At 52.8% G+C, this 57,671-nt stretch carries 47 protein-coding genes and 6 tRNA genes (2 of these 53 running past the window's edge); 37 read left to right on the top strand and 16 right to left on the bottom strand.

Features of this window, described 5'->3' with window-relative positions:
* From ACQ66Q_RS05030 to ACQ66Q_RS05015, 4 genes are all read left to right on the top strand, one after another.
* Positions 1-848: the 3' portion of a M14 family metallopeptidase gene (locus ACQ66Q_RS05030; RefSeq protein WP_430455785.1), read on the top strand. Its footprint begins 277 nt before the window's first position; the window shows 848 of its 1,125 coding nt (coding positions 278-1,125); its start codon lies beyond the left edge, outside the window; the stop codon is at positions 846-848.
* A 107-nt stretch (positions 849-955) separates the two neighbouring features.
* Positions 956-1,279 carry a zinc ribbon domain-containing protein gene (locus ACQ66Q_RS05025; RefSeq protein ID WP_377243178.1) on the top strand — a complete coding sequence of 108 codons (324 nt, stop codon included), beginning with the start codon at positions 956-958 and terminating at the stop codon, positions 1,277-1,279.
* Between the two features lie 10 nt (positions 1,280-1,289).
* Entirely contained in the window at positions 1,290-1,562 is a 273-nt protein-coding gene (locus tag ACQ66Q_RS05020) for a YeaC family protein (protein WP_377243443.1), read from the top strand.
* The gene (locus ACQ66Q_RS05015; protein ID WP_430455784.1) at positions 1,552-4,266 is read left to right on the top strand and encodes a DUF349 domain-containing protein; all 2,715 of its coding nucleotides are present in this window, start codon (positions 1,552-1,554) and stop codon (positions 4,264-4,266) included. The genes ACQ66Q_RS05020 and ACQ66Q_RS05015 overlap by 11 nt, the downstream gene beginning before the upstream one ends.
* A gap of 300 nt (positions 4,267-4,566) precedes the next feature.
* On the opposite strand, the gene ansA is transcribed toward ACQ66Q_RS05015, so the two are convergent.
* A complete protein-coding gene (gene ansA / locus ACQ66Q_RS05010; RefSeq protein ID WP_430455783.1) occupies positions 4,567-5,592 on the bottom strand; it encodes an asparaginase in 1,026 nt (341 codons plus the stop codon).
* Positions 5,593-5,789: 197 nt separating this feature from the next.
* Between ansA and ACQ66Q_RS05005 the strand changes: the two genes are divergently transcribed.
* From ACQ66Q_RS05005 to ACQ66Q_RS04965, 9 genes are all read left to right on the top strand, one after another.
* Positions 5,790-5,880, top strand: a tRNA-Ser gene (locus tag ACQ66Q_RS05005).
* 199 nt (positions 5,881-6,079) lie between these two features.
* Positions 6,080-6,733, top strand: coding sequence for a UvrY/SirA/GacA family response regulator transcription factor (gene uvrY / locus ACQ66Q_RS05000; RefSeq protein WP_208931533.1), 654 nt, complete (start codon positions 6,080-6,082; stop codon positions 6,731-6,733).
* A 30-nt stretch (positions 6,734-6,763) separates the two neighbouring features.
* The gene (gene uvrC, locus ACQ66Q_RS04995) at positions 6,764-8,584 is read left to right on the top strand and encodes an excinuclease ABC subunit UvrC (RefSeq protein ID WP_430455782.1); all 1,821 of its coding nucleotides are present in this window, start codon (positions 6,764-6,766) and stop codon (positions 8,582-8,584) included.
* Between the two features lie 27 nt (positions 8,585-8,611).
* Complete coding sequence (pgsA, locus tag ACQ66Q_RS04990) at positions 8,612-9,157, top strand: CDP-diacylglycerol--glycerol-3-phosphate 3-phosphatidyltransferase (RefSeq protein ID WP_430455781.1); 546 nt, start codon at positions 8,612-8,614, stop codon at positions 9,155-9,157.
* Between the two features lie 134 nt (positions 9,158-9,291).
* Positions 9,292-9,367, top strand: a tRNA-Gly gene (locus ACQ66Q_RS04985).
* 23 nt (positions 9,368-9,390) lie between these two features.
* A tRNA-Cys gene (locus ACQ66Q_RS04980) sits at positions 9,391-9,464 on the top strand.
* A gap of 42 nt (positions 9,465-9,506) precedes the next feature.
* Positions 9,507-9,593 (top strand) — tRNA-Leu (locus ACQ66Q_RS04975).
* 37 nt (positions 9,594-9,630) lie between these two features.
* A tRNA-Gly gene (locus ACQ66Q_RS04970) sits at positions 9,631-9,706 on the top strand.
* A 197-nt stretch (positions 9,707-9,903) separates the two neighbouring features.
* Entirely contained in the window at positions 9,904-10,164 is a 261-nt protein-coding gene (locus ACQ66Q_RS04965; protein WP_430455780.1) for a CBU_0592 family membrane protein, read from the top strand.
* Between the two features lie 83 nt (positions 10,165-10,247).
* On the opposite strand, the gene ACQ66Q_RS04960 is transcribed toward ACQ66Q_RS04965, so the two are convergent.
* The gene (locus ACQ66Q_RS04960) at positions 10,248-11,681 is read right to left on the bottom strand and encodes an SLC13 family permease (protein WP_430455779.1); all 1,434 of its coding nucleotides are present in this window, start codon (positions 11,679-11,681) and stop codon (positions 10,248-10,250) included.
* A 150-nt stretch (positions 11,682-11,831) separates the two neighbouring features.
* Here ACQ66Q_RS04960 and ACQ66Q_RS04955 point away from each other — a divergent pair, with 150 nt between their 5' ends.
* A complete protein-coding gene (locus tag ACQ66Q_RS04955; protein WP_430455778.1) occupies positions 11,832-12,794 on the top strand; it encodes an aldo/keto reductase in 963 nt (320 codons plus the stop codon).
* Between the two features lie 45 nt (positions 12,795-12,839).
* The gene (locus ACQ66Q_RS04950) at positions 12,840-13,220 is read left to right on the top strand and encodes a hypothetical protein (protein ID WP_430455777.1); all 381 of its coding nucleotides are present in this window, start codon (positions 12,840-12,842) and stop codon (positions 13,218-13,220) included.
* Between the two features lie 32 nt (positions 13,221-13,252).
* Here ACQ66Q_RS04950 and ACQ66Q_RS04945 read toward each other — a convergent pair whose 3' ends face one another.
* From ACQ66Q_RS04945 to ACQ66Q_RS04930, 4 genes are all read right to left on the bottom strand, one after another.
* On the bottom strand, positions 13,253-15,973 hold the full coding sequence (locus tag ACQ66Q_RS04945; RefSeq protein ID WP_430455776.1) for a protein kinase domain-containing protein: 2,721 nt from the start codon (positions 15,971-15,973) through the stop codon (positions 13,253-13,255).
* Between the two features lie 27 nt (positions 15,974-16,000).
* Positions 16,001-17,536: a diguanylate cyclase gene (locus ACQ66Q_RS04940; RefSeq protein ID WP_430455775.1), complete on the bottom strand. Its 1,536-nt coding sequence runs from the start codon at positions 17,534-17,536 to the stop codon at positions 16,001-16,003.
* 215 nt (positions 17,537-17,751) lie between these two features.
* Positions 17,752-18,552 carry a 5'-nucleotidase, lipoprotein e(P4) family gene (locus ACQ66Q_RS04935; protein ID WP_430455774.1) on the bottom strand — a complete coding sequence of 267 codons (801 nt, stop codon included), beginning with the start codon at positions 18,550-18,552 and terminating at the stop codon, positions 17,752-17,754.
* 164 nt (positions 18,553-18,716) lie between these two features.
* Positions 18,717-20,366 carry an electron transfer flavoprotein-ubiquinone oxidoreductase gene (locus ACQ66Q_RS04930; protein ID WP_430455773.1) on the bottom strand — a complete coding sequence of 550 codons (1,650 nt, stop codon included), beginning with the start codon at positions 20,364-20,366 and terminating at the stop codon, positions 18,717-18,719.
* 206 nt (positions 20,367-20,572) lie between these two features.
* Between ACQ66Q_RS04930 and ACQ66Q_RS04925 the strand changes: the two genes are divergently transcribed.
* Both ACQ66Q_RS04925 and ACQ66Q_RS04920 read left to right on the top strand, forming a co-directional pair.
* Positions 20,573-21,322, top strand: a complete 750-nt coding sequence (locus ACQ66Q_RS04925; RefSeq protein ID WP_430455772.1) for an electron transfer flavoprotein subunit beta/FixA family protein — start codon at positions 20,573-20,575, stop codon at positions 21,320-21,322.
* Positions 21,322-22,248, top strand: a complete 927-nt coding sequence (locus tag ACQ66Q_RS04920) for an electron transfer flavoprotein subunit alpha/FixB family protein (protein WP_430455771.1) — start codon at positions 21,322-21,324, stop codon at positions 22,246-22,248. The genes ACQ66Q_RS04925 and ACQ66Q_RS04920 overlap by 1 nt, the downstream gene beginning before the upstream one ends.
* 153 nt (positions 22,249-22,401) lie before the next feature.
* Here ACQ66Q_RS04920 and ACQ66Q_RS04915 read toward each other — a convergent pair whose 3' ends face one another.
* Both ACQ66Q_RS04915 and ACQ66Q_RS04910 read right to left on the bottom strand, forming a co-directional pair.
* The gene (locus tag ACQ66Q_RS04915) at positions 22,402-22,968 is read right to left on the bottom strand and encodes a YceI family protein (RefSeq protein WP_430455770.1); all 567 of its coding nucleotides are present in this window, start codon (positions 22,966-22,968) and stop codon (positions 22,402-22,404) included.
* Between the two features lie 160 nt (positions 22,969-23,128).
* Positions 23,129-24,319: a class I SAM-dependent rRNA methyltransferase gene (locus ACQ66Q_RS04910; RefSeq protein ID WP_430455769.1), complete on the bottom strand. Its 1,191-nt coding sequence runs from the start codon at positions 24,317-24,319 to the stop codon at positions 23,129-23,131.
* A gap of 150 nt (positions 24,320-24,469) precedes the next feature.
* Between ACQ66Q_RS04910 and ACQ66Q_RS04905 the strand changes: the two genes are divergently transcribed.
* Positions 24,470-25,483, top strand: a complete 1,014-nt coding sequence (locus ACQ66Q_RS04905) for an NAD(P)H-quinone oxidoreductase (protein WP_430455768.1) — start codon at positions 24,470-24,472, stop codon at positions 25,481-25,483.
* On the opposite strand, the gene ACQ66Q_RS04900 is transcribed toward ACQ66Q_RS04905, so the two are convergent.
* Positions 25,480-26,874: an MFS transporter gene (locus ACQ66Q_RS04900; RefSeq protein ID WP_430455767.1), complete on the bottom strand. Its 1,395-nt coding sequence runs from the start codon at positions 26,872-26,874 to the stop codon at positions 25,480-25,482. The two genes, ACQ66Q_RS04905 and ACQ66Q_RS04900, sit on opposite strands and share 4 nt — an antisense overlap.
* A gap of 92 nt (positions 26,875-26,966) precedes the next feature.
* Positions 26,967-29,006, bottom strand: coding sequence for a methionine--tRNA ligase (gene metG, locus ACQ66Q_RS04895; protein WP_430455766.1), 2,040 nt, complete (start codon positions 29,004-29,006; stop codon positions 26,967-26,969).
* Between the two features lie 168 nt (positions 29,007-29,174).
* Here metG and apbC point away from each other — a divergent pair, with 168 nt between their 5' ends.
* The 5 genes from apbC to ACQ66Q_RS04870 all read left to right on the top strand — a co-directional run bounded on the left by apbC (position 29,175) and on the right by ACQ66Q_RS04870 (position 34,506).
* A complete protein-coding gene (gene apbC / locus ACQ66Q_RS04890) occupies positions 29,175-30,248 on the top strand; it encodes an iron-sulfur cluster carrier protein ApbC (RefSeq protein ID WP_430455765.1) in 1,074 nt (357 codons plus the stop codon).
* A gap of 1 nt (position 30,249) precedes the next feature.
* Positions 30,250-30,846: a dCTP deaminase gene (gene dcd / locus ACQ66Q_RS04885; protein ID WP_430455764.1), complete on the top strand. Its 597-nt coding sequence runs from the start codon at positions 30,250-30,252 to the stop codon at positions 30,844-30,846.
* Positions 30,847-31,070: 224 nt separating this feature from the next.
* Positions 31,071-31,961 (top strand): DMT family transporter, encoded by an 891-nt coding sequence (locus ACQ66Q_RS04880; RefSeq protein ID WP_430455763.1) that lies wholly within the window; start codon positions 31,071-31,073, stop codon positions 31,959-31,961.
* Between the two features lie 116 nt (positions 31,962-32,077).
* Positions 32,078-33,844, top strand: coding sequence for a DUF3300 domain-containing protein (locus tag ACQ66Q_RS04875; protein WP_430455762.1), 1,767 nt, complete (start codon positions 32,078-32,080; stop codon positions 33,842-33,844).
* An 86-nt stretch (positions 33,845-33,930) separates the two neighbouring features.
* On the top strand, positions 33,931-34,506 hold the full coding sequence (locus ACQ66Q_RS04870) for a glutathione S-transferase family protein (protein WP_377243131.1): 576 nt from the start codon (positions 33,931-33,933) through the stop codon (positions 34,504-34,506).
* Positions 34,507-34,579: 73 nt separating this feature from the next.
* Here the strand turns inward: ACQ66Q_RS04870 and ACQ66Q_RS04865 are convergent, their stop codons facing one another.
* From ACQ66Q_RS04865 to ACQ66Q_RS04855, 3 genes are all read right to left on the bottom strand, one after another.
* Positions 34,580-36,412, bottom strand: a complete 1,833-nt coding sequence (locus ACQ66Q_RS04865; RefSeq protein WP_430455761.1) for an ABC transporter ATP-binding protein — start codon at positions 36,410-36,412, stop codon at positions 34,580-34,582.
* A 39-nt stretch (positions 36,413-36,451) separates the two neighbouring features.
* Positions 36,452-37,531 (bottom strand): low-specificity L-threonine aldolase, encoded by a 1,080-nt coding sequence (gene ltaE / locus ACQ66Q_RS04860; RefSeq protein WP_430455760.1) that lies wholly within the window; start codon positions 37,529-37,531, stop codon positions 36,452-36,454.
* 173 nt (positions 37,532-37,704) lie between these two features.
* The gene (locus ACQ66Q_RS04855) at positions 37,705-38,664 is read right to left on the bottom strand and encodes a LysR family transcriptional regulator (protein ID WP_430455759.1); all 960 of its coding nucleotides are present in this window, start codon (positions 38,662-38,664) and stop codon (positions 37,705-37,707) included.
* 92 nt (positions 38,665-38,756) lie between these two features.
* Between ACQ66Q_RS04855 and ACQ66Q_RS04850 the strand changes: the two genes are divergently transcribed.
* Positions 38,757-39,692 carry a sodium-dependent bicarbonate transport family permease gene (locus tag ACQ66Q_RS04850; RefSeq protein ID WP_430455758.1) on the top strand — a complete coding sequence of 312 codons (936 nt, stop codon included), beginning with the start codon at positions 38,757-38,759 and terminating at the stop codon, positions 39,690-39,692.
* 12 nt (positions 39,693-39,704) lie between these two features.
* Here ACQ66Q_RS04850 and ACQ66Q_RS04845 read toward each other — a convergent pair whose 3' ends face one another.
* Complete coding sequence (locus ACQ66Q_RS04845) at positions 39,705-39,893, bottom strand: hypothetical protein (RefSeq protein WP_430455757.1); 189 nt, start codon at positions 39,891-39,893, stop codon at positions 39,705-39,707.
* Positions 39,894-40,252: 359 nt separating this feature from the next.
* Positions 40,253-42,856 (bottom strand): MFS transporter, encoded by a 2,604-nt coding sequence (locus ACQ66Q_RS04840; protein ID WP_430455756.1) that lies wholly within the window; start codon positions 42,854-42,856, stop codon positions 40,253-40,255.
* A gap of 137 nt (positions 42,857-42,993) precedes the next feature.
* On the opposite strand from ACQ66Q_RS04840, the gene ACQ66Q_RS04835 reads away from it, so the two are divergent.
* Entirely contained in the window at positions 42,994-43,920 is a 927-nt protein-coding gene (locus tag ACQ66Q_RS04835) for a LysR substrate-binding domain-containing protein (RefSeq protein WP_430458536.1), read from the top strand.
* Between the two features lie 106 nt (positions 43,921-44,026).
* Here ACQ66Q_RS04835 and ACQ66Q_RS04830 read toward each other — a convergent pair.
* A tRNA-Pro gene (locus ACQ66Q_RS04830) sits at positions 44,027-44,103 on the bottom strand.
* A gap of 195 nt (positions 44,104-44,298) precedes the next feature.
* Between ACQ66Q_RS04830 and ACQ66Q_RS04825 the strand changes: the two genes are divergently transcribed.
* The 12 genes from ACQ66Q_RS04825 to proQ all read left to right on the top strand — a co-directional run.
* Positions 44,299-45,171 carry an EamA family transporter gene (locus ACQ66Q_RS04825; protein WP_430455755.1) on the top strand — a complete coding sequence of 291 codons (873 nt, stop codon included), beginning with the start codon at positions 44,299-44,301 and terminating at the stop codon, positions 45,169-45,171.
* 123 nt (positions 45,172-45,294) lie between these two features.
* Entirely contained in the window at positions 45,295-46,359 is a 1,065-nt protein-coding gene (gene astE, locus ACQ66Q_RS04820) for a succinylglutamate desuccinylase (protein ID WP_430455754.1), read from the top strand.
* A gap of 401 nt (positions 46,360-46,760) precedes the next feature.
* On the top strand, positions 46,761-47,942 hold the full coding sequence (locus ACQ66Q_RS04815; RefSeq protein WP_377243113.1) for a thiamine pyrophosphate-dependent dehydrogenase E1 component subunit alpha: 1,182 nt from the start codon (positions 46,761-46,763) through the stop codon (positions 47,940-47,942).
* The gene (locus ACQ66Q_RS04810) at positions 47,942-48,919 is read left to right on the top strand and encodes an alpha-ketoacid dehydrogenase subunit beta (RefSeq protein WP_208931502.1); all 978 of its coding nucleotides are present in this window, start codon (positions 47,942-47,944) and stop codon (positions 48,917-48,919) included. Before ACQ66Q_RS04815 ends, ACQ66Q_RS04810 begins: the two co-directional genes overlap by 1 nt.
* Positions 48,920-48,932: 13 nt before the next feature.
* A complete protein-coding gene (locus ACQ66Q_RS04805) occupies positions 48,933-50,519 on the top strand; it encodes a dihydrolipoyllysine-residue acetyltransferase (protein WP_430455753.1) in 1,587 nt (528 codons plus the stop codon).
* Positions 50,520-50,605: 86 nt separating this feature from the next.
* Positions 50,606-52,429, top strand: a complete 1,824-nt coding sequence (locus ACQ66Q_RS04800; protein WP_430455752.1) for a protein kinase domain-containing protein — start codon at positions 50,606-50,608, stop codon at positions 52,427-52,429.
* A 141-nt stretch (positions 52,430-52,570) separates the two neighbouring features.
* Positions 52,571-53,458, top strand: coding sequence for a GGDEF domain-containing protein (locus tag ACQ66Q_RS04795; protein ID WP_430455751.1), 888 nt, complete (start codon positions 52,571-52,573; stop codon positions 53,456-53,458).
* Between the two features lie 101 nt (positions 53,459-53,559).
* Positions 53,560-55,398 (top strand): M1 family metallopeptidase, encoded by a 1,839-nt coding sequence (locus ACQ66Q_RS04790; protein WP_430455750.1) that lies wholly within the window; start codon positions 53,560-53,562, stop codon positions 55,396-55,398.
* An 84-nt stretch (positions 55,399-55,482) separates the two neighbouring features.
* Entirely contained in the window at positions 55,483-56,145 is a 663-nt protein-coding gene (locus tag ACQ66Q_RS04785) for an SIMPL domain-containing protein (protein ID WP_430455749.1), read from the top strand.
* A gap of 81 nt (positions 56,146-56,226) precedes the next feature.
* Positions 56,227-56,700, top strand: a complete 474-nt coding sequence (locus ACQ66Q_RS04780) for a GAF domain-containing protein (RefSeq protein WP_430455748.1) — start codon at positions 56,227-56,229, stop codon at positions 56,698-56,700.
* The gene (locus tag ACQ66Q_RS04775) at positions 56,697-57,044 is read left to right on the top strand and encodes a hypothetical protein (RefSeq protein ID WP_430455747.1); all 348 of its coding nucleotides are present in this window, start codon (positions 56,697-56,699) and stop codon (positions 57,042-57,044) included. The genes ACQ66Q_RS04780 and ACQ66Q_RS04775 overlap by 4 nt, the downstream gene beginning before the upstream one ends.
* Before the next feature lie 3 nt (positions 57,045-57,047).
* Positions 57,048-57,671 carry the 5' portion of an RNA chaperone ProQ gene (gene proQ / locus ACQ66Q_RS04770; RefSeq protein ID WP_430455746.1) on the top strand. It continues 108 nt past the right edge of the window, so the window shows 624 of its 732 coding nt (coding positions 1-624); it begins with the start codon at positions 57,048-57,050; its stop codon lies beyond the right edge, outside the window.

Raw genomic sequence — 57,671 nt, 5'->3', positions numbered from 1 at the left:
TGGTGATCACGCATTATCCGGAAGCTGAATCCTGTTATTTCGCTTATTTCGCACCTTACAGCTATGAGCGTCACCTGGATCTGCTGGGCCAGGCGCAGGCGACCGGCCTCGCGCAGCTGGTGGATTTAGGTAACACCCTCGATGGCCGCGATATGAGTTTATTGGTGATCGGCGAGCCAGCCGACGGCAAGAAAAAAATCTGGATCACGGCACGGCAACATCCGGGTGAGACCATGGCGGAGTGGTTTGTCGAAGGTTTACTCGACCGACTGCTGGACCAGGACGACGGAGTCGCCCGCCAGCTGCTGAGCAAAGCGGTATTTTATGTGGTGCCGAATATGAACCCAGACGGCAGCGTGCGTGGGCATCTGCGGACCAACGCGGTGGGTGTGAACCTGAACCGTGAGTGGCAAACGCCAACGCTGGAAAAAAGCCCGGAAGTCTATCTGGTGCGGCAAAAAATGCTGGAAACCGGCGTCGATATGTTTCTCGATATCCACGGTGACGAAAACCTGCCGTACAACTTTGTCGCCGGAGCCGAAGGCGTGCCATCTTACAATGCAAAAATGGCGCAGCTGGAAACGCTGTTTAAACAGACTCTGCTGGCCGTCACGCCTGAATTTCAGACCGAATATGGTTATGAACTCGACGCTCCAGGTGAGGCCAATCTGACGATTGCTTCGACCTGGGTAGCCGAACAGTTTAAGTGTCTGGCTTACACTTTTGAGATGCCGTTTAAAGACAACGCAAACTTGCCAGACGAACAATTTGGCTGGTCAGATGTGCGCTCGAAAAAACTTGGTAATGACACCTTGATCGCGGTGCGTGCCGTGGTTGATCTGTTGTAAGCAAGTCACCATATAACAGCAGCAAGGCTGACCTTAGCTGCCAACAGGCCGGTTTGCAAAGCCGGCCTTTTGTTTTATAGTGCCAGTGTTTTTTCAGGTAGGTATTTATGGCGATAGTGGCGTGCCCGTTTTGCGGCAAAAAAGTCTCCAGTAAAGCAGCCAGCTGCCCGCATTGCGGCAAGGGGCTGGCCGAAGTGTCCCCGCTCCAAATTGAACGTATTGCACGTGATAAGCATCTGGCGTTGGGGCAAAGCATTAATAACCACGCAATGATTTCGATTTTGTTGTTTTTAGGAAGTTTTGTCTGGTTGTACTTCCGGATGCCGGAAGAGGGCAGCTGGCAATCCTGGCTAACTTATGGCGTGATGGGACTTGGGGCCGCAGGCTATGTGATCTCCAAAGTCCGTATGGTGATGTACAAGAGGAAATAACGTGGATTTTATGGCGATGGTCAGCGCCATGTCCGCTGACACCTATGAAAAACTTTTGGATGCGGTCGGCACCGGACGCTGGGCTGACGGCACTCCACTTAATACACAACAGCAGGAGCAGACGATGCAACTGGTGATGGCGTATCAGGCGCGCGTACTGAAGTCGGCAGAACCCTTTACCATTGGTGCCGACGGTCAGATGGTGATCAAATCAAAAACGGAAATGAAAGCACAATTCAGTGCTGAGCAGTCAATCGCAAGGTTTGCACACGATGATCTTTAAGCGCTGGTTTAAGCCGAAGTGGCAGCACGAAAATCCAACTATCCGTCAGCTTGCAATCGCGGAACTGGATCAACAAACCCCTGAACAAAAAGAAATTTTGCACGAACTGGCTTTCAATGACGGCACTGAAGCCGTCCGGCGCGCAGCGCTGGAACGGCTGAACGAATTTTCGTTATGGTGGCAGGCGAGTAAACATGAATCAGCCGACAGACTGAAGCAGTTTGCCGAGCAGCAGTTAGTCCAGATGCTATTAGATAACCGCGTTTCGGCACAGTTAAAACAGCAGTTTATCGCTGAGTGTCATCGCAGCAGCGTGCTGGAAAAACTGGCGACTTGTGAAACAGATGCCGAGTTAAAATTACAGCTGCTGCAGCGCTTGCAACGTCAGGATTTATATCTGGCAGCCTTGCAGGACCCGGTATTATCCCTGACACAGAAACAATCTTTATTTGCGCTGATCGGCGACGACAAAGCGCTGGAAAAAGCTACCCGGCATTGTAGCGCTGAGTTAGTGCAGTTATTGCAGGCGGAATTAAGCCACCGGCAGGAACAGAAACAAAAACCAGAGCGGTTGCGTAAACAGCTGACTTTAGTGCTGGCACGGTTAAATGCGGTGCGGGAAAAAACTGATATCGCCCAAGCACAACAGCAATGGGCAGAGCTGCAACAGCAGTGGGCTGCTATCGAACCTGAACTGCAAGTTCTGCCGGTCGAAGAGGCCAGCGAAGCACTGCAAAAATACCAGCGTATTGTCCAACTGACGGACGCCATGCTGGCGCCACGTCTGGCAGTACTGGCTGCGGAGCAGGCAAAACAGCAGCATCAGGCGCAGCAACAAAAATTGCTGCAGCAATTTACCCAGCAACTGCAAATGTTGCAGCAGCAAACCGGCAGTTTGATCGCCGCAGGCGACTTAAATGCTGCCAGTGCCCAACAACAGGCATTGGACACCTTAACCGCACAAATTATGGCGGAACAACCAGACCCGGCGGTGTTACAGACATTGCAGCAACGCATCGGTCAATTGCAACAGCAACTGGACCAATTGCCGTTACTTGCCGAAGCGTTGGCGCAGGCCGCACGTTTGCTGGCTGAGTTGTCGGCACAACCATTACCGGCAGCGGCGCAGGCAGAAAAGGCTTATCAAGGCTTTAAAGACTGGCAAAAACAATGGCAGCAAGTCAGTCGTAGTGCCGGTGCATTATTGCCACAGCAATTTTCCGACAGTTATCAGGCGCTGGTGCAACAGTGGCGTGAGCATTGTGAACCTTTACTGGCGCAGCAACAGCGGCAGATCCGCCAACTACGCAGCAAACTGGCCGAATTTAAACGGCTGCATGCGGAAGGCCGCTTTAAAGTGCTGTTTGGTTTATGGAAAGGCATTCAGCAGGAATTGGTGGAATTGGATCCGGCCCAGCTTGCTCAGGTGGAAAAAGACCTGCAGCTGTGCGGTGAGATGATCGCTGAACTGACCGATCTGCAGGCCTATATTGCGACGCCACGTAAGCAGGCATTGATTGCGCTGATGCAGCAGTTGGTGGATGAAACGGATCTCAGCATCAATGAACGTGCCGCACAGATCAAGCAGGCGCGGGCACAGTGGAACACACTGGGTCGGGCGGATGCTGCAGTGGAAGAGACGTTGAATCAACAGTTTAACCAGCTGTCGGAGCAGGCTTTCGCGCCTTGCCGCGATTTTTATGCGGCACAGGACCAACAACGTGCGCAAGCAGAAGTGGCGCGCCAGCAGATCATCGCCACCTTGTTACAGGCACAAGCGACCCCACCGCAAGGCAGGGAACTGGATATGCTGCTGCAACAACAACAGCAGCGTTGGCAGCAGGCCGGAGCCGTCAGCCGTGAACACTTTGCGATGCTGCAACAGGCATACAAAGCGGCGGTGCAACCGTTAAAACAATTGCAGCAAGATGCCTGGCAACAAGCCGCTGAGGCCAAACAGCAGCTGATTGCGCAGGCAAAGCAGCTGGCTGAAAATGCCGGCGGCCTGCAGGTGGATCAAGTCAAACAATTACAACAACAGTGGAAGCTGTTGGGTTTTGCCGGTAACCGGGTTGATCAGCAATTGTGGAACGAATTTCGTGCGGCCTGTGATGCTTTTTTTGCCCGTCGCCAGCAACAACGTGATGAAGAAACTGCACAGCTAATTGCCTGGCGCCAAGGCGTCAGCGCGCTGCTGACTGAAGTTGGTGCGCTGGAGCTAACGTCGTTAACGGAGTCGCAACTGCGCGAGCATTTGCAACAGCTGAACGATGTGGACACCGCGGATGACAAGGCGTTGCGCCAGCAAAAACAGCAGCTGCGTCAGCAACTGACTGGGCAATTGGCCGCGTTGCAAAAACAAGCGGAAGCCGGACAGTACCAACAGTTGTTCAGTGCACTGGCAAAACCCGATGTGCAGCCTGCAGATTTGCCGGTGCTGTACCGGCTGGTGTTTAATCAGCAGCAGGAAACAATGAGCCGCGCCGATCTGACGTTGGCGCTGGAGTGGGCGGCGGGTCAACCATCGCCGCCAGAACTTGCTGGCGCCCGTCAGCGTGTGCAAATGCAACTGCTCAGCGATAAGCACAACAGCGGTGACAATCTCAGTCAAAACGAACTGTTGGGGCGTTGGCTGCAGCATGGGCCACTACAAGCGGATGAAGCAGAGTTATTGGCCCGGGTACGGGTGTTGTATCTGGCCTGAGGCCGGTCAATAAAAAAACCACCGAGAGGTGGTTTTTTTATGCGCTGCCATCCATGGCGCTTACCTTTCAGGCCAACGCTTCGCGTTGTTAAAAACCGCTCCCGGCGGTTTTTTTATATCCAAGGATGGATGGTATAGTGAGTCAGGTCTTTCAACATGCCAACAATTTGGCATGTTGCCTGTTGAACGCCAGTCGCTCCGGGACTGGCCTGCGACATTGCAGGAGCAATTGTCGGCTATGCGCAGCCATCCATGGCGCTTACCTTTCAGGCCAAAGCACCACCAGCTCACAGCGCCAACTTACAGCGTCAGTTCACCACGTAAATCCAGCTGCATTTGCTGGCGCACTTCGTCGGCTGACAATGGCTGGCTGAGCAGATAATGCAGTTTGGTCAGCGTCGCTTCTAATGTCATGTCATAGCCACTAATGACACCACTTTGGCGCAAAGCATTCCCCGTTGCATACCCACCCATATTGACCTTGCCTTTAAAACACTGGGTACAGTTGATAATCACGGTGCCCCGTTCTGCCGCCTGTTGCAGTACCTGCAACAGCTGCGGGTGCTGTGGTGCGTTACCAACACCATAAGATTTGATAATGAGCGCTCGTACCGGCGCTGCTGACATATTGGCGATCACGTCGGTGCTGATGCCGGGGTACAACGTCACTACGCTGATTGGCTGTGGCGTGATCTCACGGACCTGCAGTGTTTGTTTCACCGGCCCCTGATACAAAGCGCCGGCTTTGACTTCAATATGGATCCCGGCCTGTAACAACGGCGGAAAGTTCGGTGAGGCAAAGGCATTAAAACCATCTGCATCGGCTTTAGTGGCACGATTGCCGCGAAACAGCTGATTATTAAAATACAGCGCGACTTCAGCGATCGGATAATTAGCCGCCAGATATAACGAATTCAGCAAATTGACCTGGCCGTCAGAGCGCAGCTGTGCCAGCGGTATTTGTGATCCGGTAATGATCACCGGCTTGGTCAGATCTTCCAGCATAAAAGACAAGGCTGAGGCGGTGTATGCCATCGTATCAGTGCCATGCAACACGACGAAACCGTCGTAATCGGCATAATGTTGCTGGATGTCATGGGCGATGCTAAGCCAGTGCGCCGGCGTCATATCGGAAGAATCAATGACCGGGTGATATTCATGAATATCAAACTCCGGCATTTCCGCGCGATAAAACTCCGGCATGTTCCGCACCGTTTCACTGAGAAAACCCGGCACCGGCACAAAGCCGTTGGCAGAACGTTGCATCCCAATGGTACCGCCGGTATAGGCGACATAAATACGTTTTTTACTGTTGAGTTGTGTCATGACAGGGTACTTTTTGAATTTTGTTGTATTGTACGCAAGCATAACGCTGCTGTCAGGGCTGACTTGCCGAAGTCGCTGCCGAAATTGCGCTAAGAGCGGAAATAAAATCGGTTGAACAAAAGCTGAGCAAACGAACACGACAATAGAAAAAAGGGCTTTACAAGGTGCCTGCAGCTCCTTAATATGCGGCCTATCGCGGAGAGATGGCAGAGTGGTTTAATGCACCGGTCTTGAAAACCGGCGAGGGTTAGTAGCCCTTCAAGAGTTCGAATCTCTTTCTCTCCGCCACTAAATCAACCACCTTAAGGTGGTTTTTTTACGTCTGGATTTCGTCACGCACTAGTAAGTTGTTGATATATATCAGATATATCTAACAACTCCTGCCAGTACTATTCCCATAGCAAAATCAAATTCACTCGGCTATGCTAACGAAGTTTCAGCCAATCCAGACTATTCCAGCAAATTGAAAATTTAAGAGGCGCGTCAATTGATTAACGTTCTGATAGTGGATGATCATGAATTGGTCCGGACCGGGATCAGCAGGATTTTACAGGAAGAGCGTGGCATCCGGGTTGTCGCCGATTTGAACTCCGGTGAAGCTGCTGTGCAGTATTGCCGCAATGAAGCTGCAGGCCAATTGCCGCCCGACGTCGTGCTGATGGATATGAATATGCCGGGGATCGGCGGCATGAATGCCACCAAACGTATTCTGCATTATTGCCCGGATATCCGCGTACTGGCCTTGTCGGTGTCCTGTGAAGAACCGGTACCAACTAAAGTGATGCAAATGGGCGCTTCCGGTTTTATTTCCAAAAATGCGGCGCCGTCTGAGATGATCACGGCAATCAAGCGCGTTGCCGATGGCCATCGCTATATTTCTGATGAAGTCGCACAGAAAATGGCCTTCAGTAAAATTCAATCCAACAGTAATAACCCATTTGACGAATTATCTGACCGCGAAATGCAAATCATGCTGATGATCACGCAGGGCGAAAAAGTAAATGATATTGCTGACAAACTGAATGTCAGCGCCAAAACCGTCAATTCATACCGCTATCGCATGTTTGAAAAACTGGCCATTAGTGGCGATGTTGAACTGACTCACCTGGCGATCCGCCATGGCATGATTAATATTGCCTGATCCGCAATTCCCTGACCTGATGAGACGCTGATGCCGCCGTTTGACAGCAGTGCTTTTTTAAAAACAGTGCCGGGTTCTCCTGGCGTGTACCGTATGTATGGCGACAAATCCCAGGTGATTTATGTCGGCAAAGCCAAAGACTTAAAAAAACGTCTGGCCAGTTATTTCCGCAGTAATGTCGATAGTGTCAAAACCCGTGCCTTGGTAGCGAATATCGCGCTGGTTGAGTTCACAGTGACAAATAGTGAAACCGAAGCGCTGATCCTGGAAAACAACCTGATCAAGCAATTCATGCCTAAATACAATGTATTGCTGCGCGACGATAAATCGTTTCCCTATATTCTGCTGACTGATCACAAACATCCGCGGATCACCGCACATCGGGGGCCGAAAAAGGTGCCAGGGCAGTATTTTGGCCCTTATCCCAGCGCCGGCGCGGTGTGGGAAAGTCTGAAGCTACTGCAGAAAGTCATTCCGATCCGGCAGTGCGAAGATGGCTTCTACCGTGCGCGTACACGGCCTTGCCTGCAATATCAGCTAAAACTGTGTTCTGCACCTTGCGTGGGCAAGATCTCCGACGACGCTTATGCCGTCCAGGTCCGGCTGACCCGGCTGTTTTTGCAGGGCAAAAATCAGCAGGTGATTGAAGATCTGGTGCAACAGATGGACGCGGCCAGCAACGCACTGGATTTTGAATTGGCGGCGCAGCTGCGGGATCAAATTATTGCGCTGCGTAAAGTGCAGGAACAGCAGGCGGTCAGTGGTGACCATGACGAAATGGATGTCCTTGGTTTTTGTTATCTGCACGGCGTTGCTGCTGTTCACGTGTTGTATGTGCGCGACCAAAAAATCCTCGGTACTAAGACCTATTTTCCAAAACTACCGCAACAAACTGAGGCAGAGGAGATTTTCCCGGCCTTTTTACTGCAGTTTTATCTGAACAATATGGGCGGACAACAGATCCCGCGGGAAATCGTCATCGGTGAGCCGCTGGAAGATGCGGATAGTATTGCTGCAGCCATCAGTGCGGCGGCAGGGCGTAAAGTGGTGCTGAATCCGGCTAAACGTGGCGAGAAGGCGCGCTATCTGGATTTGGCCAATAAAAATGCCCGCACCGCCTGTGATACCAAAGTCAGCCAGGCGGCACATATGGCCGCGCGATACCGCGCACTGAAGCAGACGCTGAAACTCGACGCTCTGCTGCGGATGGAGTGTTTTGACATCAGCCATACCATGGGCAGCCAGACGATGGCCTCTTGTGTTGTGTTTAACGACAAAGGTCCGGATAAAGCCGAATACCGGCGCTTTCACGTGGAAGGTGTGACCCCCGGTGATGACTATGCGGCGATGCGGTTTGCCTTGCAAAAACGTTATGGCAAATTGCAGGATGAGGCAAGGGTACCAGACATTGTACTGATTGACGGTGGTACCGGGCAGCTGAATCAGGCAATAGAATTTTTTGCCGGCTGGACGCTGGCGAAACGCCCGCTGTTACTTGGTGTCGCCAAAGGCACCAGTCGCAAGCCGGGTCTGGAGACCTTGCTAATCAATTCAGCACAGCATGCGATTAACCTGCCAGCAGATGATCCGGCGTTACATTTGATCCAGCACATCCGTGATGAAGCGCACCGTTTTGCCATTACCGGGCATCGCCAGCAGCGCGGGAAAAAGTTCACGCAAAGCCCATTGGAAAATATTGCCGGAATAGGTGAGAAACGCCGGCAAGCTTTGTTACAATACCTCGGTGGTTTGCAAGGCGTGCTGAAAGCATCAGTCGCTGAGCTGGCGACAGTACCCGGGATCTCCAAAGCGCAGGCAGAGTTGATTTACCAGGCCTGTCATAACAACTAGAAAAATGCCCAGAATTGAGATTTATTGATGTGGAATGTGCCTAACCTGTTAACTTTGTTCCGGATTTTTTTAATTCCTGTCTTTGTTTTCTGCTTTTATTCGACCCATGAACATGCCCGTTTTCTTGCCGCCTTTGTGTTCTGGCTGGCGGCTATTACCGACGCCTTAGATGGCTATCTGGCACGGAAACTCCAACAGTCCACCGCGTTTGGTGCATTTCTGGACCCGGTCGCAGATAAAGCGATGGTCGCCGCCGCATTGGTGCTGATCGCCGTCGATATGCAGACTTTATGGGTAACCATTCCGGCTTTTGTCATGATCAGCCGGGAAATTATCATCTCTGGCTTGCGTGAATGGATGGCTGGCCTTGGTGAAGGTTCGCAGGTCAAAGTGTCGGAAATGGGTAAACTGAAAACCGCAGCCCAAATGCTGGCTTTAATCGGGCTGATTTGGCAACCGGTGAACTGGATCACCGATTTAGGCATGTTGTTATTGTTTATTGCCACTGTACTGACCGTCTGGTCGATGGTGGTCTATTTGCAGGCAGCCTGGAAATATCTGCAACAAAATTAAGCGCTTCGCGCACAAAAACTGCAAGTCTGCTAAAAATTGAGCAATCAGTTCAGCGGTGTCAAGTTTTGAGTTGACGGATTTATTAAACCCAGTAGAATGCAGCTCGTGTTAAGGCAAACGCCTTTTCAGATGAAGCGGGCATAGCTCAGTTGGTAGAGCGCTACCTTGCCAAGGTCGAGGTCACGAGTTCGAGTCTCGTTGCCCGCTCCAAATAATCTGAAGAGTGTCTTGATGGCGGGTTGGCAGAGTGGCCATGCAGCGGATTGCAAATCCGTCCACCTCGGTTCGACTCCGGGACCCGCCTCCATTTAGTTGTAACTGACTAAATACACAGTAAAAAACGTTGTCTGCCCGGGTGGTGAAATCGGTAGACACAAGGGATTTAAAATCCCTCGCTCGAAAGGGCGTGCCGGTTCAAGTCCGGCCCCGGGCACCACTTACTGTCAACACCATAGCAGTAAGTACAAATTTATGCGGGCATAGCTCAGTTGGTAGAGCGCTACCTTGCCAAGGTCGAGGTCACGAGTTCGAGTCTCGTTGCCCGCTCCAAATTAAAGCAAAAAGGTCTTTGGAAACAAAGACCTTTTTGCTTTTGTGGGAAAGCTGTATTTGCTGATTAAAGCGCCAGCTGCTCCCGGCCAAGCTGTCTCACGGAAGCTCCTTGTTTGGAGTCAGAGAATCGTCCTCCCCACGGAAAGGGCCAGCCTGTTTTGGACGAACTTCAGCTTGTTTGTGGAAACTTCATTATGGATCTGCTTGCAGATATTATCGGTATGGCCGGCACTTCGCTGGTGGTCGGTGCGTTTTTCCTGTTACAGCTCAACAAAGTGTCACCTAAAGGTCTGATGTACAATCTGATGAACCTGATTGGTGCTTTGTTTTTGTTATTCAGTCTTTGTATCAACTTCAATCTGGCCAGTTTTGTCATTGAAGTGTTCTGGATAGCGGCCTCTGTAATTGGTCTGGTGCAATACCGGAAGAACAAAAACGCCCTGCAAGCCGCGTAGCAACGGGCACGACTGCAATCACAAGTGCAATAAAAAACCGGGCTTTTGCCCGGTTTGTTGTTTTTTCAGCGCTGGTACCTGCGCTACAGCCAAAACGGCAACACCAACTGACACCAAAGTGTAATCATCAGCACTGCGACTATGTTCAGCACCACCCCCGCCTTGAGCATGTCACGGATATTTAACTGGCCGCTGGCAAATACGATCGCATTCGGCGGAGTACCGACCGGCATCATAAAACCAAGGCTGGCAGCCAGCGCGGCCGGCACCAGCAGATACAGCGGTGACAAATCCAGACTGAGCGCGACCGGACCTAAAATTGGCAAAAAGGCCGCAGCCACAGCGGTATTGCTGGTCAGTTCGGTCAAAAACACAATTAACAGCGCCACCGCAGCAATAACCAACAGCGCTGGCACGCCGTGCAAGCCCTGAAACCATTGTGCCAGCGCATCCGACACGCCATGTTGCTGTAATTGACCGGCCAGGCTTAACCCCCCACCAAATAATAGCAACACGCCCCAGGGCAGCTTTTCGCTGTCCTGCCAGTTCAGTACTGGCTGTATTGCTGAGGGCGCGGGATCAGTGTCAAAACTTTCTGCCAGCGGATGGCGCACCGGCAGCAGAAATAACAACATCGCTGCGCCAAGCGCAATCACAGTATCGCTCAGGGCCAGACCACTCCATTGGCTTAACAACGGCTGGAAGATCCAGCAGAGCGCTGTTAGGACAAAAATCACCGCAACCAGCCGTTGTGGACTTGTCACTGCTGCCGCCATGTTGTCTGTACGATTTGCCGCAGGCGCAAGTAAATGCAGGCGAAAATATAACCGGCTAAGCCAGAACCAGCTCAGCAGCAACATCGACAGGGCCAGCGGTACTCCCAACAGCATCCATTGACCGAAACCAATTTTGATTTGATAGGTTTTTTCCAGAAAAGCGGCCAGCAGCGCATTCGGTGGCGTACCAATTAAAGTCGCGATGCCACCAATGCTCGACGCATAGGCCACGCCCAATAACAAGGCGGGGGCCAGCAGCTTTTGATGGTGCTGAGGCGCTACAGCGACTATGGAGAGCGCTATCGGCAGCATCATTACCGCGGTGGCGGTATTGGACATCCACATCGATAAAAAAGCGGTGATTGCCATCAGGGCTGCTAATTGTTTTGCTGGTGCGCCACCGACATGCCGCAGCGCCCGCGTGGCGATTTGCTGGTGTAAGCCGGTTTTTTCCAGCGCAATCGACAGACAAAAACCACCAAAGAACATAAAAATCAGCGGATGTGCATAAGGAGAGGTTGCCGCTTCTGCGCTGCTGATGCCAAGTAGCGGGAACATCAACATCGGCAACAATGATGTCACCGGGATTGGGACCGCTTCACTGATCCACCAGATCACCATCCAGCCGGTGATGCCACAGAGTAAGCTGGCGCTGCTGCTTAAGCCCGGGATCGGCCATACAGTCAATAGCAGTAAACAGGCCGGGCCTGCCAGCATCCATAGCCATGTGAGACGAGACATAAAAATCCTGATCAGTGATAGTCCGCTACTGACTCTAACTGCTTTTAGCGTCCCGATCATCCATTTGTTGTTACGCCCGGAAGGCGACAGGCTTGGACACAATCGGTATCTCAGTTAGACTCGGGACAATCATCAGAAAGGAGCAGTTACATGCTGGCTTTACAACAATATTTTCCCGATGTGTCGCCGTTGGTGTTTGGCTGCATGGGGCTGGGCGGCGACTGGAATTCACCAACCACCACTGCAGAGCAACAGCAACAGGGTTTCGCTGCCATCGAAGCGGCGCTGGAACTGGGTTTTAACTGTTTTGACCACGCTGATATCTATACCCGCGGCAAAGCGGAAGCTGTTTTTGGCCAGTTTCTGGCGGCCCAGCCGGAATTGCGGGAATGTCTGGTGTTACAAAGTAAATGCGCCATTCGTTTTGCTGATGCCAATCATGTTGGCCGCTATGATTTCAGTGCCGGTTATATCGCTGACAGTGTTGAGCAAAGTCTGCGCCGGTTGCAAACTGAGTACCTGGATATCCTGTTACTGCACCGCCCGGATCCGTTGATGCAAATCGACGAAGTGGCAGAAGTGCTGAGCCGGTTACAGCAAAGCGGCAAAGTCCGACAGTTTGGCGTGTCTAATTTCGGCGCACCGCAGCAACAATTACTGCAATCGGCGCTGCAACAACCTTTGGTGGTCAACCAGTTGCAAATGAGTCTGGCCAATCTGGACTGGCTGGAAGCGAATGTGCTGACCGGCATGCCACAAGGCGCTGGTCATTATTTTGGTTATGGCACTGTGGAATATTGTCAGCTGAATAAAGTACAAATCCAGGCTTGGGGCAGTCTGGCACAAGGCCGTTTCACCGGCGCCGGCCAAGATTTGTCAGCCAGTGAACAGCGCACCGCTGATTTGGTAGCCCGCCTTGCCGCTGAGTATCAGGTTAGTGCAGAGGCCATTGTGCTGGGGTGGTTGTTGCGCCATCCGGCCGGTATTCAGCCAGTGATTGGTACTGTTAATTCAGCCCGGATCCGCGCTTGTAGTCAGGCGCTTGATGTGGAACTAACGCGCGAACATTGGTATGCGCTTTATGTCGCTAGTCGTGGTCAGGCTCTGCCGTGAGCCAGTGCAATAGCTTTTAAGTGAAACAACACAGGAGGGATCAAGATGGTTACGCAAAGTTTTACGCTCACCAACACCGGTAAAATCGAGTTTGCGCCGGGTCAAAAATCAATCACAGCAGACAAAGGTGAGTCGGTGCAATTTGTCCTGACCAATAACAGTGGTCAGACCCTGAAGGATTGGGGGCTGTATTTTAACAATCCATTTGATGTCAGCAATTCGCTGCGTTATTCGTTTGGTGATTTGCAGGTAAACGGTAATGTCTACACGGCGGAGAAAACCATCAGTGTTGACACGGCTGAGGCTAAAGTTGCGAAGTACAACGCTTATGCGATTTACGTCACGGTGCAAAACAGCAGCGGCACTGTGACCATTTTTCAGCGCGACCCTGAGATCATCGTCAACGGCGGAGACGTCGAAGACTAGAAATTCACGTTAACTTGACGTTTGCTTTTCAACTATATAGAGCTTACGGGCTTGTTGCCTTCAGGGCGCGTCAGCACCTGTTGCTGCAATAGTTGTCTGAATTCTGGTTCAGATTGCAGTGAATCAAAGTCATACCCTAACGCCAGTGCGGCTTGCAGATAGTCGACGGCTCGTTGGCGTTCACCACTAATCTCACAGATTTGCGCTGCATTGATCAATTGCTGCGGTTTCTTCAAAGCACCTGCAGCCTTGAGTTCTTGCAAGGCTTGCCGGCTTTGGCCGTTTTTCGCCAGATAAAGACCCAATCTGAGCCGTGCGTTTTGCAGCTTTGGCGTTTTCTCCAACAGCAGAGTGACCAAACGGATCGCATGCTGATAACTTTCTCGCGCTTTGTTTGGTTGTTGCGCCCAGCGATAGCTGTCTGCCAAATTGCCCCACAATTGGTAACTATCTGGTTTTAACTCGACAGCCAACGCAAAGTGCGCGCTGGCCTCGGCATACTGCTGCTGATAAAACAGCAAAGTCCCGATGTTCGAATGATTGACGGCGTCGTTATCGATGGCGACCGCTTGTTTAAATGTCGTCAGTGCAGCTGAGTAATCGCCGCGGCTGAATTGAATTGCGCCCAATGTCTGCAAGACTTGTGCATTGTTCGGTGCTAAACCGGCGAGTTCGCGATAACTGCTTTCAGCCTTGTCCAGCTGCTGATGCTGATAATAAAACACCGCCAGCGCATTGATAAAATACCAGTTTCGGCTAATCTCTGCCGCTTGCTGAAACTGTTGTTCAGCGGCAGCGGTTTGGCCAGCCAGGTCAAAAGCGCGGGCCTGACCATGGATTAACATGGCATTGCCTGGTTCCAGTTGCAGCGCCTGACTGAACAGATCGATGGCACGGGGATAGTCGCTGTGTAATTTAGCAATTTCAGCTTGTAGCGCCAGTAACCTGCTGTTTTTAGGCAGCAGCTGCGCCAAATCGTTAGTTAATCGCTCTGCTTGTGGTAACCAGTGGTGGATATCGCGAACTCGTGCCGTCATTAACATGGCATCGATCAGGGCATAACGCGCTTCGATAAAGCCAGCATCTGTTTGAACAGCCAGCTGCAGTTGCTGCAACGATTTTTCGATATTGTCTTTGTAATCATGGCGATACAAATAACTGATGCCGGTCAGATACGCTTTATACGCCGTATCGTTGGTCGCGCTGCCTTTGGACAGTGGTAATGCATCCGGCAGCTGCCAGTTCAACAAGCGCACCAGCTCAGTTCTGACTTGCTGTTGTGCCAAATCCCAGTTGTCTAATGCCAAATCAACTTCAGTAGATTTCAGGATGCGGCCATCCGCACCGTTTTGCAGATTCAGCGACAGTCGCCGGGTATTGCCAAGGTGCTGCAAACTGCCATTAATCACCAGTTCGGTCTGAAATTGCTGGTAAATGGCTTTGGTACTGACTTCTTTGAGCTGACCCAGTTCTGCCGGCGGTAACACCCAGACATTGCCGTTCAGCTGGCCGATTTGCGCTAAATCCTGGCTCAGGCTAAGCGACATCCCGGTTAGGAATTGTTGCACCGACGGATCTGCCCCGATATTTTGCAGTGGCACCAGCGCCAGAGTTTTGCCCTGACTGAGTAAACTCTGTTTATCGACGCTTTGCTGACCGAGCCATAAACTGAAGACGAGGATAAGCGGGGCAATTGCGGCCCAGAATTGCCAGCGCACCAATGGATACCAAATGCCCAAGCGTTGGCGTTGCAGTAATTCCTGCTGCAGGTTTGCCAATAATAGGGCGACTTTACTGAGCTCCGCCGGACGTTGTGACGGATGGGGGGCCAGACATTGTTCAATCAGGTTTTTAAGCGATTGCGGCAGCTCTACCGGTTGCCCTGCAGGTTGTTTGATCTGCTGCACAATGGCTTGCATGGTTGCATCGGCATTTTCGCGCAGAAATGGATGCACGCCATAACAGAGCTCGTACATGATCACGCCAAAGGCAAATACGTCACTCTGGACCGTGGCATCGACGTCGCTTTGCAGCAGCTCCGGCGCCATATAGGGCAAAGTGCCTTTGATTTGATGCGCAGTTGTGTGTTGCGACCACTGCGTGTTCAGCTGACTGGACAACATCGGCGGTAGGCCGGCGCCTTCGGTTTCTGCCTGCTGTTGCAAGCGTTGTTGTCGGCTAGCCATACCAAAATCGAGAATTTTGACTTGTTGCGCCGGCAGGCAAACCATCAGATTGCTTGGCTTTAAATCGCGGTGGATCACGCCGGCCTGATGCGCACTCGCCAGACCTGCGGCTATCTGCTGCAGCAAATTCAATTTATCCGCTAAGCTCAGCGGGCGCTGTTCGTAATGATCCAGCGTCTGACCCTCGAGCCATTCTGTGACGATGTAGCTTTGCTGCTCGGTACGGGAGATATCGTAAACAGTGACGATATTGGGGTGCTGTAATGAGGAGGCAACACGGGCTTCTTCCAGCAATTGCTGCTGATGAAACTGACCCTGGCGTTGTAGCTGCAGCACTTTGAGTGCAACCGGGCGTTGCAGGGCAGCGTCATAGGCCTGATAAACAATGCCCATGCCACCTTGTCCGGCCTGGCGCAGTAACTGGTAATGGCCATAAGGTGCTGCAGGCGGCAGATCGCTAGTGGGTAGGCTCTGACTGGCCGCATCGCTTGGCATCCAGGTATCCAGCTGCGACGGAAATTCAGACTGACAGAAATCACATTGGTCGGAAGACGCTGCATTGGGCATGTCACACTGCTGACAGATCACGCGTTTCTAACCCCTTGCGCCGGATCTGAGCGTGTCGCTAGCGGTATCAAGCAGTTGCAAGGTGGCGGGTTTGTGTGCACAAACGCGGTTTTTGCCACTGTTTTTTGCCTGATACATCGCCTGATCGGCACAATCAATAAAGCGGTAGGCCAGATTGTGCAGCGCATGGTGAAAGCCCGCGACACCAATGCTGGCGGTGATCTTTAAGCTTACGCCTGTAACCAGCGGTTCGAGCGCAGCAATATCGGCGCGGATCCGCTCGGCATAAATCAATGCACTGTCCGGCGAGGTGTTATTGACCAGTACCACAAATTCTTCGCCGCCCAACCGGCCAACCCGGTCGGCCTTTCGGGCCAGCGTTTTTAACAGAGCTGCGACACAGCGCAAGACTTCATCACCGGCAAAATGGCCGTATTGATCATTGATTTGCTTAAAATTATCTAAGTCGATAAAAATCAGGCTGCACGGCTGGCCATAACGTTTGGCCTGTTCCATCGACAAGGTGATTTGTTCTTCGATCATGCTGCGGCTGCACAAGCCGGTCAGATCGTCACACAGCGCCCGGCTGATGGTAATAGCGTTTTTTAGCGCCAGACCAAGCTGAGCCTGCAATGTTTTGCAGAACGTTTCCTGCAGCTGGTTAAAACCATCGGTATGAGTGGTATCCAGATACAGTAGCGCCAGCGTTTCTCCGTTAGCCTGCAGCGGCATGGCCAATACACCGGTGACTTCGACCTCCGGACGTGGCGAGACAAAGCGGGACAGTTGCTGTGCTGACAGCAGTCTGAACTCCTGGCGTTCAAAACACTCACGGGCGATCCACTCGCTAAAGGCCGGGCCATCCGTCGCATGCGGTGGGGCATAGTTCCAACAGGCTTGCCGTTGTAGTGATTGACCGCGTTTATCTGCCATCAGCACAAAGCCGCGGCGGGCACCCAGCACTTCAGCAATCATCGGCACTGCATGTTCGAGCAGTACCAGATAGCCTTGCGTTTGATTGACTAGTGTATTGAGGCGTTGCAACAAGCTGTTTTGGGCAGACCACTGTTGTGCAGCTTGTTGTAATTGCTGGAATTGCTGACACAAATGTTGCTGTAAGTCAGATAACGGCTGGGCTTGCTGGCTCAACTGTATTAAGGCGCCCAAGCTGTGTTGTTGCATATCATCGATGCGGTGTTGCAGATCATGTAAAGCCCAGACAGCAAAATCCTGTTCATGGTGATGCGCGGCGTCGTATCGCAAAGAAACTTTTTGTCGGCCAAACAATAATTCACATTGCGGTGGCAGCAACATACTTTGTGCCGGTTGCAATAAATGTTGATCGAGTTGGGAGCCAAAGCGAGAGCCTTTGTCTCGCAGTGCCGGGCCTTGTGCCGTCAGAAAAATTTCAGCATGTTGGCGCGACACACTGCTGTCATGCAAAACCAACAGGTTGACCGGATCTCGCCCAATCGAAACAGGCGTATCGTCCAGCGTCAGGCGCACCGAATGATGCTTATCGCCTTGCAGCCAGTCGAGATCAAGCACCATGGGCTCACTCATGTGATGCACTCCGAAACGTCAGGAGCCAGACTGTAGATGATTCCAGTTTGTGGCTACAGCTCGTTTATGTCCTGCGCATGTTCAGCGCTGTTCAGGATAAAATCGCTAATTTGCCGAGTTTATACCCGATTTCACCCCTGTAACAGTGTCAAATGCAGATAACCGCAATTTTGCCATGCTATAGGGCATGTAGCATGGCAATGGTGGTAAATCGATTAAAAGCCTTGCAGATATTGTTGTTTTGGCTGCTGCAGAATGGTCTCCCAGGAGCCGTAGGTTGGGTTAGTCAGCATAAACCAGCGAGATCCCCAGTATGGCTGGTATTTTTCCACCAACTCAAAGCGTTTGGCTGGGGTGATATTGCTTTTAACCTGCGGCAGAAAATCGCCAAAATCATCGCCCAACAACATAATGACGCGGTATTGTTGCGCTGCTTTTAACCGACGACTTTCTTTTTCAGAGGTCCAGTCTTTTTGCTCGGATTTCAACCACAGCTGACTGGCATCAACCTGCTTGATCCCGGTAGCCTGCAGATTTTTCAACGTATCGGTTTTTTGCGGGCAACTGTCTTTTACTGCAGCTCTTGGCGCACATTCCCGGTTACTGATGTACAGCACGGTTACGCCATTCTGGCCGGCCAGGTTGAGAAAGTCGACGGCTCCAGGCACAGCTTTGGCTTTGGCTGCCGCGACCCAGCTATCCCAGCGTTTGTCGTTAAAACCATGATCCTGTTCCAGAATTGCCTGTGCTGCTGCCGGTGAGTTATCCAGAATGGTTTCGTCAATATCGACGATGATTGCCGGTGGCAGCTGCTGGAAATCGGTGGTTTGGGTTGGCAGTGCCGACCAGTTTCTGTCGCTCAGTGCGTCTTTTAACGTCAAACTGGCCATCTTGTATGTTTGCAGACTGTTCGCACGAAATTCTGCTGACGTCTGATACCACAAAGTGGCATTGAAGTTATCGTGTGGGACAGAGACCGCAGCAGCGGCAAACAAAATAGCGGCGGAGAAGGCCATAGACAAATCCTGAACGAGGAAAAACGCCGATCATACTGAGTTCAGGCTGAATTTCAACAGATGCCGGGTTTATTGCCGGTTTCCTGCGCTAAAGCGGTCGCAGCCCGCTGGCTTTGTTTGCGTCCAGGCAGAAAAAAGGCAGCTTGTGCTGCCTTTGAAATTGGTTACATATTCGGGTAGTTCGGGCCGCCACTGCCTTCCGGCGTGACCCAGCGAATATTTTGTGACGGATCTTTAATATCACAGGTCTTACAGTGAATGCAGTTTTGCGCATTGATTTGCAGCCGCGGCTCACCGGCTTCCTGACCGACAATCTCATAGACGCCGGCCGGGCAATAGCGCTGTGCCGGCTCGTCGTAAATGGCCAGGTTCACTTTGATTGGAATGGCGCTGTCAATCAGCTGCAGATGGCATGGCTGCTCTTCTTCATGGTTGGTGTTGGACAAAAACACCGACGATAACTTATCAAAGCTCAGTTGTTGGTCTGGTTTCGGATAAGCAATTTTGGCACAGGCCGAAGCTGGTTTTAAGCTGGCATGGTCGACGCTGTTGTCTTTGAGCGTAAACGGCAGTTTGCCGGCAAACCAGTTCTGGTCAACCATGTTAAAGGCACCGCCCAGAATAGAACCGAATTTGTGCATCGCTGGGCCGAAATTGCGCGAGCGGTACAGCTCATCAAATAACCAGCTTTGCTCAAAGCGACCTTTGAAGCTGTGTAAGTCTTCACCACCGTTATCGCCACGGCTCAGTGCTTCAAACACCGTTTCTGCGGCCAGCATGCCGGATTTCATCGCGGTGTGATTGCCTTTAATCTTGGCAAAGTTCAGCGTACCCGCATCACAACCTAACAACAGACCACCCGGGAAGGTCATTTTCGGCAGGCTGTTCAGGCCACCTTTGGCAATGGCGCGGGCGCCATAACAAACCCGTTTCCCGCCTTTGAGATACTGCGCAATCACCGGGTGATGTTTATAGCGCTGGAATTCATCAAACGGACTTAGATGCGGATTGCTGTAGTTCAGGTCAATAATCAGGCCCACAACGACCTGATTGTTGTCGGCATGATACAGATAACCACCGCCGGAAGTACCTTGCTCTAACGGCCAGCCTGCGGTATGTACGACCAGACCAGACTGATGTTTATTTGGATCTATATCCCAAATCTCTTTAAAACCAATCGCGTAGTGTTGTGGTGAACAATCTTTGTCGAGCTGATAATGCCGGATCAGTTCTTTGCCGAGGTGGCCGCGACAGCCTTCGGCAAATAACGTGTATTTCGCGCGCAGTTCCATCCCGGCGACAAAACTGTTTTTTTGTTCGCCATGCTTATCCAGACCCATATCGCCGGTAACGATACCCTTGACCACATTGTCTTCAATGATCAGACTCGCGGCACTGAATCCCGGGAAGATTTCGACGCCAAGCGCTTCGGCCTGACTAGCCAGCCAGCGACTAACGTTACCCATCGATACAATATAGTTACCGGTATTGTGCATCGTTTTTGGTACAGCGAAATGCGGGATCTGCCGCGAATCGTCGGCGTTTTGTAGTAAGTAGATGTCGTCATGACTGACTGCTGTGGTTAAAGGTGCGGCTTTTTCCTGCCAGTCTGGGATCAGTTCATTCAGTGCCCGCGGTTCAAACACCGCACCGGATAAGATGTGGGCGCCAACCTCAGAGCCTTTCTCTACGACGCACACGGTGAGCTCTGAACCAGCGGCTTTTGCCTGTTGCATCAGTTTAATTGCAGCTGACAAGCCCGCCGGACCGGCACCGACTACGACTACATCAAACTCCATCGATTCCCGTTCCATTTGCCACCTCACTGCTATGATTTGCGCTGCATCAACTGTTTAATAACACTTGGCTGCTATTCTTGTGTAGTTTTTTTAAAAGCGTTGCTGGCAAGGGTATTTCAGGTTGACGTTAACGTCAACACTGGTTAGATTGTCCGGCATTGAAATGGTCTGAAGTTTACCTTCACGTAAACTTGACCCGAAAACAGCAGGGGTGTGCATTGATGAAAATTCTGGTGCCGGTCAAACGGGTGATTGATTACAACGTAAAAGTGCGGGTGAAAGCCGACCAGAGCGGCGTCGACCTGGCCAATGTCAAAATGGCGCTGAACCCTTTCTGTGAAATTGCAGTAGAAGAAGCGATCCGGTTAAAAGAAGCAGGTGTGGCGACCGAAGTCGTCGTAGTGTCGATTGGACCTGGCGTTGCCCAGGAACAACTGCGTACCGCACTGGCCTTAGGGGCTGATCGCGCTATTCTGCTGGAAACAGAACAAAACCTTGAATCACTGCAAGTGGCAAAATTATTGGCCAAAGTGGTTGGCACTGAGCAGCCACAACTGGTGATCCTGGGTAAACAAGCGATTGATTCTGATAACAATCAAACGGCGCAAATGCTGGCAGCCTTAACAGACATGGGTCAGGGCACTTTCGCATCGAAAGTGGTTGTAGCCGACGGCAAAGTGAATGTAACCCGTGAAATCGACGGCGGTCTGCAAACGGTGGCGTTGAATCTGCCAGCAATTGTTTCGACTGACCTGCGGTTAAACGAACCACGTTATGCGTCTTTACCAAACATTATGAAAGCAAAGAAAAAGCAGTTAGACGTGATCGCAGCTGACTCGTTGGGTGTGTCGTTACATAGCCAAATTAAAGTGTTAAAAGTCACTGCGCCTGCTACCCGTCAGGCCGGCGTGAAAGTCGATTCTGTCGATACCCTGATCGATAAGTTAAAGCATGAAGCGAAGGTGATCTGATGGCCATTTTAATCATTGCCGAACATAACAACGTTTTATTAAAAGCCGACACGGCCAAAACACTGACCGCGGCCCTGGCGATTGGTGGCGACATTCATGTATTGGTTGCCGGTCACAATTGTCAGACTGTTGCAGCAGAAGCTGCTGCGCTGCATGGTGTCAGCAAAGTGCTGGTGGCCGATGCTGCGGTGTATCAACATCAGCTAGCTGAAGAGATTGCTGCATTAGTGCTGTCGGTGGCATCAGGCTACAGCCACATTCTGGCGTCTGCGACCACGCACGGGAAGAACTTCCTGCCACGTGTGGCTGCACTGCTCGATGTTGGCCAAATCTCTGACATTATTGCGGTTGAGAGCGCTGATACTTTTGTCCGCCCAATCTACGCTGGTAACGCCATTGCGACTGTGCAAAGCGCCGATGCAATCAAAGTGATCAGCGTGCGCAGTTCAGCTTTTGCGGTAACGCCAAATGGTGGTGCAGCTGCGATTGAAGCGCTGGCGCCGGCGACAGCCGCCGGATTGTCAACGTTCGTTGACGAGCAACTGACCAAATCAGAGCGTCCGGAACTGACAGCAGCTTCTGTGATTATCTCCGGTGGTCGTGGTATGCAAAACGGCGAAAACTTCAAGTTGCTGGAAGGCATTGCTGACAAGCTGAACGCAGCGATTGGCGCCAGCCGCGCAGCGGTGGACGCCGGTTTTGTGCCGAATGATATGCAGGTCGGTCAGACCGGTAAAATCGTGGCGCCAGATCTGTATATCGCGGTCGGTATTTCCGGCGCTATCCAGCATTTAGCTGGCATGAAAGACTCCAAAGTCATTGTGGCAATCAACAAAGACCCGGAAGCACCGATTTTTCAAGTGGCGGACTATGGCCTGGTTGGCGATTTATTCGCCATCCTGCCGGAACTGGAAGCGAAACTGTAAATTCGGTTGCAGGCTGTGTGGCAAAACAGGCTGCACAGCATATGAATAGAAAGAAGCTGCTGGTTTGCACCCGCAGCTTTTTTTATCGCTGTCTCAGCCTGGAATAATCTTCACACCACGCCAGTACTTCGAGCCCTGATAAGCTAGGTCAGATCAGCGGCTGAATTGCACATCAAAGCTGACCGGGACGACCAATTCAATCCGGTTTAACTTGGCGATGTCCTGCAGTTTTTTCACGCCACCATCCAGTTTAAAGTCAGTGGCTTTCACCAGCACCGGTGCTTTGGTAAACGCCAGCAGCCGATTATCTGCCAACTTCACCACGCTGATATCAGCAGTCACTTTTTGCGTCTGATCGACAATCGTCAGTGTCAGCTCGACTTTTTCGCTGTGTACAGCACCGATTTTTAAGGCACCAATCTTGCCGGTATCCAGCGTGCCAGTGGCTTTGATTTGTGGAAATTTGCTGGCGTTAAACAGATGTTCCAGCATGCGTTCATTGCGGATCGGGATCATTGTATCAAGGCTTTGCACCGGGATCTGCACGCTGAATTGGCCATCATCTGCCCACTGGCCCTGCAGTTGTTTAAAACTGTGCGTTTCAGCAACCACATCATTTTTCACCGAGACAAAACGCAACGACGATTGCGCCGGATCCAATTGCCAGCCGGCTTGCGCATAGCCTGCTGTCAATGCCAGCGCGACAAGTAATTTTTTCATAACAAACTCCATTTGGAACCAAGGGGGAAAGTGACAGTAGCATACTGGACAGTGAAAATAGGTCCAAGTTTATTCAGACTAAATATCTGCTGTTTATCGCAGATAAAAATAAGCCCTGAATGTTCAGGGCTTTGTATACGCGTCCAGTTAGCGGATGACGTTAACGGATCAGGCAAACCCAGCCTTTGAGGTAATGACCTTCCGGATAAAAACTGGCGATCGGATGGTCTTTAGCCTGGCTCAGTTTCTCAATAAACAAACAATCGCGACCGGCGTCTAACGCGGCATCCGCGACGATTTTCTGGAACAGGCTGTCTTCCATCAGGCCGGAGCAGGAAAAGGTCAGCAGGAAACCACCTGGTTTGACGATTTGCATCGCAACGCGGTTGATATCTTTGTAACCACGGCAGGCGCCCATTAGCTGCGCTTTGCTTTCAGCAAATTTCGGTGGGTCCAGGATCACCATATCAAACTGACGGCCTTGTTCTTTGTACTGACGCAGTAGTTTGAACACATCGGCTTTGGTAAAATCGAGTTGACTCAGATCCAGCTGATTCAGCTCTGCATTGCGTTTCGCGGTCTGCAGCGCCAGTTCCGACATGTCGGCATTGATGACATGGCTGGCACCGCCGGTTAAGGCTGCGACGGCAAATGTACCGGTGTAGCTGAAACAATTCAGCACGGTTTTGTCTTTGGCATAGCGCGCAGCGGCCGCGCGGCTGTCACGCTGGTCCAGATAAAATCCGGTTTTATGGCCATTCACCACGTCGACCAAAATCTGCATGCCATTTTCCAGAATAGTGACTTCGCCGCTGTCACGTGGCGCATGCAACCAACCAGTGACAGGCGGCAGGCCTTCTTTTTTCCGTACATCGACATCGGAGCGTTCATAAATGCTATGGTCGGGGAATAGTTGCCGTAATGCCGCGACGATATGGCTGCGCTGGTAGTCGGCGCCGGCACTTAACAGCTGAAGCACCAAAATATCGTGGTACAGGTCAATGGTAACGCCAGGCAGGCCGTCTGATTCAGCGGCCACCACGCGGATACCGTTGGTCTGGCCCAGGTCGAATAATTGCTGGCGTACTTGCCAGGCAGCGCTGATGCGGCGCAGAAAAAATTCAGCATCGATGGCTTCGGCTTCATCAAAAGACCAGACTCGGACGCGGATCTGTGAATCAGGGGAATAGGCACCGCTGGCGATAAAAGCGCCATCAGCGCTGCGGATCGCCACAGTTTCGCCGCTGTTGGCGTGGCCTTTCACTTGTTTCACCGCTTTAGAAAACACCCAAGGGTGGCGGCGTTTGAGTGATTTATCCCGATCGGCTTGTAAAATGATGCTGGCGGCCATAAAAAGTCCTGAGTGAGTGTACGGGCAGGTCGACGCATTCTGGCAGAATCAGCGCCGACAGCTGAAAAGGGCGTCATTTTAGTCCGCTTAGGCAAAAAGCTAAAGTAAAACCGCGTGTGCGGTGCAGAACCACCTGAATGAGGTATTCCCATGCAGTTTTTATCCGAGTTGCCGGCGACGATGCAGGCAATTGAAGTTGACGCCGGGCACCAGTTGCAATTTGTCAGCCGGCCATTGCCAGCCCTTCGCAGCGGTGAAGTGCTGGTTAAAGTGGCGGCGGCCGGAGTGAATCGGGCCGATCTGGTGCAGCGCGCCGGATTTTATCCGCCACCGCCTGGTGACAGCGATATTTTAGGGCTGGAAGTGGCGGGGACTGTAGTGGCTGTTGCTGGTGATGAAGATCATCATGCTGATGCGCACTGGCTGGGCGCTGATGTGTTTGGGCTGGTACCCGGTGGTGGTTATGCGCAGTATGTCAGAGTGCCGGTCGCACATCTGCTGCAAAGGCCCGTTGAAATGCCTGTGACCACTGCCGCGGGTTTTGCTGAGGTATTTTTAACAGCCTATCAGGCGATGTTTAGCCTCGGCGGTTTAGCTGCCGGCCAGGCGGTGCTGCTACACGCCGGCGCCAGTGGTGTCGGCACTGCCGCTATTGCGCTCGCCAAAGCCGCCGGTGCTTTTGTGGCTGTTACTGTTGGTTCAGATGACAAAGCTGCAGCTTGTCTGGCGTTAGGGGCCGATGTGGCGGTCAATTACAAAACCACTGATTTTGTCACTGTGCTCAAAGATGCAGTCCCGCAGGGATTTCATGTTGTTGTCGACCCGGTTGCCGGCGATTATTTGCCGAAAAATCTGCAACTGCTGGCGTTGGACGGCCGCATTGTGGTGCTGGCGATGCTCGGTGGGCGCACCGTGCCGGCTTTTGATTTAACCCAGATGTTTAAAAAACGCGGTCAGTTATTGTGCTCGACGCTGCGTAACCGCACTGATGATTATAAATCGGCACTGATCGCTGATTTTATGCAGCAATTCGGCCTGCAACTACAAAGCGCTTCACTCAGTCCGGTGATCGCTCAAGTGCTACCATGGCAACAGGCCGACCATGCCCACCAGCTGTTGGCGGGCAATCAGCTAGTGGGGAAAGTGGTGCTGACGGTCGATTAATCGACCGGCTTCTCCGGCACAGTCTGTGGGGCCGGCGCTGTGGCAACAGCCGGCTCCTGTGGCGACAAGTCCAGTTCAAACTGTGCTTGTTCATCCGCCGGAGCGGGCACATCGTCAGTGTGTGGGTAACGTGCAGCGCGCATCTGCGCATCGACCGTGGTCTGATCAACGCGCGGATCCAGCGCGGCGGCCAGCGGTGAGCCGACTAAATCGCCGGCAGCCATCATGTAGTCTTTTGGCGCGATCTTTTCCGCTTGTTTCTGCTGATAATTAACTTGCTGTAAGCGGACAAACAACAGCGCGGCGACCGCAGCCATAAAGGCATACAACATATTGCTGCCACCCAGTTGCATAAAGGCCGATGCCAATAAAGGCCCGATACTGGCGCCAAGGCCAAAGGTCAGCAAGATGGTCGCCGATAACGCCACCCGTTCATGTTGCTCAATATTCTGATTGGCCAGCGCGGCGCCGAGCGGGTACAACGTGAAGGCAAACACGCCAAACACAAAAGTGAAACCCAGCTGCAACCAGCCGCTAAGTGGCAATAGCGCCATCGCCAGCACCAAAATGCCCAAAATCACACTGTTGGTGCGAATAAGCCGGCTACGGCGGACCCGGTCAGATAATTTCCCCATCGGCCACTGTGCCAGCAAGCCGGCCATGACCGTCGTAGCCATATAAGCTGCGACTTGTTCGGTATTCATGCCCTGACTGGCGGCAAAAGCGGGGGCTAAGCCATAAAATGAGCCAACAATGACGCCGGCCATCGCGATGGTGGTCAGCGACTGCGGTACTTTTTGCCAGAACACTTTGATTTGCAGCGGCGCCGGTTTTAGTGGTTGCGGGTGGATCCGCCGGGTAAGTGCCAACGGCACAATACAGAGCGCAAAACAGATCGCGACCAATAACAGCGGTTTAATCGTTAGTTCCGGGTTCAGGCTCATCGCCCCCTGGCCAAGCACCAGTCCCAGATAAGACACAATCATGTAGCTCGCAAAGATAGTGCCGCGGTTTTTAGTGTCGGCCTGCTCGTTCAGCCAGCTTTCCAGCACCATGTACTGACACATCATACACATGCCGACAATGAGGCGCAGGACCAGCCAGATCTCCAGCTGTTCAACCAGCGCATGCCCAAGTGCCGACGCCGTTACGACACCGGCACTGGCGACAAAAGCACGGATATGGCCGACCCGGGCAATCAAACGATGGCCGATCTTTGATCCCAGCACCAATCCGAGGTAATAGGCGGACATCATGGCGCCGATCCAGACTTTGGCGACGTCCATTGATGCCAACTTCAGGCCGAGATAAGTCGTCAACAAACCAGCAGCCAGCACCATTAACAAGGTGGCGCCATACAATGACGAAAAAGAGCGGATAGTCGCCGCCATGCTTCATCCTTTTTTCTAGTGCGTAGCACAAGACCCGGCGGGTCTAGGACATAAAAACAAAACCGCAGCCCAAGCTGCGGTTTTTCATGGTTTTATTTAACCCGCATCCCTGGGGTGGCACCGTCATCAGGGCTTAACAGGAAGATCTCGCTGCCACCTGGGCCTGCGGCCATCACCATGCCTTCGGACATGCCAAATTTCATTTTGCGCGGTGCCAGGTTTGCCACCATTACCGTCAGACGGCCAACCAGCTGTTCCGGCTGATAAGCGGCTTTGATGCCGGCAAAAACCTGACGGGTTTCGTTGCCTAAATCCAGTTGCAGACGCAGCAGTTTATCTGCGCCCTCGACATGTTCCGCACTGACGATTTTGGCGATCCGCAGGTCCAACTTCGCAAAGTCATCAATATTGATGGTCGGCGCAATAGCCTCAATCTCAGTCGTGGCCGCGTTTGCAGCCGGCTTCACGCCTGCTGGAGCCGCAGCTGGCTGCAGATTGTCTTTCGACGCATCAACCATCGCCTGAACTTTAACCGGATCCACGCGTTGCATCAGCGCCTTAAACGGCTGGATAGCGTGATTCAGCAACGGCTGTTGATAATTGTCCCAACGCAGTTCGCTGTTTAAGAAGACTTCCACTTCTTTCGCCATGTTTGGCAGCACCGGTGCTAAATAATGCATCAGCACGCGGAACAGGTTGATGCCCATTGAGCAGACATCCAGCGTTTCCTGTTGTTTGCTGTCGTCTTTGGCAAGCACCCACGGCGCTTTGGCGTCGATATACTGATTGGCTTTATCAGCCAGCGCCATAATGTCGCGGATGGCGCGGGCATATTCCCGTTCTTCAAACGATGCCGCGATGCTGTCACCCTGTGCGATAAATTCGGCGAAAAGTTCTGGCTCGGCCAGCGTTGCTGACAAAGTACCGTTGAATTTTTTCGTCACAAAGCTGGCGCAACGGCTGGCGATATTGACCACTTTACCGACCAGATCGGCATTCACTTTTTGCGAGAAATCATCGAGATTCAGGTCGAGATCGACGATGCCTGAAGTCAGTTTCGAGGCGAAATAATAACGCAGATACTCCGGGTTCAGATGCTCGAGATAGGTGCGGGCCTTGATAAAGGTACCGCGGGATTTCGACATCTTGGCACCATTGACGGTGACAAAACCATGCGCGAATACACTGGTTGGTTTGCGGTAACCGGCGCCATGCAACATCGCCGGCCAGAACAGGCTGTGGAAATAAATGATGTCTTTGCCGATGAAATGGTAGACCTCAGCGTCTGAATCCAGCTGCCAGAACTGGTCAAAATCGACGCCGGTTTTACTGCAGTAATTTTTAAAGCTGGCCAGATAGCCAATAGGCGCGTCTAACCAAACGTAGAAAAATTTGCCCGGTGCGCCCGGGATCTCAAAGCCAAAATACGGCGCATCGCGGCTGATGTCCCATTGCTGCAGGCCGTCTTTAAACCATTCCTGCAGTTTATTGGCCATCTCGTTTTGCAGGGCTCCGCCACGGGTCCAGTCCTGCAACATTTGCTCAAAGGCGGGTAAATCAAAGAAATAGTGCTCAGAATCCTTTAACACCGGCGTCGCACCGGACACCACAGATTTCGGATTTTTCAGCTCGGTCGGGCTGTAAGTCGCGCCACAAACGTCACAGCTGTCGCCGTTTTGATCCAAAGCGCCGCATTTCGGGCAATCGCCTTTAACAAACCGGTCCGGCAGGAACATTTGTTTTTCCGGGTCAAACAGCTGGCTGATTGAGCGGCGTTTAATATAACCACCGGCGTCGAGTTTGGTATAAATCTCGCTGGCAAAAGCCTGGTTTTCGCTGCTGTGCGTGCTGTGATAGTTATCAAAACCGATCAGAAATTCAGCAAAATCAGCCTGATGTTCAATCGCGGTCTGGGCAATCATTTGTTCCGGCGTCAGGCCAAGTTGCTGCGCTTTGAGCATGATCGGCGTGCCGTGGGCGTCATCGGCACAGACGTAATAACACTGATGACCACGCGCTTTCTGAAAACGCGACCAGATGTCGGTTTGAATGTATTCGAGCAGATGCCCAAGGTGAATAGGGCCGTTAGCATAAGGTAAGGCGCTGGTGATTAAGATTTTACGTGTCGTCATGAACCGGCTCTGTATCGATGAATGCAATGAAAACAATGGGGGACATGATACAATAGCCAGCCTCAAAGCGCGACACTGCCGGCGCAGTTGTCCGCAGCAATTCGTGTGATCTTCGTGTGACCGATGGAGTCGCCGCGATCTGGTTGTCGCCCATACAAGGAACAGCTTGTGTTTTCATTCTGGAAAAAAACCACGACCACACCACAGGCTGACTGGCCTGAATCTCTGACTAGCCTGCTTAGCCAGCCTTTTTCGGCCATTTTACCGCTGGCACTGACTGAAATTGCCGACATTGCATTAAACAAAACTGAGCTTTCCCTGACGTTGCCATTCCCGGCGTTATGGTTGCAGGCTGAGCTGCAGCAACAGCTGGATGCGCGGGCGCTGGCGTTGCAGGCGACTGTCAGCTGGCGCAACGAACTGCCGGCTGCTTTTGGCACGGTCAAGCAAGTGGTACTGGTGGCTTCCGGCAAAGGCGGTGTCGGCAAATCGACGACAGCGGTCAATCTGGCGGTTGCGCTGGCGCAACAAGGTGCCCGCGTCGGACTCCTGGATGCCGACATCTATGGTCCGTCGATCCCGCTAATGTTGGGCGAAGCACAAAGCCGCGCCACCTCGCCGGACGAAAAACATTTAAATCCACTGCAAAAATTCGGCATCTATCTGCAATCGATTGGCTTTTTGGTCGACCCGGAAAATGCCACGGTCTGGCGTGGCCCGATGGCCAGTCAGGCGCTGATGCAGCTAGTCAATGAAACCTTGTGGCCGGAGCTGGATTATCTGGTCGTGGACATGCCGCCAGGCACCGGTGACATTCAGCTGACGATGTCGCAGAAATTGCCGGTCGCCGGCGCGGTGATTGTCACCACGCCGCAGGATGTGGCGCTGGCGGATGCGAAAAAAGGCATCCAGATGTTCCGGCAGGTCAATATTCCGCTGTTGGGACTGATTGAAAACATGAGTTTTTATCAGTGTCCGCAATGTGGTCACGAAGACGATATTTTTGGCACGGCCGGCGGGCTGGAACTGGCACAGCGTTATCAGGTGCCGGTGCTCGGGCAGTTGCCTTTGCAGTCGGCCATTCGCGAAGCCGGCGATGCCGGCAGTCCGATTGTGTTGCAAAAAGACCATCAAACCGCTGAAATCTATCAAAAAATGGCACAGCAACTGATCTTCACTTTATACTGGCAAACCCGGCTTAGCCCGCAACAGGCTGTCGAAATAATAATGACGGATGATTAACATGAGACTTTGTGATCGCGATATCGAACAATATCTGGCGGAAGGCCGGATCCAGATCGAACCCAGACCTGCCGCCGATATGATTAGCGGAGTCAGTGTTGATATCCGGCTCGGTCATAAATTTCGCACCTTTCGTGCTTATGCCGCGCCGTTTATTGATTTGTCTGGTCCGCGCGAAGAAGTGCAGCAGGCATTAGATTCCGTGATGAGCGATGAGATTGTGCTGACCGATGATGAAGCATTTTTTCTGCATCCGGGCGAGCTGGCGCTGGCCATTACCCTTGAATCGGTCACGTTACCGGCCGACATCGTGGGCTGGCTGGATGGGCGTTCAAGTCTGGCGCGGCTGGGGTTGATGGTGCACGTGACGGCACACCGGATTGATCCGGGCTGGTCTGGCAATATAGTGCTGGAGTTTTATAACAGTGGCCGCTTGCCGCTGGCGCTTCGTCCCAATATGAAAATTGGCGCGTTGAACTTTGAATTGATGACTGGGGAAGCTGCCCGGCCTTACAACAAACGCGAAGACGCCAAGTATCGCGCGCAGACTGGGGCTGATGCCAGCCGGATTGGGCAGGACGATCCAGGCCACGCCTGAGTCAGCATCGCAGAACTAAAGCTGTAGAAATTAAAAAGCCCATACAAAACGTATGGGCCGAAGCAATAAAGCAAAAATGAAGCAGGGCAATTATGCTGGATTTTTGCTTGTCTATGCAAGATCAGACTGCAGCTTTTTTGCTGCGGCACAGCGTTATCAGGTCAGTGTCAGGCAAAAATACTGCATAAATAGCCAAAAACGCCTGATGCAAAAGGAACTTCGTGATGAAACTGGCAGATATCGGCCGACTGTTGATCCTCGCCGCAATCTGGGGCGCATCGTTTTTATGCATTCGGGTGGCGGTTCCGGCATTTGGTCCGGGTGCACTGATGACAGGCCGGGTCGGGCTTGCCGCTTTGTTTTTAGCTATCATCGGGCTATTGTGGCGCAAACGGCTGATTTGGCGCGGCAAAGTACCACATTTCCTGCTGCTGGGACTGATTAATTCGGCTTTGCCATTTTTCTTGTTTGCTTATGCGGCGCACTGGCTAACAGCGTCAGTATTGTCGGTGCTTAATGCGACAGCGCCGATTTGGGGCGCGGTGCTTGGCGTGTTGTTTTTCCGCCAGCCGCTGTCCGCCAGACTGGCATTTGGTCTGGTGCTGGGCGTGACTGGTGTTGGGATCCTGGTCGGGTTTGATGCGGTCGTGCTGCAACCCGATGCTGGATTGGCTATCGCGGCTGGCGCTGGGGCCGCCTGTTGTTATGGCCTTGCCACTCATTACACCCGGCGGGCTGAAGCGGTCGAGCCGTTCGCCAATGCGCACGGCAGTATGTGGGGCGCATTGTTGTGGTTGTTGCCAGTTGCATTGTTACAACCGCCGGTCACGGCGCCAACAGTCTGGCAAGCCGGGGCATTGTTGATGTTGGGCGTGCTCTGTACCGGCGTGGCCTATTTGCTGTATTTTGCGTTGGTGCGTGATATCGGCGCTACACCGACCTTAACCGTCACATTTTTAATTCCGGTGTTTGGTGTCAGCTGGGGCGCGTTATTTTTAGGCGAAACGGTTGGCTGGCATACGTTGATTGGTGCGTTGACGGTGTTAACCGGCACCGCCCTAGTCACCGGCGTCTCGGTCACGAAGTTATGGCAACAAATGTACGCAAAAGCGTAAAAAATTAGTTATTCAGAAAGAGTTCAGAATGCCGGCCCTATAACTGGGGCAATGCTGCGGAGTTATAATCCGCAGTAAGGTGCAAAGCGGGCTGCGCACGCAGCGAGGAGCTATAGATGTCGAGCCGAATACTGTTGTTATCTGCCATTACTGTTGCATTATTTACCCAGTTTCCGGCGCTTGCTGCGGACAAACAGGCTGCAGCCAAAGCCACTGCGCAGCTCAGCAAACCGGCAGCTCCGGCAACTGCCACCAAAGCGAAAAAACTATTCTCTCAGGCCGAGCTGGATCAAATGCTGGCGCCGGTCGCGTTGTATCCAGACACTGTGCTGTCGCATGTGCTGATCGCCGCCACATACCCGTTAGAAATTATCAAAGCCACCCGCTGGTTGTCCGGCAAACCGGGCATGACGTCGGAACAAGCGTTAAAAGCAGCCGAAAATGAAAGCTGGGATCCAAGCGTTCGCGCGTTGGTCGCTTTTCCGCCGCTGCTGACCAAAATGAATAACGAACTGGAGTGGACGCAAAAGCTCGGCGACGCTTTTCTTATTCAGGAAAAACAAGTGATGGCGACCGTGCAGAACCTGCGCGAAAAAGCCTATACCGCCGGTAATTTAAAAAATCAGGAACACTTACGCGTTGAGCGCAAAGAAAAAGTCATAGTGATCGAGCCGGCCAGACCAGAAGTGATTTATGTACCGGTGTACGACACCCGGGTGGTGTATGGTGACTGGTGGTGGCGTTCATATCCGCCGGTGCACTGGCCATACCCGACAGGCTATCGCCGTCATTCGTCGTTTTATTGGGGCGCCGGTGTGCAAGTGGCACCGAACTTCTATTTTTCAACGTTTTATTGGCCACGCAATGAAATTGTGGTGATCCATCATCACGATTACCGGCCGCGGCACTATTACCGCAATCATGAAATTATCCAGCATGAAGAACGCCGGCATTGGCAACATAACCCGCAGCACCGTCATGGCGTGGTGTATCACACCTCCTATGAGCCGGTGCGCGAAAGCCGTGGTGAAGCCTGGCGGTATGAAGATCAAGGCGACCGCCGGCGCTGGGCAGCAGAACGTCGTCAGGATAATAATGTCGCGTTACCGGGCGACCAGCAGATCATCAACCAGCCAGATCCGGATTTAGACAATTTACGCCGTCAGCAACAGGAACGGGAGCAAGTGTTTGCTCAACCGGAAAATGAGCTGAATCCACAGACACAGCCCGTGACTGTCACGCCGGATCAAGGCAATACGCAGGCACCGGTGCAACCAGTTGGCGAAACGGTCGACAACAATAAAGATGGTATCGATGACCAGCCGGTGTTTGAACAACCGGTGACAAATATGCCAGTGACCGATGCGCCCACTGAGCCTGCTCCAATCAGTGAACAGCCTGCGCCAACAGATCAGTTGCCGCAGCCTGAGTTACAACCAGAGTTGCAGCCGGAACAGCTGCCGCAGCCAGTGACAGAACAACCGGTTTATCAAGATCCTGAGCCGCAGCCGGTGTATGAACAGCCACAGCCGGTGGACCAACAGCCAGAACCTGTATTCCAGCAACCAGAGCCGGTGTATCAACAACCTGAACCGGTGCAACAACCGGAGCCGGTATATCAGCAACCGGAGCCGGTGTATCAGCAACCGGAACCGGTGTACCAGCAGCCAGAGCCGGTGTATCAGCAGCCCGAGCCGGTATATCAGCAACCGGAACCGGTGTACCAGCAGCCAGAGCCGGTGTATCAGCAACCGGAGCCGGTGTACCAGCAGCCTGAACCGGTGTATCAGCAACCGGAGCCGGTGTACCAGCAACCGGAGCCGGTGTACCAGCAGCCTGAACCGGTCAGTCAGCCGGTGATTGAACAGTCTGGTATTCAATAGTCATGAACAGGCGGCCTGCGGGCTGCCTGTCGCTTTAACAAGAGTCAGTTGGTTATTGCTTTGAAATAATCTGCTTGGGAGAAACTATGCAGCTTTATGGTTCGACATCGTCACCTTTTGTCCGTCGTTTGCGCTTATTGTTGGCCGAGCGGCCGCATGAATTCATCAGCCTGAATATTTTTGAATCGGCAGATCGTGAACGCTTAATTGCATTAAATCCAACGCGCAAAGTGCCGATGTTGGCTGACGGCGAGCAGGTGGTGTTTGATTCGGGTGTGATCTACCGGTTTCTCAGCCAAAAGTTTTTACTGACGCCGCTGAGCTGGTCACAGGAAAATCTGCTGACCATTATCAATGCAGCCAATGATTCTTTAGTCGAACTGTTGCTGTGTAAACGTTCTGGTTTTGATGTCCGGGACAACAAATTGTTTTTTAACCTGCAGCATGAGCGGGTACAGGCCACGCTGAAAATTTTGAACAGCAAGGTCGCTGCCGGTGAATTTGCCCAGTGGGACTATCTGGCGATGAGTTTGTATTGCCTGGTCGACTGGATTTGCTTTCGCGAGTTGGTTGATATGCAGCCGTTTGGCGCTTTGCTGCAATTTAAAATTGCCCACCAACAGGAAGTTGGTGTTGCCGAGACAGATCCACGCCTGGGTTAACCTGCGTTGATCATAAAATATGGGCTGCAATTGCAGCCCTTGTTATTTGGTTTCGTGCCAATGCCGCAGTGATTTAGTCCAGGCCGATAAAACCACCGGTTTGATGCGCCCATAACTGGGCATAAATGCCGCCTTGGGCGATCAACTGCTGATGGCTGCCTTGTTCAACAATCGCGCCCTGATCAAGCACAATCAGCCGGTCCATCGCCGCAATCGTCGACAGCCGGTGTGCAATGGCAATGACGGTTTTGCCGGCCATTAACTGATTCAGGCTGTGCTGAATGGCTGCTTCCACTTCGGAATCAAGCGCCGAGGTGGCTTCATCCAAAATCAGGATCGGCGCGTTTTTCAGCAACACCCGTGCGATGGCAATTCGCTGGCGCTGACCGCCGGATAATTTCACGCCGCGCTCACCCACTTGTGCATCCAGGCCTTGATTACCACGTGGATCACTAAGCTCCGCGATAAACTGGTCGGCCTCGGCGGCTTTTACTGCAGCCAGTAATTGCGCTTCAGACGCATCGGGCCGGCCGTACAGAATATTTTCCCGCACCGTGCGGTGCAGCAAGGATGTGTCCTGCGTCACCATAGCAATTTGCGCGCGTAACGAGTCCTGACTGACCTGGCGGATATCCTGGCCATCAATACGGATCTGGCCAGTTTCCAAATCGTAGAAACGCAATAACAGATTGACCAAAGTTGATTTGCCAGCGCCGCTACGACCGACCAGACCGACTTTTTCACCCGGTTTGATATTTAAATCCAGCTGCTGCAGCACGTTTCTGCCCTGACTGGCGTATTGGAAGCAGACTTTATCAAACGCAATAGCGCCGCCACTAACTTGTAAAGGTTGTGAATTCGGGCTGTCCAACACTTGTTGCGGTTGCGCCAGCGTGGTGATGCCATCGGCCACAGTGCCGATGTTTTCAAACAGGCTGCTGACTTCCCACATGATCCACTGCGACATGCCGTTTAAGCGCAGCGACAAACTAACAGCGATAGCGATAGCACCAACACTGACAGCCTGCAGCGTCCATAACCAGATCGACATCGTCGCGACTGAAAAAACCAATAAATAATTCAGCGCCTGCACACTGAAATTCAGCCAGGTCACCAGGCGCATTTGCTCGTACACCGGATCTAAAAAACGCGACATGCTGTCGCGGGCATATTCGGCTTCACGGCTGGTGTGGGAAAACAGTTTAATGGTGTTGATGTTGGTATAACTGTCGACGATCCGGCCCGTCATATCCGAGCGGGCATCCGCCTGGCGGCTGGCAACATCTTTGAGCCGCGGCACAAAATACACCTGCAGGCAGATATACAGGCCCAGCCAGACCAGCAATGGCAATACCAGCCGCCAGTCGGCATCAAACACCAGATATAACATGGTGGTGAAGTACACCAGCACATAAACCATCACATCAAGTAATTTGGTGGCGGTTTCGCGCACAGCCAGCGAGGTCTGCATCACCTTCGTTGCGATACGGCCGGCAAAATCGTTTTGGTAGAAGCTGACGCTTTGTTTCAGTAAATAACGATGCGCCTGCCAGCGGATCGCCATTGGATAATTGCCGAGTAACGTCTGGTGCAACACCGCAGAGTGGAGCAGTACCAGCAGCGGCATACCGACTGCAGTGAGCAGGCCCATGCGGATCAACGTGTCCTGTTCGGTCTGCCACAACGTAGCCGGATCTTTTTGCACCAGCCAGTCGACGAGTTGCCCCATAAAACCAAACAACGATACTTCCAGCATCGCCAGCAGGGCCGTTAATAACGCCATCACGACGAGTGGAATTTCCATGCCTTTGCTGTAATGCCGGCAAAATGCATAGATACCTTTGGGCGGCTGCGTGGGTTCCGCCGCCGGAAAGGGATTGGTCAACTTTTCAAAAAACTGCAGCATGGCAGACCTCAACAAGGCCCGCCATCTGCACGGCGGGCGTTAATAATTGCAGAGAATATCGCGGCTACACGCCAGCATGGCCTGCACTTGCGCCGGACTGATATCCAAATGAGTGACTAAACGGATGCGGGATTTCGACTGGCCAGACTGCTGATAAGTGCTGCTGGTCAGGCGGACCTGATGTTTGCCTAATTCTGCCACAAAATGGCCGGCAAGCGCAGCGTCCAGATCGCAGAAAATGATATTGCTTTGTGGCATTTGCAGTGAAAACTGTGTTTCCAGTCCGGTATCAACAACGATTTGCTGCAGGCCGTTTGCCAATTGCTGCGCATGCTGATGATCATCGGCGAGCCGGTGGACATGATGTTGCAACGCATACAAACCGGCCGCTGCCAGCCCACCGGCCTGCCGCATGCCGCCACCGAGCATCTTGCGCACGCGGCGGGCGCGGGCGATGAAGTCATGGCTACCCAATAACAACGAACCGACCGGCGCGCCAAGCCCTTTGGACAAACACACGGAAATCGAGTCATAACCACTGACCAACTGACGGGCAACCTGGTAGGGATCGGCCTGGGTCTGGCTGGCAATAGCGACTGCAGCGTTAAAGATCCGCGCACCATCAATATGGCAGGCCAGTTGGTTCGATTTGGCGAGAGCCGCCATCTGTGCCATGTAGTCGAGGCCGAGCACCTGACCACCGGTGGTATTTTCAATCACCAGCAAACGGGTGCGGGCAAAATGCGGATCGTCCGGTTTAATCGCGGCCTGGACGTCAGCGGCCAGCAAACTGCCATCTGGCTGGTTGGCCAGTGGTTGTGGCTGAATCGATCCCAGCACGGCCATGCCGCCGGCTTCCCATTTATAGGTGTGCCAGTTTTGCCCGACGATCGCTTCGTCACCACGCTGACAATGGCTCATCAGCGCGATCAGATTGGTCATAGTGCCGCTTGGCGCAAACAGCGCGGCGTCAAAACCGAGTAATTCAGCGGCATACGTCTGCAGCGCGTTGACCGAAGGGTCATCGCCAAATACGTCATCACCCAGTGGCGCATTGGCCATGGCGGCGCGCATTGCTGCAGTGGGTTGGGTGACGGTATCAGAACGAAAATCAGGCATCAGGTACATCCTCAGGTGGTCATTCTCAATCAGCATACGAGGTTCACCTTGTTGCTGCAGCCTATTGTGACAAGCAGGGTCGGTTCTGCGACAAAGTTCAGTGGATTTATTGCTTAGTCGCCGTCACTTCGCTTGTCGCCAGTTGTCATTTGCCAGGCGCCAGGGGGCTGGCGTCAGTTGTCAGGCAAAAAATCGTCCGGCAACCGCGCCAAATCACTGACTAGCCAGGCAGGGTCCAGATGCTGTGCCAACTGCGCCGGTAAAAAACGGATTAACTGTGCGGCAGTGGCGGACAATCGCCGATCACGCCGCGCCACCAGATACCAGTGACTTTCCAGCGGTAAGCCCGGCAAATGTAACTGTTCGACGGGTTCAGTGCCGGCCTTTAGTGTATGCGCTGACAACACGGCGAGACCCAGGCCCGAAGCGACACTTAAGCGGATCGCTTCGTTACTTTCAATTTGCATGGTTTTTTGCAGCACCAGCCCCTGACTGCTGAGCCAGCTTTCCAGCATCATTCGGGTGGCGGAGCCGGGTTCGCGGATCAGGAATCGTTCGTCTTTCAGATCGGCCATCCCAAGTCCGGACTTATCTACCGCCCAATGGCCGGGTGGCGCAATCAATTGAAGCGGGTTTTTCAAAAGACGCCGGGCCAGCACCTGATTGCCCGCTGGCGGATGGCTGAATAAGAACAAATCATCCTGCTGCTGTTCAAAGCGGCTCAGGATCTGGGCGCGGTTGCCAATGTTCAAGATCAGTTCAATATGCGGAAACTGGCGGGAAAACTCGGCTAACAGCGGTGGCAGGATATATTTGGCGGTGGTGACTATGCCGAGGCTCAGACTGCCGCTATTGCCGGCACGGGCACTTTGCACAAACTGGGAGAAATCGGCAAAGCGGCCCAGTACATCCTGACTGGCGCGGTACAGCTCAGCGCCAACCCGGCTCGGCACCAGGTTGCCATGTTGGCTCTCCAGCAAAGGTTCGCCAGCCCAATCTGTCAGTTTTTTCAGCTGGATGGAGACGGTCGGTTGTGTCAGGTGCAACTGGCGCGCAGCCTGGGAAATGCTGCCGGTTTGCACCACCGCTTGATACACCTGCAACAAACGAAAACTCAAATGGCGAACATTCATAGATGTTTATCTATATTGGCATGTGAATATATTTATTATTCCTTAATCCTTGGCGCAGGCACAATAGCCGCCGGCTGGATCTGGAGGATTTAATGATGCCCGATATAGTAATTGCGTTTTTTGCCTTTGGCCTGATTGCCGGTTTGTTGAAATCGGATCTGAAGGTACCCCATTCGATTTATGAAACTTTGTCAATCCTGTTAATGCTGGTGCTTGGCTTAAAAGGCGGTCTGGCGTTGCATGGTCAGGTCACCGGACAGTTGTTACTGGGCTTGTTGCCAGTCGCATTATTGGGATTTATTTTGCCGCTGCTGTGTTATCCAATCCTGCGTCATCTGGTGAAACTGCGGACGGATGATGCAGTCAGTATTGCAGCGCACTACGGCTCAGTCAGTGCCGGTACTTTTGCGTTAGTGCTGGCGATGGTGGAGAGATCCGGATTGCCCGTCGCGGCGCAAACGACATTATTTCTGGTACTGCTGGAGCTGCCGGCCATCATCATTATGTTGTGGTTACATCGCCGGCTGACCGGTGAAGGCAGTGCCGGCGGGATTTGGCGCGAATCTTTGACCAGCCGGGGGGTACTGCTGCTAGGTGGCGGCGTATTGATTGGTTATAGCTATGGACCTGTTGGGCTAGAGCCGATTGCGCCAGCCTTACTCGGTGGCTTTAAAACCATGCTGGCACTGTTTCTCTTAGAAATGGGTTTGTGTACGGCAAAAGCCTGTGTGCCGTTACCGCTGGCGCAGTGGCGTTTGTTGATGTTCGCCGCACTGATGCCATTTTTATTGGCCTGGAGCGGGATTGGCACTGCATTATTACTGGACTTACCGCAAGGTAGTGCCGTGATCCTGGCCGGTCTCACCGCCAGTGCTTCGTACATCGCTGCGCCGGCCGCGATCCGAGCGGCGATCCCATCAGCCAACATTGGTCTGGCCATGTTGGCTGCGTTGGGGATCACCTTTCCGGTCAACGTGTTGATTGGTTTGCCTGTCTATCAGCACTGGGTCAGCTGGTTTTATCCGTGACCATAGTGGATCTCAGGACTGATGCCAGCCTAGCTGGCGTCTCAGCCAATGCCAGGTGTCATTCTCCGGTTGATGCACTTTGGTTTTGGCTGGTGCAGTCTGTTGTAAATCTGCTTTGATCCAGGGGGGCGCCACACTGCCGTAGCCTGCAGTGGGAAACAGTTCTGGGGGACGGGTTCTGCTCAGTTGTTCAGTCTTCATTACATCACCTCTGCGTAGCGTCTCAGGACAGTCCGGCATTATGCCGGACCTGTGTTGCAGTCAGATGATCAGGGCGTAGTCAGCAGGAATGATGTCAGTCACAGCCTGATCCTCGTCTGAGTCCGGTATCCGTTCCGGCCGCAACGATGAAAGTGTAAAGGTTCGTAACGAAAAAATCTGCTATCGCCATGCTGCAATATGAATCATCTGAGCCTTGGTTTTGTGCGCTGCCGTACCCACACCGTCCGGAAAAATTCCGTCAGATCAAGATACTGAAACCGCCGCTAGCCTGCAGCTGTCCGTATTTAATTACAAGACAGCGGTGTCATCCGATTTAATAATTTAGTGTTCACTGAACTTCATCGTTTTACGTGGTCCGGCTGGCTCACGCTTTGCTGCTGCTTGAATGGTGGCTGATTTGTGCCTGCTTTTGTGGCGATTTGCCGAAGTGCAACAATTAGCTGGTCAAGTTCGCCCGGTTGGGTAAATAGTTGCACCGTGATCCGCACTATCTGTAACTGATTAAGCTGGCGGCTGACGGTGAAAATTCGCGCCTGTTGCCATAACGCTGCGACCACATCGTCGGCGCGATGTTCGCCCAGGGTGAACGCTGTAATAGCACAGGACTGAGCCGGATCGGCAGGGGTGATGACTTGCAGATTGGAGATCTGCCGCGCCTGATCCAACCAATACTGGCTCAGATAACGCAGGCGCTGTTCTTTTTGCGCCGGGCCTATTGCGCGTTGAAACGTCAGCGCATCGCGGATATTCAGCAGCGCCGGGACTGCAACTGTGCCCAGGGCGGCCAGTCGTTGGATTGGCCGCGATGGTGACGTCGAGGTTGGTATTGGCATCGGTGCGTTGTGTGCTAGCCCATACAGCGGTCGGATCTGGGCTAACCGGGATTGGCGAATAAAAAGCAGCCCGGTGCCGAGCGGCGCGCCAAACCATTTATGCAGATTGGTCGCGATAAAATCTGCATCCAGTGCCGGCAGCTGATAATCGAGCTGAGCGAACGAGTGGGCGGCATCGACCAGCACGTCAACGCCATAGCGCCGCGCCATCCGGCTGATTTGCGCCACCGGCAGGATCTGGCCATGGCGATGACATAAGTGACTGAGCACAATTAGTTTGCTGCGTGGCGTGATGGCGTCGGCATAACACTGGACCAACGCCTGATCGGTCCCATTCACCGGCAGTTGCAGGGGGCGGATCTGCACTTGTTTCGCTGTCGCCAGCCATTGCAGACTGGCCAGCACCGTATCGTAATCCTGCGTCGCACAAATCACTTCATCGCCCGGTTGCAGCGGATAACCGTGCAACAAAATGTGCATCCCCTCACCAAGGTTACGGGTCAGTAGCAATTCTTCCGGCAGCACACCACAAAATTCCGCCAGTTGCTGATAGATGGCCACTTCTTCCTGCGGCCATTGCTGACGCAGATAAAACGCACTCTGACTGTTTATCTGCTGCTGATGTTGCTGCCAGGCCTGTAAGACAGAAGACGGCTGCATGCCAACATAGCCGTTTTCCAGCTGAATAAACGCCTGATCACGCGGGTATAGCAGGCTGTGTTGTTGCCAATAGGCCTCATCGGTGGCGCGGTGCGCCGATTGACCTGCAGCATCTGACTCGTGTTGTGGTGCCGCTGGTAACCTTTGTTGTTGAGGTTGTGGCGATTGCGGGAGTGATTGCCAGGCCAGCCACAGACTTAACGCGAGGGCAAGGCACAGCAACAGTGCAAGCAGCTGCACAAGCGCTGGCCAGCCGCCAGAGTCCCAGCCGATACCGGAAAACGCGCCCAAGGTACTGGCACCCAGATAATAGCAACACAGGTATACCGCAGTGACCAGCGCCGTTGGCGCCTGAACCAAAGTGGCCAGCCAGTTGCTGCACAAGGTGTGGGTGGCAAAAAAACCAAAAGTAAACAGCGCGATACCCGCGAGGATCATCCGGACATCCGGGTGTAGCGTGGCGCACAAGCCCCCTAGCATCAGCGTCAACGCCATGGGGACCAGTGTGCGCAGCGGCAGGTGTTTGGTTAACATCGCGCCCCACAATGAGCTGCCGATGCCAAAGATGTAAAACACCGTGATGGCGGCGACAGTGCTTTGGCTGAACAAATAAGGCGGCGCGAGCAGATAGAAAGTGATGTAGTTATACAGGCCGGTATAACTGCCGGTTAGTAAAAATGCGATGGCAAACAGCGCCAGTAATTTTGGCTGGCGGATCTGCATGAATACCGAGCGCATCATCTGCCGTAAGCTCTGAAGATCAGGCGTGGCCGGCGTAAACTTTGTGCCGCGCGGTGATGTGTGCGGCGATGTGTTTGGCAACGTTTTTGGCTTTGGGTTTGGCAACATGCGCTGAAATTGCCAGGCGGCGGCAAGACCGGCCAGCCCTAAACACAACAACGCCAACCGCCAGCTGTAGTGGTCACTCAGTAGCGCACCGAATGCCCGTCCCAGCATGCCGCCCAAAGCCGTTCCCGCAATATAAAAGCCAATGGTCTGACTCAGCCGTGCAGCAGGTACTTCACTGCTGAGATAAGTGATCGCCAGCGCTGGCATGCCCCCCAACGCCAACCCCAGCAGCGCGCGTAGCCAAAGCAATTGCGTGTAGTTTTGCGCCAGTGCACACAACAAGCTCAGGATTGCAGTACTTGCGACCGCTACAATCATCAAGCGGCGCCGGTCAATAAATTCACTGAGCAGGCTGCTGAGCAACAAAGACAACGCAAGCGTCAGCGTTGATATCGATAACACCCAACTAGCATCCGCCGCGGACAAACCAAATTCTGCTGAAAGCAGCGGCATCATCGGTTGCACGGCATAGAGCAGGGCAAACACGCTGCTGCCGGCCAGAAACATGGCCCATTTTAAAGATTGGATCCGTTGCAGGTCATCTGCTGCAGAGGTAGATAACTCGGTGGCCGTGGTGTTGACAGGTGCAGAATAAGACATCAGAGGTGACCGGTGTAAAACAGGAAGTGTCAGGGTAAAGATTGCAATTAATAGCGTCCAATACATAATAAAGGCGATATTAATACCGAATTTAGATTAATGTAACGACTACAGCAGGATCACCGCCGGAGTAACCAATCATCGAATTACGACAATTACGTTATTTTATTGCCGTTGCAGAAGAGCTGCATTTCACCCGTGCGGCGCAGCGGCTTTGCATCGGCCAGCCGCCGCTCAGTTATGCCATTGCCCAGCTGGAAACTGAGATAGGGGCATTATTATTTGCCCGCACGAAAAGGTCGGTGCAGCTGACCGAAGCGGGGAAGTTATTACTCGCCGATGCCCGAAAAATTCTGGCGCTGTCCGGTGCTGCTGCGCTTAGCGCAAAAGCCGCCGCCACAGGACAGGCCGGGGAACTGCGGATTGGCTTTACTTCGTCTACGCCGCTGACGCCGTTGTTTTCAACGTTGATTAATGTTTATCGCCGGCAATTTCCGGCAGTCACGCTGACGTTGCTGGAAATGTCGACGCAACACCAGCTGGCGGCGTTGCAACAACAGACACTGGATTTGGCGTTTGTCCGGCCACAGTTTGGCGCTGAACAAGCGGAGCAGGAGAATTCAGCGGTGCATGCGCTGCATTATTTGCCGCTACGCACTGATCCCTTGGTGGTGGTGTTGCCAGAGCAGCATCCTTTGGCAACCAAACCACAACTGCGCGTAGCTGATTTGGCAACGCAGGGGTTTATTATGTATCCGCCACAAGCCGGAACCAGTATTTACCGGCAACTGCACGCGCTATGCCTGCAAGCCGGCTTTACGCCAGATACCGTGCAGCAGGCCGCCGAAGCATCGACCATCATCGGCCTGGTCGCCGCTGGTGTCGGCATCAGCGTGCTGCCGGCCTGTTTCGACCGCATTCAGCTGGCAGGGGTTTGTTACCGGCAACTGGCCGACGAGATGGCGGTCACGCGCTTATTGCTGGCGCATCAGGCGTCAGAGCGTGAGCCGCAAAAACAACTGCTGATTAACCAGTTTGTCGCACTGACACAAGCACAGTTGTAGTGAACTGCCGGTTTCGCCGAAAATTGCTCCTGCATGTTCGGCATACCGTCCTTGCATGGACATAAAAAAACGCCGGATAAATCCGGCGTTTTTTCTTGAAATTTAATGGTCGGTACGGCGGGATTCGAACCCACGACCCCTGACACCCCATGACAGTGCGCTACCAAGCTGCGCTACGTACCGACGAGCGCCTTATCTTACTGGCTTTCTGTCTGATTGCAATGCTGCACCGACTGACTGCGGCATTTTTAGCCGGTTAATCAGCCAAATAGCAAAGCGCCGCCACAGATTTTCGGTTAAGGTAATGCCATTAAACATCCGTCCGGATGTCCAAAATCTGCGGGTATTTTTGCGCAAGGGCCGGGGAGGCCGATTTTTATGTGGATCTTGTTTACCTTACTGGCTGCGTCGATGCAGGCCGTGCGTAATGCCTGTCAGAAAGAGCTCAGTAAAGAAGTGTCGGTGCTGGGTGTCACGCTGGCACGATTTATATATGCCAGTCCGCTGGCGGCTCTGTATTTGCTGGGGTTATATCAGTATCAGGCTGCGGCATTGCCAGTATTTAGCGCCAGTTTTGCCGGGTATTTGCTGGCGGCGTCTGTGATGCAAATTCTGGCCACTGCACTGATGGTGGTGCTATTTAAGCAAAAAAACTATGCCATTGGTGTCGGTCTGGCGAAGTCAGAAGCGATCTTTGCTGCGGTACTTGGCGTGTTATTTTTTGCCAGTGTGTTGTCGCCGCTCGGCTGGATTGGGGTTGGAGTGGGTGCCATCGCGGTGTTTTTATTAAGCGGTGTGCGGAACCTGACCGAGCTGCCGCTCAAGACCGTTGCTATCGGCGCCGCCAGTGGTGCCGCTTTTGCACTGACGTCGTTGTGGATCCGCGAAGCCAGTCTGGCGCTCGGCTTGCCGTTTCCTTATGGCGCGGCCTGGGTGTTGTTGTTTGTCATCAGCTGCCAGACGCTGCTGTTGTTGGGTTATCTGTTAATACGCGACCGCGCCGTGCTGGTTGCACTATGGCAAAGGCCCAGACTGACCTTGCTGACCAGTTTTTTCAGCTGTATCGGTTCTTTAGGCTGGTTCACCGCAATGAGCTTGGAGAGCGTGCCATTAGTGAAAACACTGGGGCAGGTTGAAGTCCTGTTCACTTTGTTGATTTCGGTGTTCTGGTTTAAGGAAAAACTCAAACGCACTGACTTGCTTGGCCTTGCGCTTGTTGTTCTGGCGGCTGTACTCGTGATGTGGGCCTGACACTCGGTGCAATTCCCGGCGCTGGCGCAATCAGGCGACAGATGATTACAATGCTGCTGACCCATACAGTGAGCCCGGCTCGAAGAAGCTGGCCCTGCTAACCCTATAACGCAGATTTGAAGCATGAAAACCAATATTCTGAACCGTATCGTAGAACCGGAAGCGCTGCAGCACAGTGGCGACTTCCTTGGTCTGACTTTGACTTACCCTAAAGAGCTCACGCCTTTTGCTTACACGCTCAATAACGGCACTGTGGTGGAGGTCTGGGATACTGGCGTGTTATGCCTGACTCCAGCGAACCCGGCAGGCATCGACCTGGTGTTGTCTTCAGGTGTTCACGGCAATGAAACTGCGCCGATTGAGCTTTGCGCAGCAATTTGTCAGGACCTGTTGCTGGAAAAAATCCAAAGCCGTCACCGGCTGTTGTTTCTGTTTGGCAATCCGCCGGCGATCAATGCCGGCAAACGTGAGCTGGTGGATAACCTGAACCGGCTGTTCTCCGGGCATCACAGTAAAGGTGCCGGCGAACCGGGCTGGGAGCGCCAGCGCGCCGCCAGGCTCGAACGCTATGTAAAGCGTTTTTACAAGACGGCTGAGGCAGAGCGCGAGCGCTTGTTGTATGACCTGCACACCGCCATTCGGGGCTCGCAGTTTGAAAAATTTGCCGTTTATCCGTTTTTACACGGTAAGCCTTGGAGCAAAAGCCAGCTGCAGTTTTTGCAGGCCTGTGGTGTTGACACCTTTTTGCTGATGCAAACGCCGGCATCAACCTTCAGCTATTTTGGCGCGCAAAGTTGTGGTGCTCATGCCTTTACGCTGGAACTGGGCAAAGTACGGCCGTTTGGCGAAAACGATATGAGCCGGTTTAGCGCTTGCGATTTGATGTTACGGGCTTTATTGACGGGTACCAATACTGAGTTGCCGGCATTTGATGAAAGCAGCTTCAATTTCTTTGTCGTCAGCCGTGCGGTGAACAAACAGACAGAGCAATTTGAACTGTGTTTTGCCCGTAATATTGAAAATTTCAGCCAGTTTCCGCTTGGCACCTTGTTGGCCCGTGATGGCGACATCGAATATCGGGTTGATGAGCCGGGTGAAGCTATCATTTTCCCCAATGCCGACGTGGCACTGGGCCAGCGCGCCATGTTGCTGGTCAAACCGGTATCCATCGCCGGACAGGTCGCCTGAGTGAAACCCGGCACAATGACTGCTGCCGGGCCATGAATCCACGGCGCTTCCGGCGGGATAGCGCCATCAACTCATCTCGCATTAGTTTTCCTTATCCGAGCCTATGGAAAAATTCACCGTAAAAAGTTCGGCTGTGCTACGTTTTACAGGTTGGTGCGGTTGCAATGCAGTTTACGTAAAGGTAAAGTTTGCGCCGCTGGAACAAAATAATAACAGCGAAGCTGCAGCGATTTGCTTGACGTCTACGTAAAGTAAAATAATCCGACGCGATAAACCGCCTGCAAAAATCCAGGGGAGAAGCTGACCTAAACAGCGACAGACTGTCAGTCAGATGGATTCAACATTAAGGTAAAGCCGGCAAACACCAAGGTCCGCGTTACCCGCATGACAAAGAGAGATCTATGACCAACCCGAATAACGCCACGATTTCGACCGTGCACCACGCCGAATTCACCAGTGGCCACGCTTTGCAGATCCCGACACTGCGCATTTTACAGGACGACGGCACTCTCTACGAAGGTGCGACCGCACCGGAACTCGATAAAGCCACAGCGCTGAAAATGTACCAGACCATGACCTTTATCCGCGTGCTGGACGAACGGATGTTGGGCGCGCAGCGTCAGGGCCGGATCAGTTTTTATATGCAATGCCTCGGCGAAGAAGCCGCCACTGTCGGTAGTGCAGCTGCGCTGGATGATGCCGACATGATCATGGCGCAATACCGTGAACAAGGCGCGTTACGTTACCGTGGTTTCACGCTGGAACAGTTTATGAACCAGCTGTTTTCCAACGAAAAAGATCTCGGCAAAGGCCGCCAGATGCCGGTGCATTACGGCAGCAATGCCATTCATTACATGACCATTTCCAGCCCGCTTGGCACGCAAATCCCGCAAGCCGCCGGCTATGCCTACGCGCAGAAATTACGCGGTCTGGCCAATGTGACCATTTGTTATTTCGGTGAAGGCGCCGCGTCTGAAGGCGACTTCCACGCCGGTCTGAATATGGCCGCGGTGCATAAAGCACCGGTGCTGTTTTTCTGCCGCAACAACGGCTACGCCATCTCAACACCAGCCAACGAACAGTTTAAAGGTGACGGCATCGCCTGTCGTGGCGTTGGCTATGGCATGAAAACCATCCGGGTCGACGGCGCCGACATTCTGGCGGTGTATCAGGCGACTAAAATGGCGCGTGAATATGCGCTTGCGAACAACGAGCCAGTGCTGCTCGAATCAATTGCTTACCGCCTCGGCGCGCATTCTTCGTCGGATGACCCGAGCGGCTATCGCTCAAAAGAAGAAGAAGAGCTGTGGCGTAAAAACGACCCGGTCGCCCGGTTTCGTTTATTCCTGCTGCAAAAAGGCTGGTTGGATGATGACGCCGACAAAGCCGCGATCGAGCAGCTGCGTCAAGACATTCTGGAAGCATTAAAAGTGGCAGAAAAAGTCGCAAAACCTGGTATTGAACATCTGATCAGCGACGTTTACGCCGAGCCTATCCCTGAACTGGAACGCCAGTTGGCGGAACTTAAAGAGCACATCCGCAAATACCCGGATGCGTATCCAATCACGTCAGGGAGAATGTAATGGCGAAAATGAATATGTTACAGGCCATCAACAACGCGCTGGATTTAGCGATGGCCAAAGACGATGGCGTGGTGTGTTTTGGTGAAGACGTCGGCCATTTTGGCGGTGTGTTCCGCGCGACATCTAAGCTGCAGGAAAAATACGGCAAAGCGCGTTGTTTTAACACGCCTCTTACAGAACAGGGCATCGCCGGTTTTGCCAATGGCATGGCGGCGCAAGGCATGACGCCGGTCGCAGAAATTCAGTTTGCCGACTACATTTTTCCGGCCTTTGACCAGATCGTCAACGAAACGGCCAAGTTCCGTTACCGCTCCGGCAATGAATTTAACGTCGGTGGTTTGGTGTTCCGCACGCCATACGGCGGCGGTATCGCTGGTGGTCACTACCACAGTCAGTCGCCAGAAGCTTATTTTGCCCATACGCCGGGTCTGAAAATCGTCGTTCCGCGCAATCCGCATCAAGCCAAAGGTTTGTTGTTGGCCTCAATCAACTGCCCGGATCCGGTGATTTTCTTTGAACCGAAAAAACTGTACCGCGCATCGGTTGGTGAAGTGCCGGAAGAATACTACGAGCTGCCAATCGGCCAGGCCGAAGTGATGAAAACCGGTTCTCAGGTCACAGTGCTGGCCTGGGGCGCGCAAATGGAGATCGTGGAAAAGGCAGTCGAAATGGCTGAAGCCATTGGTATTTCCTGTGAACTGATCGACCTGCGCAGCATCCTGCCGTGGGACGTCGATACAGTGGCTGAATCAGTGAAAAAGACCGGCCGTCTGGTGATTAACCACGAAGCGCCGTTAACTGGTGGTTTTGCCGGTGAAATCGCTGCGACCATCCAGCAACGTTGTTTCCTGCATCTGGAAAGTCCAATCCTGCGCGTCTGTGGTCTGGATACGCCATATCCGCTGGCGCTGGAAAAAGAATACGTCGCTGACCATTTAAAAACCTTTGAAGCCATTAAAGCGTCAGTCAATTTCTGAGCCGGAGTTATCGATGAAAAAAGATTTTATCCTGCCGGACATTGGTGAAGGCATCGTGGAATGTGAACTGGTCGACTGGCTGGTGAAAGAAGGCGATCGGATTGTCGAAGATCAGCCGATCTGCGACGTGATGACTGATAAAGCCTTGGTGCAGATCCCTGCAATTTATAACGGCGTGGTCAGCAAGCTGTATTATGCCAAAGGCGATATCGCGAAAGTCCACGCACCTTTATTTGAAATGATTGTTGACGTGGTTGCCGGTGATGCACCAGTCACCGCAGCGCCTGTTGCTGCTGTCGCAGTTGGCGGCAAAGTGGTTGAGGATTTTATTCTGCCGGATATCGGTGAAGGCATTGTCGAATGTGAAGTGGTGGATTGGCTGGTCAAAGAAGGCGATATCATCGCTGAAGACCAACCCGTCTGTGACGTGATGACCGACAAAGCTTTAGTGCAAATTCCGGCCAAACATCCGGGCAAAGTAGTGAAGCTGTATACGGCCAAAGGCCATATCGCCAAAGTGCATGAGCCGCTGTTTGCCATCGAGATGGACGCCGCCCTGGCTTCAGGACAGCCGCCATCAGCACATCAGGCTCCGGCTGCTACACCTGTTGCGACAACGGCAACGGCAACGGCAACGGCAACGGCAACAGCGCCTGCAGCAGTCACTAGTCTGCCTGCCGGCCACAAAGCGCTGGCAAGCCCTGCGGTACGCCGGCTGGCACGCGAACTCAGTATCGATATTCACCGCGTGCCAGGCACAGGTCCGAAGGGTCGTGTGTTTAAACATGACGTGCAGGCCTTTGTTTCCGGCGCAGTTGCTGCGCCAGCGACTACGGCATCGGTCGTCGCGCCTGCTGCAGTGAACGCTGCCAATACTGCGAACTCCGCGAACACCGGCCGCCGGGTTGAACCGATTAAAGGCATCAAAGCAGCGATGGCTCGGCAGATGGCTGAGTCCGTCAGCACCATTCCGCATTTCACCTACTGTGAAGAGATTGACCTGACCGACCTTATCGCGCTGCGGTTAAGCCTGAAAGACAATCTGGCGAAACAAGGCGTCAAGCTGACCATGATGCCGTTTTTTATGAAAGCGATGTCGCTGGCGCTTAATGAGTTCCCGATCTTAAACAGTCAGGTCAATGCAGATTGCACCGCGCTGACTTATTTTGACGAGCACAATATTGGCATTGCTGTTGATTCTAAAGTCGGTCTGCTGGTACCGAATGTTAAAGATTGCCAGCGTAAATCTATCGTGGAGATCGCGACAGATTTAACCCGTCTGACTGATTTGGCGCGGGAAGGCCGTGTTAGCCCGGCTGATTTAAAAGGTGGCACTATCACCATCTCCAATATCGGCGCTATTGGCGGCACAGTCGCGACGCCTATTATCAACAAACCGGAAGTGGCGATTGTGGCGCTTGGCAAAGTGCAGTTGCTGCCGCGCTTTGATGCCAAAGGCCATGTAGTGGCGCGGTCCATCATGCAGGTCAGCTGGTCTGGCGACCACCGGGTGATTGACGGTGGCACTATTGCCCGCTTTACCAACCTGTGGAAAAAGTACCTGGAAGAGCCGTCAGCGATGCTGGTCGCTATGCGCTAACGAATACGCTAAAGAATACGCCAGCGCTATCTAAGGCGCGCAAAACCTGTTAAAAAAGCCCCATTCGGGGCTTTTTTGTTTCAGCGATGTACAAACACCAATTACGTAATTTTTATATTCCGGAAGAGCAGTCGATTTATCTGCTCAATGCCAATGACGCGAAAAAGCTCAAAGACTGGGTCGCGTTGTGTATCGATGAATTGCGCAAATTAGGCTATCGCGACATCGAGCTGGTTGGCAAAGGCGCTTATGGCTTTGCGTTTGCCGGGCTGGATAAAGCCGGCGAACAATGTGTGTTTAAGTTTTCCCGCATCAACCTGCCGCAACATATCCAGGAGCGGCTGGCTGACGAAGCGTATATGTTGTCACAAATTCAGCATCCGAATGTGCCGCGGTACATCACCTACCAGCTGGTGAAAAAACAAGGCATTCTGATGATGGGCCGGGCCCGCGGCATTGACCTTGAACAATACAGCCTGCGCCATGGTCGCCTGCCGGTCCGGCTGATCATTGATATTGCCGCTCAGCTCGCCAGTTTACTCAAAGTGCTGCGCAGTCATCAGAAAGACGGCGAAGCTTGTCCTATCGTGCACGGTGATATCAAACCTTCCAATCTGGTGTATGACGAACACAGTGGCCAAATCAGTCTGGTCGATTGGGGCAGCTCTGTGTTTGCCCAGACCGATGAGCAGGGGACTTACCTGAGCAATAACGTGATGGCGCTGATGTCTGCCGATTTACAAAATTCTAATGCCAGGCTTGGCGACGTGTATTTTATTGGCGCTGAGCAACGTGCCGGCGCTTTATCCAGCCCACGCTTTGATGAGCAGGGCGTGGCTGGGACTTTATATGCGCTGGCGTCTGGCCAGGGCTGTCGTTTTGGCCGCAAAGCGATCCCGGCGCGTAGTCTCGGGCTTCCCAACGAGTTTGCCACTATGCTCGACAGTCTGCTGGCGGACGACCCCGGTCTACGCGCGCAGGCCGGTGATTATTTCCTCAAAGCGATGCCACGGTTAGCTCATCTGGTGTTGCCGGACCTGACATTGTTTGATGATAGCCCGCAGCTGCCGTTTGGCATCAATGCGCAAAGCCGTGAATTGGATACAGTGGTGTATTCGTCGCGCAAGTCATTTTTGCGCGAACACAGTGAAGAAGACGGCATTCAGTACGTCGACGATGTGCAGCTGGAGCGCTATTACAAAAACTACCTTGAGGGCATGGGTGAAACCGAAAAAGCCTTTGTCGCGGCGGTCAGCCGGCTCGGCCGGTATCCGGTGGTGGGAGGCCTCGCGATCCACTGGCAGGCACAGGGGGTCTACGTCGATTGTCATTTTCATTTGTATCAGCAAGCACTGACAGAAGCCTTTACGCTGGCGCTGAATAACGTGGTGACGCTGGCCCGCGCTATTGCGAAAGTCGGCACTTTTAAAGCCTGTTTGTTTGATGCGCGCCAGACCATCCACCTGGCACGGGAACAGGCCGAGCACGCTTTCACTGTGCCGGCCGGTTTACATATCCCGTATGAAGTGAAAGCGGTCAGCAATGCTGAACTTAGCAGCAAACAACATTCTTATTTTGAAGATGGCAAAGATCCGGATGAACAGCTGGTGCTGCCAGATGCCATCATGGACGACCTGGCGCAGCTGAACCTGATCCGCCACACCGGTTGTATTATTTTTGAAGTCACTGCGTTTTATATGAAAATACACAGTTATTTTCATTTGCTTGATGCCGACGCCGAAGTGCAGTTTGCCCGGTTACTGGCAAATATTGTCAGTAAAATTCCGTTGATCCGAGGCGATGGTGTCGGTGGTTTTATGAAATTGCCGCAAAAGGCCACACGCAAATTTAGTCATCAACTGGTTGTGCCAACCTGTGTCTATCCGGCCAACCCTTATGCTGCCCGCTAATTGCGCAATGAAGCCAGAGCAGGCCGTCGCACTTGCAGCTGGGAGTCTGACCGGTATATCAGCGAATGGTGAAATAAAACTGCAGTATCGCGGGCGTTTTGCTATGGTTTTAACAGCCATAAACGGACAGAAGGCAGTATTGTGGACAAAGCACACTGGCAGCAGCAAATCGATATTTTGCAGGCGATCGCCGATCATTCCGGCGCGGTGATTGGGGCAAAAGATTTGGCCGGGCATTATCTGTATGTCAATCAGCAGTACAGTCGTTTATTCAGTCGACCGATAGAGGATTTTATCGGCAAAACGGATGCCGAGCTGTTTAGTGCAGAAACGGCGTTGCAATTTCGCCGTGCCGACCAACTGGCGCAACAGTCGACTGCCGCAATTAGCGTCGAAGAGCGAGTTGAAGTGGACGGTATAGCGCTGGAGTTTTTGTCGTTGAAATTCCCCATTCGCGACCAACAAGGGCAGTTGTTTGCGACCGGGTTGGTGGCCGCCGACATCAGCAAATTAAAGGAATTACAACGCCAGCTGCAAAGCCTGGCAGACCATGATCCGCTCACCAAGTGTTACAACCGCCGCCGCATCCTGGAAATTGCTGAAGTCCATTTAAAAAAGGCCCGCCGCTATCAGCAGGATTTCAGCATTTTGTTATTTGATCTGGACCATTTTAAGCACATCAATGATGTCTATGGTCACGCCATCGGCGATCAGGTGCTGATTGGTTTCGCTGAGCGGGTGCAATCAGAGCTGAGAAAACCGGATGACTTTGGCCGGATCGGTGGTGAAGAGTTCATTGCGTTACTGCCCGATACCAATGCTCATTCAGCGCTCGCGCTGGCGGAGCGGATCCGGCTCAAAATTGCTGATTGGCAGTTCGCCGCGTTAAAAGGCACACGTCTGACTACCTGCATCGGCATTGCTGAGTTTTCCTTGCAGCTACAACGGATGGACGAGTTATCCGCCGCCGCCGACCACGCCTTGTATCAGGCCAAAGCGCAAGGCCGTAATTGTGTACGGATGTATTGAGCCGGCTTCCCTGTTTGAACGACAGATAAAAGCAGGTAACATGAAATCAGCAAAATAAACCGCGGAACTCGCCATACCGAGTCGCAAAAAAGAGTCGTTGCATGGTCAGAGTGTTGTGTTGGTTGATGGTTTTTGGTTTGTTTATGCCGGTATTGGCCGCCACAGTAGCGCCTGATCCACATAGTTTTGCCAATTTTCAGCAAGTGCGGACCCGTCATCTGGTGTTAGATTTAGCGGTTGATTTTACCCGCCAACAGCTGACCGGTTACGCTGAACATCAACTGGAAAGACTGGATCCAACCATAAACCGCCTGGTGCTGGACAGCCGGAACCTGAAGATCACCACAGTGACGTTCACCAATGATGGCGTGCACTGGCAAAAAGCGGCCTATTTACTCGGCATTGAAGATGCGCTGAAAGGCCAGCCACTGACGATTCAATTGCAAGTCCTCACTAAAGCCGTGCGGGTCTATTATCAGACGACACCGCAGGCCAATGGTTTGCAGTGGCTGACCGCGGCGCAATCCAGCGAAAAAAAGCAGCCGTTTTTATTTTCCCAGTCACAGCCGATCCATGCACGCAGCTGGATCCCGCTGCAGGATACACCTGCTAACCGCATCACCTATCAGGCTCACATCAAAACACCGCCAGAGTTATTGGCAGTGATGAGCGCCGATAACAGCGCCAACACCAGAAGAAACGGTGACTATCAATTCGACATGCCACAACCCGTGCCGTCTTATCTGATTGCGCTGGCCGTTGGTGATTTGCATTTTAAAGCCATGTCGGCCGATACCGGTGTCTATGCCGAGAAACTCTGGCTGGACCGGGCGACAGCGGAATTCTCTGACACGCAAAAGATGATGGATGCGGCGAACCAGCTGTTTGGCAAATATCCGTGGAAACGTTACGACTTGTTGGTATTGCCTTCGAGTTTTCCATTTGGTGGAATGGAAAATCCGCGACTGTCATTTGTCACACCGACCATCATCACCGGCGATAAAAGTCTGATCAGTCTGGTGGCGCATGAACTGGCGCATTCCTGGAGCGGAAATTTAGTCACTAATGCCAGCTGGAATGACGTCTGGCTCAATGAAGGTTTCACCAATTACGTTGAAAACCGCATCATGCAACAGGTGTACGGCCAGCCAAGGGCGGATATGGAGTTGCTGCTCAATGTCCGAGCGTTACGCAATTTGCTGACGCATCAGGCGCCGGCAGATTCGCGTTTGCAGGCTGATTACAGCGGACGCGACCCGGAAGAAGCCTTTCAACAAATTCCTTATGTCAAAGGCCAGCTACTGTTATTAACGTTGGCCCAACATTTCGGCCAGGCAAAGTTTGATCAGTTTCTGCGCGAATATTTTGCCCATTTTGCATTCCAGTCGATCCACACCGAATCTTTTATCCAATATTTTCAGCAACAACTGAATAGCAAACAGAGTTTTAGTGAACAGGCCCTGCAGCGTTGGTTAAACGCTCCGGGCTTACCGGACGAACTGGCGCTGCCTGCGTCCGACGCTTTTGCCCGCGTGAGTGCGGCACAGCAACAATGGCTGGCGGGCAAGGCTGGCTTGCGTTTGTTGCCGACCGCCGAATGGTCTGTGCACGAGTGGCTGCATTTTATTGACCTGCTGCCACGCGAATTGACAGAACAACAGCTAAACGAACTGGATCTGGTTTTTTCATTGTCGCAAAGCAGCAATGCTGAAGTGTTTACTGCGTGGGCTCAATTAGTGATCCCACTGAATTACCAACCAATTATCCAGCCACTTCGCCAGTTCCTGCTGTCGGTCGGCCGGCAAAAATTCATTATTCCGCTATACAGTGAACTGAAAGCCAATCCGCAGTGGCGCAGCTGGGCCCGCCAGGTCTATCGCGAAGCTCGCCCGGGTTATCATCCGTTGGCGCAGCAGCAACTGGACAAATTAGCGCTTTGACATTTTGTCACAGTCTGGCGGCTGTGCGGGCTGCTATGCTGACCCCAGTCCGGCCAAGAGCCATGAGGTAACAGGAGTTTTGTGATGAAATTAAGTCAGATGATGGTGTTGTGTGCAGCACTGGGGCAGTCGGTGTACGCGGCTGAAGCCGATTTTATTCAGGTTAATGGCAGCGGCGCTGTCGCTGTGACGCCAACCCAAGCCCGGCTGACGTTGGTCTTTTCCGCACAACAGGCTGATGTGGCTGCCGGCAAACAAGCGGTAGATGCGCAAAGCGCGGCATTTGCCGCATTGCTCAGCAAACATCAGATTAAAGCCAGTGATGTGAATAATGCGCCATTGGTGGTGTATCCGGAGCAACGGGAACAAAAACTTGACCAGTTCCGCATTGAACGCAGCACCACTGTATTGATCCGTGATTTGGCGTTATATCCGGTATTGCTGGAAGGCGCGGCAAAGTTAGGCGTCAGTCAGATCCAGCCGGTAGACCTGCAAACGGCAGACAGCGAACAGTATTATACCGAGGCACTGCAGCAGGCATTTCAGGCCGCGAAAGCCAAAGCATTACAATTGGCGGCACTGAGTGGCCGCAAACTTGGCAAAGTCAATCAGCTGCATGAGCAGTCCAGTGCACCGGGTCCGAGATTCAAAGGGATGATGATGGCAGCGGATTCAATGCCGGTCAGTTTTGGTCAGCAACAGATCCGTGCTGACGTGCAGGTGCAGTTTGAACTGATAAATCCCTGAGAAATGTTCTGCCTAAAGGTTTAATTTTTCGGACAAACCAAGTATGGTAGGGGCCTTGAGTTAATAACCCGTCCAGACCTGATGTTTGCTGAAAAACTAGCCTTTTATGACACGCTCACGGCTCAATGTGCAGCGTTAATCTCCGACGAGACCGATTTTATCGCCAACCTCGCCAATATCAGCGCTTTATTATTTATGGAAATGCCGGACCTGAACTGGGCCGGTTTTTATTTATTAAGACAACAGCAGTTGGTGTTAGGCCCGTTTCAGGGCAAACCAGCCTGTGTGCGGATCGATATTGGTAAAGGCGTGTGCGGCACTGCGGTGGCTACCGGTGAAGTGCAGCTGGTAAAAGATGTGCATGAATTCCCGGGGCATATCGCCTGTGATGCGGCCAGTAATTCCGAGATCGTTTTTCCACTGCGTCTGCGTGGAGAGATCATTGGGGTACTGGATATTGATAGCCCGTCGCTGGCCAGATTTGATCAGCAGGACCAGCTGGGTCTGGCCAAAATAGTGGCTGCTTTGGAGCAACGTTTGGAACAAACTTTATGAAAGACTGGTTGTCTGTCCAGGATTATTTGTACGATGTCCGGGATGTTGGTGACTGGGAAGGTGAAGAAGAACTGGTCGCCGACCGGATCAATACCATTTATCATGCGATCTGGCCGTTAATTCCAGATGAAGCAGATGTTGCATTGATCGATCGGCTGATGCGAGATGTCTGGGACCAGCTGCGCGGAAGCGAAGTGATGGTCGAAGCAGACGAGGATGAACTGGTGGATTGGGCAGTGAACCACAGCCGGCAGTTTATAGAACAATATGGCGCGCCATCTGATGACGAAGATGAAGATGATGATGACGACGCCGAAGATGTCATTGATGAAGAAGAGTATTAAACCATGACCAGTCAAGTCGAAGTCCAAGCCAAACCGCACAATGTTAAAGAAGTTGTGGCACTCCTGGCCGAACAATTTCCGTTGTGTTTTAGTCTGACTGGTCCGGCAAAGCCGCTGAAAGTCGGTATCTTTCAAGATCTTGCAGAAAAACTGCAGGAAAATCCACTGATTAGCAAAACGATGTTGCGTCAGGCGCTTCGCGTCTATACCAGCAGTTGGCGTTATCTTGAAGCGGTGAAAGAAGGCGTCTGCCGTGTTGATTTAGACGGTATTGACGGTGCCGTGATTGATGCCAGTCAGGCTGAGCATGCTGCCGCCACGCTGAGCGAAAGCAAAACCAAAGCTCAGGAAGCGCGCAAAGCACGTCAGGCCGCTGAGCGTGCCAAAGCAAAAGCTGCAGCCATTGCTGCTGGCACCGCGGCTCCGGCCAAAGCGGCAGGCGAAGGCAAACCGGCAAAACCTGCTTACAAAAAAACTGAGCGCAAATCTGACGGTCGCGTGGCGAAAGCCGCTAATCTGACATCAAAACCTGTCGCAGAACCGGTAAAAGCACCGGCAGTTGAACTCAAAGCGATGGAAGAAGGTCAGTTAGTGGTAGGCGGTAAAGTGTTGGTTAAATTTGGTGCC

This window comes from Rheinheimera sp., assembly GCF_965283995.1.
Taxonomy (GTDB): Bacteria; Pseudomonadota; Gammaproteobacteria; order Enterobacterales; family Alteromonadaceae; genus Pararheinheimera.
Note: the sequence above shows the minus strand (reverse complement) of the source record. Positions and strands in the feature narration are given on the sequence as shown.

Coding starts and splice junctions, on each gene's coding strand:
- ACQ66Q_RS05025 (WP_377243178.1), top strand. CDS start 956: ATGGCGATAGTGGCGTGCCCGTTTTGCGGCAAAAAAGTCTCCAGTAAA.
- ACQ66Q_RS05020 (WP_377243443.1), top strand. CDS start 1,290: ATGGCGATGGTCAGCGCCATGTCCGCTGACACCTATGAAAAACTTTTG.
- ACQ66Q_RS05015 (WP_430455784.1), top strand. CDS start 1,552: ATGATCTTTAAGCGCTGGTTTAAGCCGAAGTGGCAGCACGAAAATCCA.
- ansA (WP_430455783.1), bottom strand. CDS start 5,592: ATGACACAACTCAACAGTAAAAAACGTATTTATGTCGCCTATACCGGC.
- uvrC (WP_430455782.1), top strand. CDS start 6,764: ATGCCGCCGTTTGACAGCAGTGCTTTTTTAAAAACAGTGCCGGGTTCT.
- pgsA (WP_430455781.1), top strand. CDS start 8,612: ATGTGGAATGTGCCTAACCTGTTAACTTTGTTCCGGATTTTTTTAATT.
- ACQ66Q_RS04965 (WP_430455780.1), top strand. CDS start 9,904: ATGGATCTGCTTGCAGATATTATCGGTATGGCCGGCACTTCGCTGGTG.
- ACQ66Q_RS04960 (WP_430455779.1), bottom strand. CDS start 11,681: ATGTCTCGTCTCACATGGCTATGGATGCTGGCAGGCCCGGCCTGTTTA.
- ACQ66Q_RS04955 (WP_430455778.1), top strand. CDS start 11,832: ATGCTGGCTTTACAACAATATTTTCCCGATGTGTCGCCGTTGGTGTTT.
- ACQ66Q_RS04950 (WP_430455777.1), top strand. CDS start 12,840: ATGGTTACGCAAAGTTTTACGCTCACCAACACCGGTAAAATCGAGTTT.
- ACQ66Q_RS04945 (WP_430455776.1), bottom strand. CDS start 15,973: ATGCCCAATGCAGCGTCTTCCGACCAATGTGATTTCTGTCAGTCTGAA.
- ACQ66Q_RS04940 (WP_430455775.1), bottom strand. CDS start 17,536: ATGAGTGAGCCCATGGTGCTTGATCTCGACTGGCTGCAAGGCGATAAG.
- ACQ66Q_RS04935 (WP_430455774.1), bottom strand. CDS start 18,552: ATGGCCTTCTCCGCCGCTATTTTGTTTGCCGCTGCTGCGGTCTCTGTC.
- ACQ66Q_RS04930 (WP_430455773.1), bottom strand. CDS start 20,366: ATGGAACGGGAATCGATGGAGTTTGATGTAGTCGTAGTCGGTGCCGGT.
- ACQ66Q_RS04925 (WP_430455772.1), top strand. CDS start 20,573: ATGAAAATTCTGGTGCCGGTCAAACGGGTGATTGATTACAACGTAAAA.
- ACQ66Q_RS04920 (WP_430455771.1), top strand. CDS start 21,322: ATGGCCATTTTAATCATTGCCGAACATAACAACGTTTTATTAAAAGCC.
- ACQ66Q_RS04915 (WP_430455770.1), bottom strand. CDS start 22,968: ATGAAAAAATTACTTGTCGCGCTGGCATTGACAGCAGGCTATGCGCAA.
- ACQ66Q_RS04910 (WP_430455769.1), bottom strand. CDS start 24,319: ATGGCCGCCAGCATCATTTTACAAGCCGATCGGGATAAATCACTCAAA.
- ACQ66Q_RS04905 (WP_430455768.1), top strand. CDS start 24,470: ATGCAGTTTTTATCCGAGTTGCCGGCGACGATGCAGGCAATTGAAGTT.
- ACQ66Q_RS04900 (WP_430455767.1), bottom strand. CDS start 26,874: ATGGCGGCGACTATCCGCTCTTTTTCGTCATTGTATGGCGCCACCTTG.
- metG (WP_430455766.1), bottom strand. CDS start 29,006: ATGACGACACGTAAAATCTTAATCACCAGCGCCTTACCTTATGCTAAC.
- dcd (WP_430455764.1), top strand. CDS start 30,250: ATGAGACTTTGTGATCGCGATATCGAACAATATCTGGCGGAAGGCCGG.
- ACQ66Q_RS04880 (WP_430455763.1), top strand. CDS start 31,071: ATGAAACTGGCAGATATCGGCCGACTGTTGATCCTCGCCGCAATCTGG.
- ACQ66Q_RS04875 (WP_430455762.1), top strand. CDS start 32,078: ATGTCGAGCCGAATACTGTTGTTATCTGCCATTACTGTTGCATTATTT.
- ACQ66Q_RS04870 (WP_377243131.1), top strand. CDS start 33,931: ATGCAGCTTTATGGTTCGACATCGTCACCTTTTGTCCGTCGTTTGCGC.
- ACQ66Q_RS04865 (WP_430455761.1), bottom strand. CDS start 36,412: ATGCTGCAGTTTTTTGAAAAGTTGACCAATCCCTTTCCGGCGGCGGAA.
- ltaE (WP_430455760.1), bottom strand. CDS start 37,531: ATGCCTGATTTTCGTTCTGATACCGTCACCCAACCCACTGCAGCAATG.
- ACQ66Q_RS04855 (WP_430455759.1), bottom strand. CDS start 38,664: ATGAATGTTCGCCATTTGAGTTTTCGTTTGTTGCAGGTGTATCAAGCG.
- ACQ66Q_RS04850 (WP_430455758.1), top strand. CDS start 38,757: ATGATGCCCGATATAGTAATTGCGTTTTTTGCCTTTGGCCTGATTGCC.
- ACQ66Q_RS04845 (WP_430455757.1), bottom strand. CDS start 39,893: ATGAAGACTGAACAACTGAGCAGAACCCGTCCCCCAGAACTGTTTCCC.
- ACQ66Q_RS04840 (WP_430455756.1), bottom strand. CDS start 42,856: ATGTCTTATTCTGCACCTGTCAACACCACGGCCACCGAGTTATCTACC.
- ACQ66Q_RS04825 (WP_430455755.1), top strand. CDS start 44,299: ATGTGGATCTTGTTTACCTTACTGGCTGCGTCGATGCAGGCCGTGCGT.
- astE (WP_430455754.1), top strand. CDS start 45,295: ATGAAAACCAATATTCTGAACCGTATCGTAGAACCGGAAGCGCTGCAG.
- ACQ66Q_RS04815 (WP_377243113.1), top strand. CDS start 46,761: ATGACCAACCCGAATAACGCCACGATTTCGACCGTGCACCACGCCGAA.
- ACQ66Q_RS04810 (WP_208931502.1), top strand. CDS start 47,942: ATGGCGAAAATGAATATGTTACAGGCCATCAACAACGCGCTGGATTTA.
- ACQ66Q_RS04805 (WP_430455753.1), top strand. CDS start 48,933: ATGAAAAAAGATTTTATCCTGCCGGACATTGGTGAAGGCATCGTGGAA.
- ACQ66Q_RS04800 (WP_430455752.1), top strand. CDS start 50,606: ATGTACAAACACCAATTACGTAATTTTTATATTCCGGAAGAGCAGTCG.
- ACQ66Q_RS04790 (WP_430455750.1), top strand. CDS start 53,560: ATGGTCAGAGTGTTGTGTTGGTTGATGGTTTTTGGTTTGTTTATGCCG.
- ACQ66Q_RS04785 (WP_430455749.1), top strand. CDS start 55,483: ATGAAATTAAGTCAGATGATGGTGTTGTGTGCAGCACTGGGGCAGTCG.
- ACQ66Q_RS04780 (WP_430455748.1), top strand. CDS start 56,227: ATGTTTGCTGAAAAACTAGCCTTTTATGACACGCTCACGGCTCAATGT.
- ACQ66Q_RS04775 (WP_430455747.1), top strand. CDS start 56,697: ATGAAAGACTGGTTGTCTGTCCAGGATTATTTGTACGATGTCCGGGAT.